The organism is Nodularia spumigena CCY9414 (assembly GCF_000340565.2).
GTDB lineage: Bacteria > Cyanobacteriota > Cyanobacteriia > Cyanobacteriales > Nostocaceae > Nodularia > Nodularia spumigena.
Genome location: NZ_CP007203.1, coordinates 1 through 57671, shown reverse-complemented (window position 1 = coordinate 57671; position 57671 = coordinate 1). Strand labels below are relative to the sequence as shown.

55 protein-coding genes (1 of these 55 running past the window's edge) are annotated in these 57671 nt (G+C 42.2%); 32 read left to right on the top strand and 23 right to left on the bottom strand.

What is annotated here, in order from left to right; genetic code table 11:
• From NSP_RS00275 to thyD, 4 genes are all read left to right on the top strand, one after another.
• On the top strand, nucleotides 1-518 hold the final stretch of the coding sequence (locus NSP_RS00275; RefSeq protein ID WP_006194387.1) for a CPBP family glutamic-type intramembrane protease. It extends 1051 nt beyond the left edge of the window; only the last 518 of its 1569 coding nucleotides appear in the window; its start codon lies beyond the left edge, outside the window; its stop codon occupies nucleotides 516-518.
• Between the two features lie 677 nt (nucleotides 519-1195).
• Nucleotides 1196-1471 (top strand): TM2 domain-containing protein, encoded by a 276-nt coding sequence (locus tag NSP_RS00270; RefSeq protein WP_006194388.1) that lies wholly within the window; start codon nucleotides 1196-1198, stop codon nucleotides 1469-1471.
• Nucleotides 1472-1903: 432 nt separating this feature from the next.
• Nucleotides 1904-4342 carry a heavy metal translocating P-type ATPase gene (locus NSP_RS00265; RefSeq protein WP_006194389.1) on the top strand — a complete coding sequence of 813 codons (2439 nt, stop codon included), beginning with the start codon at nucleotides 1904-1906 and terminating at the stop codon, nucleotides 4340-4342.
• A gap of 430 nt (nucleotides 4343-4772) precedes the next feature.
• Nucleotides 4773-5693, top strand: a complete 921-nt coding sequence (gene thyD, locus NSP_RS00260; protein WP_006194390.1) for a thylakoid membrane protein ThyD — start codon at nucleotides 4773-4775, stop codon at nucleotides 5691-5693.
• A 14-nt stretch (nucleotides 5694-5707) separates the two neighbouring features.
• On the opposite strand, the gene NSP_RS00255 is transcribed toward thyD, so the two are convergent.
• The 3 genes from NSP_RS00255 to NSP_RS00245 all read right to left on the bottom strand — a co-directional run bounded on the left by NSP_RS00255 (nucleotide 5708) and on the right by NSP_RS00245 (nucleotide 7003).
• Complete coding sequence (locus NSP_RS00255; protein ID WP_006194391.1) at nucleotides 5708-5950, bottom strand: hypothetical protein; 243 nt, start codon at nucleotides 5948-5950, stop codon at nucleotides 5708-5710.
• A 190-nt stretch (nucleotides 5951-6140) separates the two neighbouring features.
• Nucleotides 6141-6560 (bottom strand): tetratricopeptide repeat protein, encoded by a 420-nt coding sequence (locus NSP_RS00250; RefSeq protein ID WP_006194393.1) that lies wholly within the window; start codon nucleotides 6558-6560, stop codon nucleotides 6141-6143.
• Between the two features lie 86 nt (nucleotides 6561-6646).
• Nucleotides 6647-7003, bottom strand: a complete 357-nt coding sequence (locus NSP_RS00245) for an iron-sulfur cluster assembly accessory protein (RefSeq protein WP_006194394.1) — start codon at nucleotides 7001-7003, stop codon at nucleotides 6647-6649.
• Between the two features lie 331 nt (nucleotides 7004-7334).
• On the opposite strand from NSP_RS00245, the gene NSP_RS00240 reads away from it, so the two are divergent.
• Nucleotides 7335-8978 (top strand): DUF6930 domain-containing protein, encoded by a 1644-nt coding sequence (locus NSP_RS00240; protein WP_006194395.1) that lies wholly within the window; start codon nucleotides 7335-7337, stop codon nucleotides 8976-8978.
• Between the two features lie 98 nt (nucleotides 8979-9076).
• On the opposite strand, the gene NSP_RS00235 is transcribed toward NSP_RS00240, so the two are convergent.
• Nucleotides 9077-9991 carry an RNA-guided endonuclease InsQ/TnpB family protein gene (locus NSP_RS00235; protein ID WP_017803701.1) on the bottom strand — a complete coding sequence of 305 codons (915 nt, stop codon included), beginning with the start codon at nucleotides 9989-9991 and terminating at the stop codon, nucleotides 9077-9079.
• 1415 nt (nucleotides 9992-11406) lie between these two features.
• Here NSP_RS00235 and NSP_RS26630 point away from each other — a divergent pair.
• The 3 genes from NSP_RS26630 (at nucleotide 11407) to NSP_RS00220 (ending at nucleotide 14040) form a co-directional block, all read left to right on the top strand.
• Nucleotides 11407-11583, top strand: a complete 177-nt coding sequence (locus NSP_RS26630) for a ribbon-helix-helix domain-containing protein (protein WP_006194398.1) — start codon at nucleotides 11407-11409, stop codon at nucleotides 11581-11583.
• Nucleotides 11584-12111: 528 nt separating this feature from the next.
• Nucleotides 12112-13551: a 9,9'-di-cis-zeta-carotene desaturase gene (gene zds / locus NSP_RS00225; protein WP_006194399.1), complete on the top strand. Its 1440-nt coding sequence runs from the start codon at nucleotides 12112-12114 to the stop codon at nucleotides 13549-13551.
• Nucleotides 13552-13593: 42 nt separating this feature from the next.
• Nucleotides 13594-14040: an SRPBCC family protein gene (locus tag NSP_RS00220; protein ID WP_006194400.1), complete on the top strand. Its 447-nt coding sequence runs from the start codon at nucleotides 13594-13596 to the stop codon at nucleotides 14038-14040.
• Nucleotides 14041-14073: 33 nt separating this feature from the next.
• On the opposite strand, the gene NSP_RS00215 is transcribed toward NSP_RS00220, so the two are convergent.
• From NSP_RS00215 to NSP_RS00195, 5 genes are all read right to left on the bottom strand, one after another.
• Complete coding sequence (locus NSP_RS00215) at nucleotides 14074-14292, bottom strand: type II toxin-antitoxin system HicB family antitoxin (protein WP_006194401.1); 219 nt, start codon at nucleotides 14290-14292, stop codon at nucleotides 14074-14076.
• Nucleotides 14285-14497 (bottom strand): type II toxin-antitoxin system HicA family toxin, encoded by a 213-nt coding sequence (locus NSP_RS00210; RefSeq protein ID WP_006194402.1) that lies wholly within the window; start codon nucleotides 14495-14497, stop codon nucleotides 14285-14287. The genes NSP_RS00215 and NSP_RS00210 overlap by 8 nt, the downstream gene beginning before the upstream one ends.
• A gap of 293 nt (nucleotides 14498-14790) precedes the next feature.
• Nucleotides 14791-15030, bottom strand: a complete 240-nt coding sequence (locus tag NSP_RS00205; protein WP_006194403.1) for a 2Fe-2S iron-sulfur cluster-binding protein — start codon at nucleotides 15028-15030, stop codon at nucleotides 14791-14793.
• Nucleotides 15031-15047: 17 nt separating this feature from the next.
• Nucleotides 15048-16523: a cobyric acid synthase CobQ gene (cobQ, locus tag NSP_RS00200; protein ID WP_006194404.1), complete on the bottom strand. Its 1476-nt coding sequence runs from the start codon at nucleotides 16521-16523 to the stop codon at nucleotides 15048-15050.
• Between the two features lie 91 nt (nucleotides 16524-16614).
• Entirely contained in the window at nucleotides 16615-17019 is a 405-nt protein-coding gene (locus NSP_RS00195) for an Npun_F0494 family protein (RefSeq protein ID WP_006194405.1), read from the bottom strand.
• 244 nt (nucleotides 17020-17263) lie between these two features.
• Between NSP_RS00195 and NSP_RS00185 the strand changes: the two genes are divergently transcribed.
• On the top strand, nucleotides 17264-17701 hold the full coding sequence (locus NSP_RS00185; protein ID WP_006194407.1) for a peroxiredoxin: 438 nt from the start codon (nucleotides 17264-17266) through the stop codon (nucleotides 17699-17701).
• Nucleotides 17702-17769: 68 nt separating this feature from the next.
• On the opposite strand, the gene NSP_RS00180 is transcribed toward NSP_RS00185, so the two are convergent.
• The 5 genes from NSP_RS00180 to NSP_RS00160 form a co-directional block, all read right to left on the bottom strand.
• Nucleotides 17770-18126 carry a hypothetical protein gene (locus tag NSP_RS00180; protein WP_006194408.1) on the bottom strand — a complete coding sequence of 119 codons (357 nt, stop codon included), beginning with the start codon at nucleotides 18124-18126 and terminating at the stop codon, nucleotides 17770-17772.
• A 44-nt stretch (nucleotides 18127-18170) separates the two neighbouring features.
• Nucleotides 18171-19058 carry an ABC transporter permease gene (locus NSP_RS00175; RefSeq protein WP_006194409.1) on the bottom strand — a complete coding sequence of 296 codons (888 nt, stop codon included), beginning with the start codon at nucleotides 19056-19058 and terminating at the stop codon, nucleotides 18171-18173.
• Between the two features lie 46 nt (nucleotides 19059-19104).
• Nucleotides 19105-20124, bottom strand: a complete 1020-nt coding sequence (locus tag NSP_RS00170) for a daunorubicin resistance protein DrrA family ABC transporter ATP-binding protein (RefSeq protein WP_006194410.1) — start codon at nucleotides 20122-20124, stop codon at nucleotides 19105-19107.
• 161 nt (nucleotides 20125-20285) lie between these two features.
• Nucleotides 20286-21299, bottom strand: a complete 1014-nt coding sequence (cydB, locus tag NSP_RS00165; RefSeq protein WP_006194411.1) for a cytochrome d ubiquinol oxidase subunit II — start codon at nucleotides 21297-21299, stop codon at nucleotides 20286-20288.
• Nucleotides 21300-21719: 420 nt separating this feature from the next.
• Nucleotides 21720-23165, bottom strand: coding sequence for a cytochrome ubiquinol oxidase subunit I (locus NSP_RS00160; RefSeq protein WP_006194412.1), 1446 nt, complete (start codon nucleotides 23163-23165; stop codon nucleotides 21720-21722).
• Nucleotides 23166-23366: 201 nt separating this feature from the next.
• On the opposite strand from NSP_RS00160, the gene NSP_RS00155 reads away from it, so the two are divergent.
• Both NSP_RS00155 and NSP_RS00150 read left to right on the top strand, forming a co-directional pair.
• Nucleotides 23367-24680 carry an AAA family ATPase gene (locus NSP_RS00155; RefSeq protein WP_006194413.1) on the top strand — a complete coding sequence of 438 codons (1314 nt, stop codon included), beginning with the start codon at nucleotides 23367-23369 and terminating at the stop codon, nucleotides 24678-24680.
• A gap of 155 nt (nucleotides 24681-24835) precedes the next feature.
• Nucleotides 24836-25510, top strand: a complete 675-nt coding sequence (locus NSP_RS00150) for a DUF4276 family protein (protein WP_006194414.1) — start codon at nucleotides 24836-24838, stop codon at nucleotides 25508-25510.
• Between the two features lie 126 nt (nucleotides 25511-25636).
• Here NSP_RS00150 and ald read toward each other — a convergent pair whose 3' ends face one another.
• Nucleotides 25637-26728 carry an alanine dehydrogenase gene (gene ald, locus NSP_RS00145; RefSeq protein WP_006194415.1) on the bottom strand — a complete coding sequence of 364 codons (1092 nt, stop codon included), beginning with the start codon at nucleotides 26726-26728 and terminating at the stop codon, nucleotides 25637-25639.
• Between the two features lie 697 nt (nucleotides 26729-27425).
• On the opposite strand from ald, the gene NSP_RS26625 reads away from it, so the two are divergent.
• From NSP_RS26625 to NSP_RS00125, 4 genes are all read left to right on the top strand, one after another.
• The gene (locus NSP_RS26625; RefSeq protein WP_042201593.1) at nucleotides 27426-27596 is read left to right on the top strand and encodes a chlorophyll a/b-binding protein; all 171 of its coding nucleotides are present in this window, start codon (nucleotides 27426-27428) and stop codon (nucleotides 27594-27596) included.
• A 331-nt stretch (nucleotides 27597-27927) separates the two neighbouring features.
• Nucleotides 27928-28236: a hypothetical protein gene (locus NSP_RS00135; protein WP_006194417.1), complete on the top strand. Its 309-nt coding sequence runs from the start codon at nucleotides 27928-27930 to the stop codon at nucleotides 28234-28236.
• A gap of 181 nt (nucleotides 28237-28417) precedes the next feature.
• Nucleotides 28418-29425, top strand: coding sequence for a WD40 repeat domain-containing protein (locus NSP_RS00130; protein ID WP_017803697.1), 1008 nt, complete (start codon nucleotides 28418-28420; stop codon nucleotides 29423-29425).
• Between the two features lie 1167 nt (nucleotides 29426-30592).
• Nucleotides 30593-32101: a UbiD family decarboxylase gene (locus NSP_RS00125; RefSeq protein ID WP_006194419.1), complete on the top strand. Its 1509-nt coding sequence runs from the start codon at nucleotides 30593-30595 to the stop codon at nucleotides 32099-32101.
• A 137-nt stretch (nucleotides 32102-32238) separates the two neighbouring features.
• On the opposite strand, the gene NSP_RS00120 is transcribed toward NSP_RS00125, so the two are convergent.
• Nucleotides 32239-32391, bottom strand: a complete 153-nt coding sequence (locus NSP_RS00120) for a hypothetical protein (protein ID WP_042201566.1) — start codon at nucleotides 32389-32391, stop codon at nucleotides 32239-32241.
• 374 nt (nucleotides 32392-32765) lie between these two features.
• Between NSP_RS00120 and NSP_RS00115 the strand changes: the two genes are divergently transcribed.
• The 4 genes from NSP_RS00115 to NSP_RS00100 all read left to right on the top strand — a co-directional run bounded on the left by NSP_RS00115 (nucleotide 32766) and on the right by NSP_RS00100 (nucleotide 37377).
• Entirely contained in the window at nucleotides 32766-34163 is a 1398-nt protein-coding gene (locus NSP_RS00115; RefSeq protein WP_006194421.1) for a nicotinate phosphoribosyltransferase, read from the top strand.
• Nucleotides 34160-34759, top strand: a complete 600-nt coding sequence (locus tag NSP_RS00110; RefSeq protein WP_006194422.1) for a nicotinate-nucleotide adenylyltransferase — start codon at nucleotides 34160-34162, stop codon at nucleotides 34757-34759. The genes NSP_RS00115 and NSP_RS00110 overlap by 4 nt, the downstream gene beginning before the upstream one ends.
• Nucleotides 34720-35466 carry an NUDIX hydrolase gene (locus NSP_RS00105; protein WP_006194423.1) on the top strand — a complete coding sequence of 249 codons (747 nt, stop codon included), beginning with the start codon at nucleotides 34720-34722 and terminating at the stop codon, nucleotides 35464-35466. The genes NSP_RS00110 and NSP_RS00105 overlap by 40 nt, the downstream gene beginning before the upstream one ends.
• Before the next feature lie 189 nt (nucleotides 35467-35655).
• On the top strand, nucleotides 35656-37377 hold the full coding sequence (locus tag NSP_RS00100) for an NAD+ synthase (RefSeq protein ID WP_006194424.1): 1722 nt from the start codon (nucleotides 35656-35658) through the stop codon (nucleotides 37375-37377).
• Nucleotides 37378-37446: 69 nt separating this feature from the next.
• Here NSP_RS00100 and NSP_RS00095 read toward each other — a convergent pair whose 3' ends face one another.
• Nucleotides 37447-38127, bottom strand: a complete 681-nt coding sequence (locus NSP_RS00095; protein WP_006194425.1) for a tetratricopeptide repeat protein — start codon at nucleotides 38125-38127, stop codon at nucleotides 37447-37449.
• 457 nt (nucleotides 38128-38584) lie between these two features.
• Here NSP_RS00095 and NSP_RS00090 point away from each other — a divergent pair, with 457 nt between their 5' ends.
• Together NSP_RS00090 and NSP_RS00085 are read left to right on the top strand one after the other, a co-directional pair.
• Nucleotides 38585-38911 carry a YbjQ family protein gene (locus NSP_RS00090; protein ID WP_006194426.1) on the top strand — a complete coding sequence of 109 codons (327 nt, stop codon included), beginning with the start codon at nucleotides 38585-38587 and terminating at the stop codon, nucleotides 38909-38911.
• A 596-nt stretch (nucleotides 38912-39507) separates the two neighbouring features.
• Nucleotides 39508-40134 (top strand): hypothetical protein, encoded by a 627-nt coding sequence (locus NSP_RS00085; RefSeq protein ID WP_042201570.1) that lies wholly within the window; start codon nucleotides 39508-39510, stop codon nucleotides 40132-40134.
• A 308-nt stretch (nucleotides 40135-40442) separates the two neighbouring features.
• Here the strand turns inward: NSP_RS00085 and NSP_RS00080 are convergent, their stop codons facing one another.
• Together NSP_RS00080 and sufR are read right to left on the bottom strand one after the other, a co-directional pair.
• Nucleotides 40443-40703 carry a hypothetical protein gene (locus tag NSP_RS00080; RefSeq protein WP_006194428.1) on the bottom strand — a complete coding sequence of 87 codons (261 nt, stop codon included), beginning with the start codon at nucleotides 40701-40703 and terminating at the stop codon, nucleotides 40443-40445.
• Between the two features lie 95 nt (nucleotides 40704-40798).
• On the bottom strand, nucleotides 40799-41485 hold the full coding sequence (gene sufR, locus NSP_RS00075) for an iron-sulfur cluster biosynthesis transcriptional regulator SufR (RefSeq protein WP_173403320.1): 687 nt from the start codon (nucleotides 41483-41485) through the stop codon (nucleotides 40799-40801).
• 269 nt (nucleotides 41486-41754) lie between these two features.
• On the opposite strand from sufR, the gene sufB reads away from it, so the two are divergent.
• From sufB to NSP_RS00045, 6 genes are all read left to right on the top strand, one after another.
• A complete protein-coding gene (sufB, locus tag NSP_RS00070; protein WP_006194430.1) occupies nucleotides 41755-43194 on the top strand; it encodes a Fe-S cluster assembly protein SufB in 1440 nt (479 codons plus the stop codon).
• A gap of 67 nt (nucleotides 43195-43261) precedes the next feature.
• On the top strand, nucleotides 43262-44044 hold the full coding sequence (gene sufC / locus NSP_RS00065; protein WP_006194431.1) for a Fe-S cluster assembly ATPase SufC: 783 nt from the start codon (nucleotides 43262-43264) through the stop codon (nucleotides 44042-44044).
• Nucleotides 44044-45417, top strand: a complete 1374-nt coding sequence (sufD, locus tag NSP_RS00060; RefSeq protein WP_006194432.1) for a Fe-S cluster assembly protein SufD — start codon at nucleotides 44044-44046, stop codon at nucleotides 45415-45417. The genes sufC and sufD overlap by 1 nt, the downstream gene beginning before the upstream one ends.
• 145 nt (nucleotides 45418-45562) lie before the next feature.
• The gene (locus NSP_RS00055) at nucleotides 45563-46825 is read left to right on the top strand and encodes a SufS family cysteine desulfurase (protein WP_006194433.1); all 1263 of its coding nucleotides are present in this window, start codon (nucleotides 45563-45565) and stop codon (nucleotides 46823-46825) included.
• Between the two features lie 58 nt (nucleotides 46826-46883).
• Nucleotides 46884-47069: a hypothetical protein gene (locus tag NSP_RS00050; protein ID WP_006194434.1), complete on the top strand. Its 186-nt coding sequence runs from the start codon at nucleotides 46884-46886 to the stop codon at nucleotides 47067-47069.
• Nucleotides 47070-47071: 2 nt separating this feature from the next.
• A complete protein-coding gene (locus NSP_RS00045) occupies nucleotides 47072-47359 on the top strand; it encodes a hypothetical protein (RefSeq protein WP_006194435.1) in 288 nt (95 codons plus the stop codon).
• A 30-nt stretch (nucleotides 47360-47389) separates the two neighbouring features.
• Here NSP_RS00045 and NSP_RS23775 read toward each other — a convergent pair whose 3' ends face one another.
• Nucleotides 47390-47746: a DUF6464 family protein gene (locus NSP_RS23775; protein ID WP_231859513.1), complete on the bottom strand. Its 357-nt coding sequence runs from the start codon at nucleotides 47744-47746 to the stop codon at nucleotides 47390-47392.
• Between the two features lie 174 nt (nucleotides 47747-47920).
• On the opposite strand from NSP_RS23775, the gene NSP_RS00040 reads away from it, so the two are divergent.
• Both NSP_RS00040 and NSP_RS00035 read left to right on the top strand, forming a co-directional pair.
• Entirely contained in the window at nucleotides 47921-48658 is a 738-nt protein-coding gene (locus NSP_RS00040; RefSeq protein ID WP_006194437.1) for an RNA methyltransferase, read from the top strand.
• Between the two features lie 171 nt (nucleotides 48659-48829).
• Nucleotides 48830-50284 (top strand): serine hydrolase, encoded by a 1455-nt coding sequence (locus tag NSP_RS00035; protein ID WP_231859512.1) that lies wholly within the window; start codon nucleotides 48830-48832, stop codon nucleotides 50282-50284.
• Between the two features lie 11 nt (nucleotides 50285-50295).
• On the opposite strand, the gene dprA is transcribed toward NSP_RS00035, so the two are convergent.
• Nucleotides 50296-51414 (bottom strand): DNA-processing protein DprA, encoded by a 1119-nt coding sequence (gene dprA, locus NSP_RS00030; protein WP_006194439.1) that lies wholly within the window; start codon nucleotides 51412-51414, stop codon nucleotides 50296-50298.
• Nucleotides 51415-51877: 463 nt separating this feature from the next.
• Between dprA and NSP_RS00025 the strand changes: the two genes are divergently transcribed.
• From NSP_RS00025 to NSP_RS00015, 3 genes are read left to right on the top strand one after another with little or no spacing between them, the layout of a single operon-like run.
• Nucleotides 51878-52456 carry a hypothetical protein gene (locus NSP_RS00025; RefSeq protein ID WP_006194440.1) on the top strand — a complete coding sequence of 193 codons (579 nt, stop codon included), beginning with the start codon at nucleotides 51878-51880 and terminating at the stop codon, nucleotides 52454-52456.
• A 59-nt stretch (nucleotides 52457-52515) separates the two neighbouring features.
• Entirely contained in the window at nucleotides 52516-52893 is a 378-nt protein-coding gene (locus NSP_RS00020) for a C6orf136 family protein (RefSeq protein WP_006194441.1), read from the top strand.
• 54 nt (nucleotides 52894-52947) lie between these two features.
• Nucleotides 52948-54135: a TRC40/GET3/ArsA family transport-energizing ATPase gene (locus NSP_RS00015; protein ID WP_006194442.1), complete on the top strand. Its 1188-nt coding sequence runs from the start codon at nucleotides 52948-52950 to the stop codon at nucleotides 54133-54135.
• A 716-nt stretch (nucleotides 54136-54851) separates the two neighbouring features.
• On the opposite strand, the gene dnaN is transcribed toward NSP_RS00015, so the two are convergent.
• Both dnaN and dnaA read right to left on the bottom strand, forming a co-directional pair.
• A complete protein-coding gene (dnaN, locus tag NSP_RS00010; protein WP_006194443.1) occupies nucleotides 54852-56015 on the bottom strand; it encodes a DNA polymerase III subunit beta in 1164 nt (387 codons plus the stop codon).
• A 176-nt stretch (nucleotides 56016-56191) separates the two neighbouring features.
• A complete protein-coding gene (gene dnaA, locus NSP_RS00005; protein WP_006194444.1) occupies nucleotides 56192-57571 on the bottom strand; it encodes a chromosomal replication initiator protein DnaA in 1380 nt (459 codons plus the stop codon).
• Nucleotides 57572-57671: the final 100 nt, after the last annotated feature.

The window sequence follows — 57671 nt, the reverse complement described above, 5'->3', positions numbered from 1 at the left end:
TGCTTTATTTCTCGCTCAAGCGCTTTTTTCCGCTACCAGAAAACTGGTTTCGTTTCCGGTTGCAGGATCGCTGGATTTTATGGGGATTTGGCGGTTATTGTGCTGCTTTACCGATAGTGGTGCTGGTGTCGTTGGTTAATCAACAATTATGGCAGGGTCAGGGTGGTAGTAATCCCCTGTTACAATTGGCGCTGGAAAGCCAAGATACTGTGGCTCTGGGGATGTTTTTCTTTACGGCGGCGATCGCAGCGCCCATTTTTGAAGAATTGCTATTTCGCGGCTTTTTACTGCCTTCTCTGACTCGTTATGTACCTGTGTGGGGAGCAATTATTGTCAGTAGTTTGTTGTTTGCGATCGCTCACTTGAGTTTGTCAGAAATCCTTCCCCTGACAGCGTTAGGGATTGTTTTAGGAGTAGTTTACACGCGATCGCGCAACCTCTTGGCTCCGATGCTGCTCCATAGTCTCTGGAATAGTGGAACCTTACTCAGTCTATTTCTTTTAGGTAGTAGTAATTAATCAAACTTCTTAACACGGTTGCCAATCTGAAAACTATTTGCTTTCATTTGCATATATCTACATTTTGCATGGGAAATTTTGTGCAGCTGTACTTGTAAAAAATTTGTTTCCTAACTAATGAGGAAATAGCATCTACACATAAGTCAGATACTTTGAATTAAAAAGTGTCTTAGTTATAAGCAATCTGTGTCCAATTTTTAATACTCAGGGTTAAGTACAAGAGATAAGTTAGCTGAAAATCTGTACAAAGACTACCCAAAAATTTCTATTCACAATACCTAAGAGTTAGAAAATAGCACAATATTCAAAAAATACTTCCAGGTGCTTTGTCAAGTCGTAAATTTGACCAAATAACCTCTATCCAAACCTATTATTCCCAGGAAGAGAGGCTTTGAAAACCTTATTCACTTGTAGAAAACAGTGGTTAAGTGGGGCGAAGTTGGCGAATTTTGAATGTTAATTCAAATACTTTTCAAACATCCTCCGAGGAATAACTATTCTGTATTCTGTTATCAATTGGGTATTTAAAGTATACAAACTAGCTTTACCTATTGATATTGAGGCGGCATCTTACTAACAAAAACTTAAAGATATATTTACTAAAGAAATATATTTGACAATTTTGTTTTTCACTAAAATTAAAATTTTATAATTACCTTCCCAGGAGCAGAACTAATATGGCAAACTTCAATTCTACTCAAACCACCAAACAACTTATGGCTGGTTACTGCGGCATTATCTTCGGAGGAGTGGGAGCGCATAAATTTATTCTAGGATATGCCCCAGAAGGTTTCATCATGCTCGTTATAGCTTTAATTGGCGGTTTTTTTACCTACGGAATTAGTTTGTTAATTATGCAAGTTGTAGGTTTAATTGAAGGCATGATCTACTTAAACAAGACCCCAGAAGAATTTGTTAACACCTACTTTGTGAATAAGCAGGGCTGGTTCTAAAAATTTCCATATTATCTGTGTTTATCTGTATTCATCTGTGTAGCCTACGGTAAGCCGCTAACCCGTCTACATCTGTGGTTCGTTAATTCCTCAGTACCTACCCAGTTGCAAAACTCTATATGCTAACAATTAAAAGCAAACATCTCACCTGGACAATTTTCCTGCTGGTGGGTATATGCTATTTCAGCGCTATGTCTAATTTAGAAATCAACTATTTTGGGAAAAGTCTGATTGCTATCATGCCCATACAAGTGGTATCTGTGATTTATATAACTTATTTGAGATGGAGCCGCAGTAAAACTCAGCCAAAGGCCATAAATTAATAAAATTAATATCTTTGACGTTCTGTCATATTTGCCAATTTCGCCTACGCTCAAATGAGAGACGCTTTTATTGAGGCGTTGAAGTTTCGTAGCGAACCCAACACAAGTCATGCAACTTGCCCCGAAAAATCAGCTTACCCCAGAACCAGCCCCTACTTCCGAGAAAATTATCCTAGATGTTGGGGGGATGAAATGTGCTGGATGTGTAAGTGCTGTAGAGCGACAACTAACCCAATATCCAGGAGTCAAAAGCGCCTGTGTGAATCTGGCTACAGAGGTAGCCGTGGTAGAATCAGAAACTGGTGCGGTAGATCCACAGACACTAGCACAGCGATTGACATCAGCTGGATTTCCCTCTCAACCGCGTCAAGCTAGAGAAAAATTAGCAAACGAATCTACTTTACAAGATCCTGAAGAACGCAAGCGCCGAGAAATGCGTTCTTCATTTGGGCAGTTGATTATTGCTGGGGTGCTGCTGGTACTGTCGGGAATTGGACATTTTGGCAGCATGGGTGGTCAAATACTGCCAATATTAAACAACATCTGGTTTCACTGTGGATTGGCAACAGTGGCAATATTAATTCCCGGTCGCCCAATTTTAGTAGATGGTTGGCGGGGATGGCGGCGAAATGCTCCTAATATGAATACCCTGGTGGGATTGGGAACGCTGACAGCTTACACGGCGAGTTTAATAGCATTACTGTTCCCGCAAATGGGTTGGGAATGTTTCTTTGATGAACCGGTGATGATGCTGGGTTTTATTCTCTTGGGTAGGACTTTAGAGCAACAAGCCAGAGGTCGCGCTTCAGCTGCTTTTAGGGAATTGCTGTCACTCCAACCACAAATAGCCAGATTGATTCCTAATCCAAACCCGGAAAAATTAGGTTTGGGAACAAATATTGTGGAGATTCCGGCCGAAAATGTGCGTGTTGGTGAATGGTTACAGGTACTACCAGGAGATAAAATTCCCGTTGATGGTGAGGTGCGGTTTGGGAAAACCACGGTGAATGAGTCTATGCTGACTGGGGAAGCTGTACCCGTGATTAAGCAACCAGGGGATTTGGTCGCCGCAGGAACTCTGAACGAGTCAGGAGCGATCGCTATAATCGCAACTCGTACTGGTAGCGATACAACTTTGGCACAAATCGTTACTTTAGTAGAAACAGCCCAAACCCGCAAAGCCCCAGTCCAAAAATTAGCCGATACCGTCGCCGGTTACTTTACTTATGGTGTCTTAACGGCTTCTGTGTTGACATTTGTTTTTTGGTTCTTTTTTGGCACTCACATCTGGAATGATGTCAGTATGTCAGGGGGCATGGATATGATGAGTCACGCGCCTCTTTCTAGTCCAGAGGCGATGGAGCGCGTTTCTACTCATTCACCCCTGCTAACGAGCTTAAAACTGGCGATCGCAGTCATGGTTGTGGCTTGTCCCTGTGCTTTGGGACTGGCTACACCCACAGCAATTCTTGTCGGAACTGCCATTGGTGCTGAACGGGGTCTGTTAATCAAAGGTGGTGATGTCTTAGAAAGAGTACACGAGTTAGATACAGTTGTCTTTGATAAAACAGGCACTCTCACCACAGGTAATCCCACCGTTACCGATTGCCTACCCTTTGAGGAATGGGAAGATAACAAACCTTACTCTCTCCTGCAACTAGCAGCAGCTGTAGAAAGTGGTACTTACCACCCCCTAGCCAAAGCAATTCAGCAAGCAGCGCAGGAGCAAAAGTTATCTATTCCTGATGCTGTGGATTTTCACACAGAACCTGGATTGGGTGTATCTGCCATTGTTGAGGGTCTGTCTGTACTTTTGGGTAATTGGGACTGGTTGAGTAAGCACGGAGTTTTTGCCAGTGAGGCGGCACAACAAATAGCCCTGCATCTGGCAGAAAATGGTAAAACCGTTGTGGGCGTAGCAGTTGGGGGTAATTTAGCCGGACTCATTGCTGTTGAAGATCCCCTCAGACCGGATGCGGAAGCTACAGTCAACCAGTTACGTGAGATGGGTTTACGGGTAATGCTGCTCAGTGGCGATAGATTAGAAGCAGCTCACGCTATAGCTAAACAATTAGGTCTAGATAGTGCTGATGTTATGGCTGGTATTCTCCCAGGGAAAAAAGCAGATGTGATCAAATCTCTCCAGCTACAAGGAAAATCACAATCCCCCACTCCCCACTCCGTCGTCGCAATGGTTGGCGATGGTATTAATGATGCTCCGGCTTTATCACAAGCAGATGTGGGAATTGCTTTATATTCGGGAACGGATGTGGCGATGGAAACTGCCGAAATTGTCTTGATGCGCGATCGCCTAAATGATGTTGTAGCATCAATAAAACTGAGTCGTGCCACCTTCAACAAAATCCGCCAAAATTTATTTTGGGCATTTGCATACAATACAATTGGCATTCCTTTAGCCGCAGGCGTATTGTTACCCAATTTTGGTTTTGTCCTCAGTCCTTCTGGGGCGGCAGCATTAATGGCTTTTAGCTCTGTGAGTGTTGTTACCAACTCAATTTTATTGCGGAGGATCGCTCATCGCCTGTAAAAACTGCCATTGGCAACAATCAATCTGTCTGTCAATCAAATGCTGTTTTTTTTTCAATCTCAGGGTACACTTAAGTATCGATACTTAAGTGTACACAAAACCTGTTACCCTACTTCTGGAGCAAAAGTAGCACAGAATAGAACGGCGCTGTTCTATTGTTGCCAGTTAAGAGTTAAGTAGAATGCTGGTCAGACTGATTACTTAAAGGCTTTGCGGATACACCAATCGCTCCTCGGTCCCAACCAAAAAGACCGCGCTGGTTCACCGCTAAAATTTCTACATCTCTGGTTAATTAATTCTTCAATTAACCTCACCAAGAGTGAGAAATGCTATTAGGACTTACGCTGATAACTCAAGGTATGGGCGAAGCGGAAGATATAGAAGACTGACGCAAGTTAAAATAGGGGTTTGGTTGAGGTGCATTTGCATTATGAAAGTAGCCATTACTGGAGCAACGGGATTTGTCGGGAGTCGTTTGGTAGAACGACTGCATAAGGAGGGTAATAGTATACTGGTGTTAACTCGCAACACTTCCTCTGCTCAAAGAGTTTTTCCACCAGGGGGTTTTCCTAATGTAGAAATTGTGGAATATAAACCGACAGTATCTGGTTCTTGGCAAGATACTATTGCTGGTTGTGATGGTGTAGTTAATCTCGCAGGAGAACCCATTGCTGAGGAACGCTGGACACGAGAACAAAAGCAGAAAATCCTCAATAGTCGCCAGCTAGGTACACAGAAAATAGTGGAAGCGATCGCCAAAGCTGATCCTCAACCCTCTGTATTAGTTAATGCCTCGGCTGTTGGTTACTATGGAACCAGTGAAACAGCTACCTTTGATGAAACCAGTTCATCTGGTCACGATTTTCTCGCTCAAGTCTGTCAAGCCTGGGAAGCGGAAGCACAAAAAGTTAAAGATGCGGGTGTGCGCTTGGTGATTCTGCGTTTGGGTATTGTTCTGGGAAATGGTGGTGCTTTGGGCAAAATGATTACACCTTTCAAACTTTTTGCAGGTGGTCCCCTTGGTAGTGGTCGGCAATGGTTATCATGGATTCACGAATATGACTTAGTAAACCTGATTGTGCAAGCTTTAACTAACCCACAAATGGAAGGCGTATATAATGCAACTGCCCCTCATCCTGTGCGGATGGCACAGTTAAGCGAAACTTTGGGACAAGTTATGCAACGTCCTTCGTGGTTACCTGTTCCTGGGTTTGCTCTGGAAGCTCTCTTAGGAGATGGCGCGATGGTAGTTTTAGAAGGTCAACAAGTCATGCCTAAACGTACCTTGGCGGCTGGTTTTGGGTATGAATACCCAGATTTGCTACCAGCATTGGCAGAAATTATTCACTAACTTAGTCAAGAACTTTAGTCAGCTTGGAATTTTCGAGAAACCCAACTGACTAAACCGCTAAGAATAGCGCCACCCATGAGGATACCAATTGCGGGGTTAAAGACAGGTTGCCAAAGTTGATGCCATAAATCTAAGCCTAAGTTTACTCCCGCAGCATCACCAATGGCCGCGATCGCTAACCAGGCAAAGCCAAAGAAAACGAAGAATACATTAGCAACTAAAACTAGGTTTAGCCAGTTTAATAATTTTTCTTTCATCAGGGAATGGGGAGTAGGGAGTGGGGAGAAGAGGAACGGGGGCAGGGGGCAGGGGGCAGGGGGGAGAAGAGAAAAGGTTGTTAAGTAACCGGAAGTTTAAAGTAATTTCTCACTCCCCCTTTCTCCGGTGCTCCGGTGCGCCCCTGCTTCTTCTGGGGAGTAGGGAGTAGCCCCTAGACCCTATACTTGATTATTCAAATAACCAGGTTTGGACTTTTGTCAAACTTTGCCAATCTGGTTTTCTGCTTAAACCATCGGCGATGCTATCTTTAACTTCTTTTTCCCATTCTTCGTTGACAAAAATTAACTGTTTGGCGAAGTCAATATGTTCTCGCAAGCCTTTTTGACCTGTTTCCAACATGGACATAGCCAAATTAATTCTGGCTTGTGGGTCTTGTGGATTTAACTTTACTGCCTTCCGTGCCGCTTTGTAAGCCAAGTTGGGTTTGTTGTCTAGCAAATACAACCAAGCTAAACAAATCCAAGCTGAACTGGTTTGAGGGGCGCGATCGCACACTTCTTTAAATACAGGGATGAGAGATTCTGGTGCTTCACCAGCTTTATAGCGTTCTAAACCTGTATCAAACAGGAATTCAACTGTTTGAGCCATAGAAAATCAGTTAATAGTTATATAGTCACGAGTTAGCAGTCAGTCATCAATAGTAATTCATCACTGACAACCGACCACTGACAATCTTACACTCCAAATGACTTGCCGCAACCACAGGTTTGGGCTGCATTGGGGTTCGTGAACTGGAAACCCCCACCAATCATGGCATCGCTATAATCGAGCATTAAACCATACAGGTATAATAAGCTTTTGCCATCACAAACAATTTTGAAACCATCGTAATCGAAAACTTCATCCTGAGGGGTGATCTTGCTGGTGTCCTCAAAGTCCATCATGTAAGACATTCCAGAGCAACCGCCTTGACGGACTCCTACTCGTAAGCATAATTCGTTGCCTTGCTTTTGTTGCAAGGATTTTACCTGAAGCAAGGCTGATTCGCTCAGTAGAATTCCACGTTGTTGGGACTGAATTGCTTGTGTCATTTTGCTGTTTCAACTCCTTAAGTGGTCTAATCAGTGACCGGACGAGGTTTTTGATTATCCTTGGGTCACGCTTTTTGTTTTTGCTTTTATTCTAGCGATATTGAGAATGTTAGTTGCCAAATTGTAAACACTCTGTCAAAAGCAGCCAAAACTTTTTATTCTAGAATTGAGAGATTCGGTGTGTTTAGGGATGCAGTATTTTTGGAGTTTAAGCCTTGTGGCAAGCATCAGTTGCAACTACTCTTCAGGTGTAGCCAGGAAGATTTTACCCAAGGCTAGTTATTCCCCTTAGTTTACTTCCAAATAGCTTCTTTTTTGATTAATCTACTTTATGACAAGTTTTAATCGCTCTACCAGTCGTCGGTTGAAGACATTAACTCAAATTCCTTCTGTATGGGAGGGCGATCGCCGTCCAATGTCATCATCGCCCATGCAGGATTCAGGCTCGGAGGCTCAGGGTGAATGTATTCTTTGGGTAGATGGTTCACAGGGTGTTGTCCGTGGAATGGACATGGTAGCGCCTGAAACCGGCCCAGAAGCAATTGTTCGCACCTTAATGCGCGCAATGGAGCATCCCCACAGTCCTGGTAAACCCGCCAGACCCCAAAAGATTGTCGTGAAAGACCGGGAAATTCAGTTTTACCTGCGCGGTGTGCTGCAAGATTTGGATATTGTCATTGATTACGTTCCGGAATTACCCTTAATTGACGAACTGTTTCGTGGGTTTACGGAAATCCTGGAGAACCAAGTTCCCGATTTACCTCCCCAGTATGCACAAGTCTTGCATGATCAAGCCTTGGCTGTTTGGCAGAATGCTCCTTGGGAATTTTTAGAAGAACAGCAAATCTTGTCCATAGAGATTAACAGCCTAGATGTTGGTACACTCTACGCCTCAATCATGGGGATGCTAGGGATGGAGTATGGAATTTTATTTTATCGTTCGGAAGATTCTCTCAAACAGTTTCGGGCAGCAATTTTACAGGATGATGAATCACAAGCAGGCTTAGAAGAAGCTTTCTTGAAACAAGATTGCTTATTTCTGACTTTTGAAAGTGAAGATGAAATGGGCGAAGATGAAATGGACGAAGATGAAGATTTAGCCGATCTGCCCATATCGGAAATTGAGCCTACTTTCGGTAATATCCACCCTTTAGAAGGCTTGCGATCTGTTTTATATGAAGAAGAAGCACTTGCAGTCTTTGTGGCTTTAGAAAGCCTGAGCCGCTTTATCCGCGATTACTACCCCCAACTCAATAGTGAGACTTTTCCTAGCCTGAGCCGTAGCTATCGTATTTCTCTCCCGAAATCAGATTCGCAATCAATTACATCTTTGTCTGTGACTGTCTCCACTATGCCCCAGTTAGCAGCAGAATTAGAGGAAATGGCAGGTTTTGGGATGGAAGAACTAGAAATGGGAGAGGAGGAAGAATTACCTGATTTTGCTTCCTTGCGAGATGATTTGATCCCATCCGATTCTTTTCTCAGTCTGGGAGTAATCTCTTGGGAGATGCTAGAGTCCTTGCGTCAAGGTGTTCAAACTCATCAACCTGGTGAAATCTCAAAAGTCGGTGATGGATTCCCGGTAATTTTAATTCAAACCTCGCGACCCAAGGCGAAAATTGTCATTGACAATATAGCGGCCGCCGGCGGACTCAAGGCCATTTGCTTTAATCCTGGTGCTGATCCTTTTGATGGCGATCGCTACGACTTGGGTTTATTGCAAACTGAAGATGGTGAATTGTTCTTGTTCGGTGAATTTTTAGATGACGATCCCACTCATAGAGAAGCCCGCCAAACATGGAATCAGCGATGTAAAAATACCAAGGGCTACTGTGGTTTGATTATTGCCAAAGGTTTAACAGGATCTTCCCGTGGTAATCCCCAGTTACGAGATATGATGGCTTTGTTTGAAGCGCGATCGCTTTCACCTAAAGATTTAGGTCTCGGCACTCTCCAACTCATGCCGCAAGTTTAAATGAACTAATCACCACAGATCAATATAAATTTTACCCTAATTGCGGTTATTTGTGATTTATCTGTGGTTTTTCATGACCACTAGAGTAGATATTCCGTTCATAATTTACTAACGTTTGCTAACAAACTGAAATCTTCTTGCTTCATCCTGGCAGTGTCGGCACTCACCAGTCCACAAGCTGACACGGCGTGACTCGCCGCGTTTTTGAGATTAATTGCCGCGTTTAGATCCCTGTCACATTCAAACCCGCAATGTTCACACTTGAATACACGTTCTTGGAGTGATAGAGATTCTTTCTGGACTCCACAGTGGGAGCAAGTTTTGCTGCTGGGATACCATCTATCAACTACTACCAACTCACTGCCATAGAGTTTAGTTTTGTACTCTAACTGATGACCAAACTCATAAAATCCCATGTCAGCGATGCCCTTAGCTAGTTTCCTGTTCGCCATCATCCCAGACACATTTAGATCCTCGATTACTACAGTGCCGTGGTTCTTGGCTAGATAAGTAGTGAGTTTATGTAATGTATCTTTGCGGATATTAGCAATGCGTTGGTGTAGTCGTGCAATTTTAGATTGCGCTTTTTTCCAGTTAGCGGAACCTTTAACCTGATGGCGGTTTATCCATTGCAGTCTAGATAGTTTGGTCTCTAAAGTGCGGTATGATTTCGCGCCTTCAAACACTTCTCCAGTCGATAAGGTAGCAAGAGATTTAACACCCAAGTCAACGCCTACAACGTCAACTAGCGAATGCGTGTCTGTTGGCTCTACCTCAACCCGAAACGAGATATACCAACGGTCAGCAGTGCGACTAATAGTTACAGATTTAGGTGGAATCTGGGGTAAGCTCTCGGATGTTTTGAGTACGCCTAACTTGGGAAGTTGGATTTTGTGAGTACCACGAATTTTAATTGTTCCGTCTAACTCAAATGAGTCAGATTTTCCTTTCTTCTTGAACTTGGGAGCGCCTGACACTTTTTTAAAGCATCTATCCCAGGCTGTTCTGAGCAAGTCCTAAGTTGACAATTTCATAGACAAAACTATACTTATATTGACAAAAATCAATATATATTTTAGGAAAAAATCAACTACTTGATATATAATACGGTGATATCAAGTATTGAATTGAGACTATTGCCGACGCGAAAACCAAGCAATGATGGTGGTAGTCTTTTTCAGAAACTTAATTGGAACACAATCGCGTCTGGCTAAGGCGTGAAAGTCTACTGAGGGATAACTGCTCCCATGCTCCCGTTGAAGTAGAAAGTAAAGTCTAGTTTTGTCTAGGTTTTATATAGCAGTAATTGTTAGCTTATTGAGTGCTATTGATTAACCCTAATTTTTAGCTGCTGTGGCGATGGTAAATCCTTCAAGGATGCTGTAAAACTTTTGGGTGAATATAATTCGCCACTTGATCACAATTTTGTCGATTCCGTATATTTTGTTCCCAGGGAACTTATTCACAAACAAACTGCGTCGTGTTTCAGGGTAAATCTATTACTAAATTTCCCCTAGTCTCACTTGTTATGGACATAAAATGTTAGGAAATGGTTGATTTTGGAGTCAAGGCAAAAATGAAAAATAATGTGATGGTAAATTTAATGTAATCAAGATTGTCAACCGAGAAAATGCTGAATTTTAACAAAAATTTTCCCGCAAATCCCAAATAATCCCCCAATTTCTCAAAAATGTCAGGATTATAGTCAACAACTCTGGAAAAATACTACAGTAATTCTACCATTGGTAGTCAATAGTCACAATAATTCCTAATTATTGGGTCATTGGCTTGGGGTGGATGCAGTTTTATGACACTAGTACCGCAAGGCGTTCGTCAAAAGTCAAAAGTCAAAAGTCAAAAAGCTTATAAAATGGGCTTTTCAGGGATTTTGAATGGTCTGTTTATTTACGCCGTCTTGTACTAGATAGATGGAAAAAAGTAATTTAACCTTGACAAATATCACCTGTTGGTAATTACTTTCAGGCGATTATTCACCATAAAATAGATGTACATACATTACAGCAGGCCTAGCTAGTAGCATTCTTTGACCTAGCAGTACATATGATTTCCTAGAGTCTTTGGTTACTTGGATGGGAAAAAGCTGAAATTCTGTTGATCAAGAATGAGTTGGCGAATCTTGATTGAATCAAGAGTAGGTATCTCAAGTTGATTTAGAGAATTTAATTGTCAGGCTTGGATCAACACCTTGCTGGTTTAACTGTTTTTGCCAGAAAGTGTGAGATATTTTGGCTATCACGATGATAATTCTATTTTCATATTTTATTGGGCAATGATCAATACATTTGAGAAAGATAACTTTTTTAGTGCTAATGGCATTGCTTGTTTCTTGACACAAACTCTGATAATCTTATCGTCTTCCTCTTGAGTTAATTGTTCTTTTTGATGGTGCAAACATACAGCAAATAGCATGATAATGACCAATAAAAAATGGGCCGTAAAACGTATAACTGTAAACTTAGCAACACAGGAAGCAGAAAAGCTAGAAAAATATTGCCAGCAAACAGGTAGACCTGCAACAGATGTCATTCGCGAACTGATTAGAGGACTACCTATCTCAGAGGAGTACAAGGAAGCTAACAAATAGGGATATAGTTTCACCTCTGATTTCACCTCTGAGTAGATAAGCAATTTTAGACCCCCAAAAACTTGTCATGTTTTTTAAGTCTAGATTCACTTACTAGAGGTAATAACGGTAAACTGATTGCTAGAGGGTTAACAGCTAGTTAGTGTTTTACTAACAAAAGCTAACAGATGCTGACATTTAATGAGGATTTATATCTACTGATTCACTGAAAAACCTGCCTGCCTCTAGAAAATTTTCAGACTTTCAGCCCCTAAACAGTGCTATTATTGATACGTATTTTAGGTGATAACCAAGCCTAAATACAACAATAGTAGGGTGAGATACACCCAATCTTAAAGCCTGTGGACTAGACAGTGCCGACACCTCTAGGGTGAAGCAGGAACAAAAAGTTGGCTATTGTTAGCATTAGTTAACTTTTTTGTATCGGCATGACGCTGTTGTGTTACGCAATAGTGAAGTTGACACAAATAACCAATTCCGACACCAACCCAGTTACAATCTGTAAAGAAACTGAAAAGGTAAGATGGAATGCGTGTTGCAATAGTGGGTGCGGGACTGGCTGGGCTAGCAACCGCAGTAGATTTGGCTGATGCTGGTTGTGAAGTCCAAATTTTTGAGTCCCGTCCATTTGTTGGTGGTAAAGTTAGTAGTTGGGTTGATGATGATGGCAACCATATTGAAATGGGGTTGCACGTATTTTTTGGTTGTTACTACCAGCTATTTGATTTAATGGAAAAAGTGGGGGCGTTGTCGAATTTACGCTTGAAAGAACATACCCACACCTTTATTAATAAAGGGGGACGCACTGGTACATTAGATTTTCGCTTTTTTACGGGTGCGCCTTTCAATGGTTTAAAGGCATTTTTTACGACTTCTCAACTGTCATTACAAGATAAACTACAAAATGCGATCGCCTTGGGTACTAGCCCCATAGTCCGGGGGTTGGTAGACTTTAACGGGGCGATGAAAACTATCCGTACCTTAGACAAAGTTAGCTTTGCTCAATGGTTCCGCAGTCACGGCGGTAGTGAGGGTAGCATTAAACGGATGTGGAATCCCATTGCTTATGCTTTGGGATTTATTGATTGTAACCATATTTCTGCCCGTTGTATGTTGACAATCTTCCAGTTTTTTGCATCTAAAACGGAAGCCTCAATTATGCGGATGCTGGAAGGTTCCCCGAATGAGTATTTGCACCAGCCTATCCTCAAATATTTAGAAGCAAGAGGCGCTCAAGTTTATACGCGTCGCCAAGTCCGGGAAATTCAATTTACCGAGTCAGGCGAAGAAACTCAAGTGACTGGTATAGTGGTAGCCGAAGGTGACACCACAGAAACTATTACTGCTGATGCTTACGTCTTTGCTTGCGATGTCCCAGGCATTCAGCGTATATTACCCCAAGAGTGGCGTAAGTGGTCAGAATTTGACAATATTTATAAATTGGATGCCGTACCAGTAGCCACAGTACAGTTACGATTTGATGGCTGGGTGACAGAACTGCAAGATGAAGCGCAACGCAAACAGTTAAATCATGCTGCGGGGATAGATAATTTGCTCTATACCGCCGATGCTGATTTTTCTTGTTTTGCTGATTTGGCTTTAGCTAGCCCCAGTGATTATTATCGCCCAGGGGAAGGGTCTTTATTGCAGCTGGTACTCACACCGGGAGATCCTTTTATTAAACAAAGTAATGAGGCGATCGCGCAACACGTCCTCAAGCAAGTTCATGAACTATTCCCCTCATCACGAGAACTGAATATGACTTGGTATAGCGTTGTGAAATTGGCAAAATCTCTCTACCGGGAAGCCCCAGGAATGGACCCTTTCCGTCCTAACCAAAAAACACCGATCAATAACTTCTTTTTAGCAGGTAGCTATACTCAACAAGATTACATCGATAGCATGGAAGGAGCAACCATTTCCGGACGACGGGCGGCAAAAGTGATTTTAGAGAACATCAAAAAATAACCAACCGCACTAAGCACACACACAAAGCAAAGGAAGAAAAAAATGGCAGAGTGGTTAGAGCATAGTGTGCAGATTGAAGTAGAAGCTCCCATAGAATTAGTATGGGGTCTTTGGTCTGATTTAGAGCAAATGCCCCGTTGGATGAAGTGGATTGATTCGGTGAAGATTTCGCCAGAGAATCCAGATATTTCTCTATGGAAACTCAGCACTAATGGTTTGGAATTTAAATGGCAATCCCGGATGCTGAAAGTTGTCAAACAGCAAATTATTCAATGGGAATCCGTTGATGGTTTGCCGAATCAGGGAGCAATTCGCTTTTACGATCGCCACGGTAGCAGTATTGTTAAAATGACTATTTCCTATGCTATTCCGGGGCTGATTGGTAAAATTATGGATAATTTGTTTTTAGGTAGGGTAGTTGAGTCTACTATTCAAGCTGACTTGGAAAGGTTCAAAGAATATGCTTTGAATGTCAAGTCTAATAGCTAAAACAGTTGTCTAACTACCCTCGGCAATTTCATACTATGCGGCGTTACACACTGTTGGTTGTGGTAGTGTATCGCCCGTAGCTTCATAAGCAATAATCAGAGATTCTAAGGCTTCAATGCCGTTGGCTACTGCTAATTGGTAAGTTTCCCCATGAGTTCGCCATTCTTGTCCGGGAAAATCTGGGAATCCTACCAAGAAGCAATTATCTTCCTCTGACCATTGAATAATCATTTGGTATTTGAGATTACTCATCTTGTTTTCTCCCTTCAACCTTCTCAACTGCTTGTTTTATTTTCTTCTCTTGGTAGCGTTGAGCATCTGCTCCGTCTTTACCTGAAATCGTGATTTTTCCAGTATATAAGGGATGCACCCAGTTAGTATGACTTCCTTTGCCTGGGATTTCTGTAAAACCAACTTGGCGAAGCATTTGCTTAAGTTCTCTAATTTTTTTAGGCATGATTTATAAGATCTAAATATAAGTTATCGAATAATTCATCACTCTAGTACCGCAAGGCGTTCGTCAAAAGTCAAAAGTCAAAAGTCAAAAAGCTTTTACGTTGGGCTTTTGAACCTTTTGAAAGGGTATCCATATTTACGCTGAAAAAACCTTATTTTGCACAACATACTTAAATACAACTCTTGTAGGATGGGATAATTTATTTTCTGGTGTTCCCTAAGCCATAGCATATACCTTTGATAAAGCGATTATCTTAAGAATTTTTTACATCACTCTATCCAAGTATTAAAAAACTACCACGTTGGGTCACTATACAAATTAATTGTGATTTCTTCGCGCCCTGGAGATACTGCTGAAATACAAGCGCGAATGACATCTCCATTTTCTAGTTCTACTGTGCAAGCGTGACAAGACCCCATGAGACAACCGGTGGGAATAAACACCCCAGCCCGTTCTGCTACATCTAACAGAGGTTCTCCGACTTCGGCATCAACAGTAATATCATCTGGCAAAAAGCGGACGCGAATACTCATGACGCAATAGAATTTATTTAAGGTAAAAAGGGCGTTAAATTTAAATGGGTTTCAACTTCTGTGGCGAGGTAGTCTAAAATCTGTTCTCGCTGTTCTCGGTAGTTAGCAACACCAGTGGGTAAAGATTTTAAGCCTCGTTGTTGACGCAAGCGATTTAACCAAGCCCGTCGCCAAGGGCCATTGTCAAAAAGTCCGTGGAGATATGTACCCCAAATAGATTGACAGCTATCGACTAACCCTAAATTAGGATCATCAAATAGAGGTAGATAGGCTGTTTTATCTCCTTGTTCTTCTACACGCGATCGCCCTTGGTGGATTTCAAACCCATTCACTGGTAAACCCATCTGGGGATAATTTGAGCTAACTTGGCGCTGGCGGGCAATTTTCTGTCCTGTAATGACAGTTCTAATGGGTAAAAGATTTAACCCCTGAAATCTACCTGCTTGTCCTTCTGCTCCTTCTGGATCGGCGATAATTTGCCCCAGCATTTGGTAGCCACCGCAAATCCCCAAGACCGTACCACCAGAAGCTGCATAGTTTTGAATTGCTTCTGCCATCCCAGTTTTTTGCATTAGGAGCAAGTCAGTAATTGTGGTCTTTGACCCTGGGATAATTACGGCATCAGGATGTCCTAAATCTTGCTTCATACCCAGAAATTTTACTGCTACCGTCGGTTCCGATTCCAAGGGGTCAAAATCGGTAAAGTTGGCAATTCTCGGTAAGCGGATGACGGTGATATTCAGGTCAGTGTTGGTTTTGTATGACTTACGTTCTAGTAGGTCAAGGGAGTCTTCTGCGGGAAATACTTCTTGAAAATAAGGAATAACACCAACAACGGGGATACCAATCCGTTCTTCTAACCATTTTATCCCTGGTTCTAAGATCGATCGCTGTCCCCGGAATTTGTTAATTACTATACCTTTTATTAATTGGCGTTCTTCTGGATCTAATAACTCCAGAGTACCGACTACATGGGCAAAAGCGCCACCACGGTCAATATCTACTACTAATATAGTTGGTGCATTCAAATATTTTGCTATCCGCATATTAGTTAAGTCGCGGTGCTTGAGATTAATCTCCGCCGGACTACCTGCGCCTTCACAGACTAGAAAATCAAATTCTGTGGATAAATGTTTGAGAGATTCTTGTATTGCCTGCCAACCAATATCAAAGTATTGTTCGTAATAATCTGAAGCTTTAACTTTGCCTACTGCTCTACCTTTGATAATGACTTGGGATGTCATATCTCCTTGGGGTTTGAGTAAAATCGGGTTCATTTCTACCCAAGGAGCAACACCCGCAGCCCAAGCTTGTACTGCTTGAGCATAACCAATTTCTCCCCCATTGGCAGTGACATAAGCATTCAAAGCCATATTTTGACCTTTAAAGGGAGCCACTCGCAAACCACGCCGCGACAAAATGCGACAAATAGCGGTGCTTATCAGTGATTTCCCTGCGTGGGATGTTGTTCCCACTACCATAATTGCTTTCATAATTCGTAATTCATAATTCGTAATTCGTAATGGTGATCCACCCCACTGCGCTCTCAGGGTAGCTATGCCGCAGGCTTGACGTAATTTGTGATTAAAAAGGTAGTCTAAACCAGTAAATTACCGAATTATACAGGCGATCGCGCCAGGAAGGATTAGGCAAATTTTCGCCCTGGAATTGTTCCACTAACTGATGTCCTAGAGGAGTTAGGCGAAAACCATCGGTAATTCCTTGACCATCAACTTCTCGCCGCAAAACACCAACTTGAATCAGCCAGCCCAGAGCATTATCGCACACCAATTCTGATAACGGGCGTTTGGTATAGCCATGCTTGAGACCATTTTCCATAGCGATCGCACCTAATGCTACACTCTGCTGACGCATTGTTTCAAACAAAACAATCTTGAAGGGAGAACAGACAAGCGATCGCTTCGCCCTTTCTTCTGTGCTACGTGTATAAAAAAACGTATTCCGGTTTTGAGAATTAATATTAGTCATTGGTCATTAGTCATTAGTCATTAGTCATTGGTCATTAGTCATTGGTCATTGAGAAGTTACCCTCTTGTCCCCCCTGCTCCGGTGCTCCCTGCCTCTTGTCCCCCCTGCTCCGGTGCTCCGGTGCTCCCCTGCCTCTTGTCCCCACTCCTCAGTCCTAAGTAATACTTTCTCTAGTAAATCACTTAAATATTGTAAATTATTGTAAAATTTCAAAGTCATCAATTTAAAACAGGAAAGGTTCATTATGCCTCTAGCAGTTGGTACAGATGCACCTGCATTTACCGTCAAAGACACTAACGGCAATACCGTTTCGTTATCTAGTTTCGCTGGGAAGACAGTTGTGTTGTATTTTTACCCCAAAGATGACACTCCAGGCTGCACCAAACAAGCTTGTAGCTTTCGGGATGCCCAAGCTCAATATTCAGGTAAAGATGTAGTAGTGCTGGGAGTCAGCGCGGATGATGAAGCTGCTCATCAGGCGTTCACTCAAAAATATAATCTAAATTTTCCTCTGTTGGCTGATACCGAGAAAAGTTTAATCAAAGCTTATGATGTTGATGGCGGTGGTTATGCCAAGCGTGTCACTTACGTAATTGACCCTAACGGCAAAATCGTTCATGTTGACGCTAGTGTAAATACCACTACTCATGCCAGTGATGTTTTAGCTGCACTTGGTCTGTAGTTTTGAGATTTTGAATTGACCTCAACTCCGCCCATTGAGGTTTCGGGGTTGAGGTTTTGAGATGAAATTTACGGCAATTGAATTTTTTCAGGTGAACTCGAAGCTGAATCTGTATTTGACTGTTGCTGTTCTTGAAAAGCTTTTTCTTGCCTAGCTCTAAAGTCTAATGCGGCTGAGTCTAGTTGTTCTTGTTGCTCATTAGCATTCCAGTTGAGATTCCCTAATTTGACCCGATGCATCAAATCAAAAACATTATTGATATCACCTGAGTTAGGGGGGGAAAAGGGATCAGTATTCTGATTGGAACCACGATCAACTGAGTTGAATTGAGCCAAACTGGGTTGAGCGATAAATAAGGAAGCGAAGCCAATTCCTGCCAGAGTTAGCACTGACAGTTTAGTAACTGATAAAATTGGTTTTTTCATAGAGTTTTAACCCTTAAATTGCTTTAACGAATCCAGTTGTAATTTTACGCCAGAGTCCGCCGCAGTCGGGGTTGAATGCTCAATAAAGCTACAAGGGCAAAGCCAAACAACACCAGCAGCGCTCCACCAAAGGTAACATTACCCCAAGGCGCTGTCATCACTACACTATCTAGCCCCCAATTGCTATGAAGATAAAGATAGCGAATTGGTTCAATAGCAAAGCTAAGAGGATTGAGGGTAGCGACAATTTGCAACCACTGAGGCATAAAGGATAAAGGAGCCAAGGCGGTACTTGCAAACAGAAGTGGCAAGTTAGTTACAAAAATTACCGCAATTAATTCAATGTGACCGGGTAAGGTAAAAGCCAAGCCCAGAGAAATGGCAGTTACGCCCAATGCTAGTAGGAAGACAATTAAGGCGATCGCACCTAAACCTGCTGCATCCGGTAGCCCCGCCCCTAAAAAGGCTGCTGCTGCCACAATCACGGCTGCTTGCAGCAAACTTTGGCTAATAATAAAGATGGCGGAAGCGAAGACTATGGAAAACCGCGATGCTAAAGGTGCTACCAGCAAACGGTTTAAAAAGCCGAATTCCCGGTCAAACATCACAGGTAAACCAGCATTCAAAGCCCCGGCAAAAGCTGTAAAAACAATTACGCCAGCAGCTAAAAATTGTCCGTAATTTCCAGTAGTTCCAAACAAACCCTTGGGGGCATTTTGGAATAAAGCACCAAATAGCACTAACCACATTACCGGTTGAATAATTCCGGCGACTAAGGTTGAGGGACGGCGTTGTAATTGAATAAACAAGCGACGAGTTAAAGCCAGCGTCTCTTGTACTAAGTCACCCAAAAAACTGGGTGCAGCATTCACATCTAGTTCTGGTGATGCTAGTTGCTGCCAATTCATTTCACTTTTAGGAGTAACACTCATAATCAGTTATCAGTTGACAGTTATCAGTTATCAGGTTTGGAAGCGTTTACCTCATGTTTTGCTTTTTCTCGGCTTTGGCATCGCGGGTGCTGACTGCGGCGAGTTCTGCATCTAGTAAGGTGCGTCCGGTGGCGGCGAGGTAAACGTCATCGAGGCTGGGGCGAGATTGGGCGATGCCAAAGGTGGGCAAGCCGACGGTGTTTAGGGATTGCTGTATGGTAATTAGGGCATCACTTTGAGGTGTCACCACTAAGTTGAGGGAATTACCTTGAGCGTTATTGATAATGACTTCTTGCACGAAGGGTAAATCTTGCAAGAGGTGTTTGGCTTTTTCGGCTTCTTCAATGGGGGAAAATTCGCGGATTCGCAAAGTGATGCGATCGCCTCCAACTTTATCCTTTAATTGAGAAGGTGTACCAGCCGCAATCACCACCCCACGGTCAATAATTGCCACGCGATCAGCTAAAGCATCAATTTCTTCTAAATAATGGCTGGTAATTAGTACTGTTGTGCCAGAGGCGCGTAGCTGGCGCAAGAAATCCCATACCACAATACGGCTATCTATGTCAAGCCCCACTGTTGGCTCATCCAACACCAAAACATCTGGTGCATGAAGCAAACCAGCCGCTAAGTCTAGACGCTTGCGTAAACCGCCTGAGTAGGTTCCGGTTTTTTTGTTCGCGTATTCCTGTAAACCGAGCAAATCCAATACCATATCAATACGCTGTTTGGCTACCGCGCGGGGGATATGATAAAGCGCTGCTTGCAGTTGCAGTAGTTCTTTACCAGTCAGCACCTTATCTAATGCGACTTCTTGCGCCACATAGCCCAGCTTTTGTCGGGCGATTCTGGGGTTATCTATAACGGAAATACCAGATACTTCGATTTTGCCAGCATCTGGTGTAATGAGAGTACATAAGGCGCGTAGAGTCGTAGTTTTCCCCGCCCCGTTAGGGCCGAGTAAACCAAAGATTTCTCCTGGTTCTACCTGAAAGGATACATCTTTGACAGCAACTACTGCGCCGTAGCTCTTTTGCAGATTTTCAATTAAAACGGCGGGAGCCATGACAGCTTAACCCCTAACTATACAAATCTCAACAATTCTATTTCTATTGTAGATGAGTAGTGTGAAGTCAGGCGATCGCTTGGCTACCTTCCGTGATTTTATTTATTCCCCTCCTTGCTTGCACCGGAGGGGTTAGGGGTGGGGTTTTCCGCAAAACTTATTTACTCGCCATACTGCTCACCAGTCACCTTACCTCTAAACACAATGTACTGGTAAAGGTTGTAAAACAACATCACCGGAATCAAAAACCCGATAAAAATAATCATGATTACCAGCGAACTCGGATCAGCAGCAGCCTCATAAATGGTAATTTGATTAGGAATAATATACGGGAAAACAATTAATCCTAAACCTAGAAAAGTCAGCACAAATAAAAGAATCGTCCACACAAAAGGCGCTCTTTCTTCACACCGGTTGAGACTTTTCAGAAGTTGCCAAATTAGCAAAACTCCTAAAATAGGAATGATGGCAAAGATATAAACTAGGGGTTGTTGAAATAAGCGGGATCTAGCAGTTTCATAAATGATTGGTGTGGTAATGGTGATGAAAACCGCACCGATTAAAGTTGTCCAAGCTGCAATTTTGGCAGTTTTAAAATGAGTAGCTTGTAATTCTCCCGTAGTTTTCCAGATAAGATAAGTTGAGCCAATCAATACATATCCTTGAATCAACGTTAAAGCCACCAACACAGAGGGAATACTCAACCAGTCCCAAGTTGTACCAATAAAGTGTCCGGCTTCATCAACATTAATTCCCTTGAGTACCGCCCCCAAAGCGAAACCTTGACCGAGTGCGGCGGTAAAACTTCCAGCCCCAAAGGCAAAATTCCAGAAAAATTTGCGGTTGGATAACTCCCTAAATTCAAAAGCCACACCCCGAAAAATAAACCCAAACACCATTACTAGGAGGGGAATATATAACGCAGTAAAAATTGTGCCATAAGCTAAGGGAAATGCACCAAAAAGCCCGCCGCCTAAGAGAACCAGCCATGTTTCATTCGCATCCCAAATGTTACTTAAACTGGTCATTAAAATTCCCCGGCGTTCCTCATCCGAGGAGGTGAGAGATAATATCCCCACTCCTAAATCAAATCCGTCTAGCATCACGTAAAGCAAGAGGAAGAGAGCCAAAATTACAAACCATACTTGAGGAAGAAAATACTGGAGCGTCTCCATATAATTACCTGTTGCGATGTTTGTCAAAAATACAAAGTAGGGTGGGTTAGACGGCGACAAAACTCTGCACAATACTAAAAATATATTTCCGTCGTAACCCACCTTTACAGCTTGGGAGTGAGAGGATGTTTGAAAAGTCCTATTGTTGGTAGCAAAACATTCTAGATCCCCCTAAATCCCCCTAAACCCCTTCGGGGATGCGCCTTCGGCGTAGAAGAAGGGGGACTTTGATTCTAATTCCCCCCTTTTCAAGGCTAGGGGGGATCTGCGAGTGCCTAAAATCACAGCCAACCACTTTTCAAACACCCTCTGAGGGCGGGTTTATTTAGATCCTGGTTGATAGGAAAGCATATTTATCAACCCGCCCCTACAGAATATATTTCCGTCGTCAACCCCCCAAACATCCCCAGTCCCGAAAGCCTATTGTTGTGCTTCTACAGGACGTTCATCGGGTATAAACTCTCCAGGAGAAGTTTCTATTGCAGGTTTAGTAATTTCTACTCCGGGGATTGGTAAGTCCAGATTTGGCCCTTGACGAATAATCCGACTACCGAAATATATAGCTGCAATAAATAACAAACTGTACACTGTGACAAAGCTACTGAGTGAAACTAAAACATTGCTAGCAGGTACATTAGAAGCAGCATCAACTGTGCGGATTTGTCCGTAAAGTGTCCAAGGTTGTCTACCTACACAACGCACAATCCAGCCTGATTCTATGGCGATATATCCTAAAGGTGCGGCTAGTATCCAAGCTCGCATCAACCAACGTTGCTGGGTAATATTTTCGGCTGAGAGCTTACCACGTAACCATTGTAGGGTGCTTAACAGCATTAAGCCGGCTAAGAAAAAGCCAATGGCGATCATGGTGCGGAAGGCGTAATAAATTAAACCCACCATGTGGGGACGGTCTTCTGGTTTCCACTCTTTTAAACCGCGTAACGGTTCTGAAAGATTTTGCTTAAATTCCAGAATGTACCCCAACGCATTGGGAATGGTGATTTCCCAGTCATTTTTCTGGGCTTTTTCGTTGGGTATAGCCAGCAAACTCCAATCAGCAGGTTGTCCAGCTGGGGAAGATTCCCATTGGGCTTCCATTGCTGCGAGTTTGGTGGGTTGATAGTGATAAACTTGTTCGCCGCTTAAGTGACCGATGTATATTTGTAATGGTGCGACTGCGATCGCAGCTGCTAAAGCAATCTTTAAAGACCGAGTAAAAAAAGCTTGGTGGCGTTGCTTCAAAATATACCAAGCACTAATTCCACCAATCACAAATAAAGAAGTTTCCAGTGTGGCAAAAAACATATGCAGCACACTATTGACCATGAAGGGATTTAAAATTGCCTGAAAGTAATCACTGACAACAAATTTACCATCAACCATTGCTCCACCTGCGGGAGTTTGCATCCAGGAATTTGCTGTCAAAATCCACAGAGTTGATAAATTCGCGCCAAAAGCTACCAAAATTGTTAAAAGATAATGAATGGCGGGATTAACGCGTTCCCAGCCGAATAACATAATACCTAAAAATGCTGCTTCGAGCATAAATGCCCAAGAAGCCTCAAAACCGATAACGCTACCAAAAAAGTTACCTACAGCTTCCGAGAAAGGTCCCCAATTCGTACCAAATTGAAATTCCATTGGGATACCCGTTGCTACACCAATCCCAAAGTTGAGGACGTAAAACTTTGACCAAAAACGAGCATGAAGGTAGTAATCAGGGTTACGAGTTTTGAGCCATACTCCTTCAACTATGACCAGATAAATCCCCATTCCTGTGGTCAGGACAGGCCATATCATGTGAAATAGTGCCGTGAATGCAAACTGCATCCGTGATAACACCACTGAATCGGATAAAAATTCCACGAATTTCCTCCCTTATTTAGCCACACTATTTAGGATACACGTTTTAAATAGGGCGTGAATATACCAAAAGGCGGCATCTAGAGTAGTTTTGTTGCAAATTGTGTCAATAAGACTTTTCTTGCTCTCCATCAACTATCAATGTGTAATATTAAAAAATATAGTCGGTTATAATTAGAAATCAAGAAATTTATTGGCAGTTTTATGAATCAACCTCTGCTGCGCTTTTTGATTACTAAAAATTATAAGAATCTATCTTTAGAACAAGTAGTTGAACTCCAGAAACTCAATATTTTTATAGGTGCAAATAATTCAGGTAAAAGCAATTTTATCAGTTGCTTAAAATTCTTAAAATCTAGCCTAACTAAAATTCCCGATGAAAATAGAGGTGTCAGTAGTTTTGAAGATGCTATATCTCAATGTGGCGGTGACAGAATTTTAGATATTAGTGTAGATAGTCCTGCGAGAGTAAGACTTGCATATTGTTTTGAATTTCCTCAAAATACCCAAATTAATACAGCTTCTAAAGATAGCAGAATCCTTGATATAAAAATTTTTGTGAATAAACCTAATCTCAAAGTTTCTATAGGAGAAGAGTATTTATATAATGGAGTCAATTTACATGATTACAATTCATCGACACCTTTTTATTATTATAAATTCCATGACAGAGAATTTGGCAAAGGCGCTGTTTCAGTTTATGATGAACCTGGTCAAACTTTAAGAACTCATTTTGAAGGTTTAGAAGATATACCAAGCAATTCTTTAGGACTTGCTACTATTCCCAAGCTACTTGAACATAGTCAATATCCTCCTGAAAATACACCTGTTTATAAAGTCAGAAGAGAATTAATTGAATTAGTTTCCCAGTGGCAATTTTATAATGCCAATAATATGGATTTGAATGAAATCCGGCTATCAGAACCAAAAATTGGAGGAAGTGATATTTACTTATCACAATCTGGAGATAATTTACCTTTAGTATTGGATAATTTAATTCAACAGGATATCGAATTTGAAGAAAGTATTAACATCGCATTAAAGGCTATATTACCGAAAAGCCGTCGTCTTCGACCCATACGTTCTGGTAGATTATCCCTAACTTTAGAATTATATTTTCAAGATATTAAAGAAGCATTTTGTCTAAATGAGTTATCAGATGGAACTGTAAGAATGTTGTGTTGGGCAACTATCTTACATTCGCCAATTTTACCATCATTGTTAGTAATTGATGAACCAGAATTAGGGTTACACGTATCATGGATGCCGATTTTAGCAGAATGGATTAAAAAAGCTGCCAGAAAAACACAAGTAATTATTACCACCCACAGCCCTGACCTTTTAGATCATTTCACAGATTGTTTAGAAAATGTTTTTTGTTTTTACTCAGAAGATAAAATGCATTTCTCCATAAAAACGCTTTCTCCTGAAATGCTGAGTGAAAAACTAGCAGAAGGATGGGAATTAGGTGATTTATACCGTGTTGGCGATCCCAGTATTGGAGGATGGCCGTGGTAGTATGGGTGTTTGCCGGTGGTGGGGAAGCTGAAGTTAGAGGACTGATTCCTTTTTTAGTAGGACTTACGCAATAACTCTCTGCAACCCTCTTTCCTTCGTGTCCTTCGCGTTCTTCTCCCAAGGGGAGACGCTACGCGAATGTGGTTCGTTTTTTCATGATTTTGCGTAAGTCCTGTTTAGAAAAAAGTTTTCCTGGATGCCAATTTGAAAGAAAAACCCCAGTTCGTAATAAACCTGGTGGTAAACCTAATAAGGTACATAGTTATGGCAAAACGGGTAAAAGTTTAATTGAACAAATTAGACGTGAATTACCTATTGCTTTCAAGTATGAACCCAATAAGTGTAATTTGATTTTAGTTTTTGACGATTTAGATTGTCGCAATGCTACTGAGCAACAAGAAAAAATATTAGCGGCAATATTAACAATACCAGAATCTAGTAATTTCAAAAAAATTGTGGGATTTGCTGCTCCTGAATTAGAAGCTTGGATTATCGCAGATTGGTTTAATTCAGTAGCCAAACATCCTGATTTTAAAGGCAGACACCAGCGTATGTGTCAGTGGTTGAGTACAGAGAAAAATATTTCTTTTGATACCCCAGAGTCATTTAGTGAGTATGATAGTGAAAGAGATTGTTGTCTAGAAAAATTATCACAGGCGCTAGTAGATTCTAGTGTTATAGATGAATTTGATAGCAGTTCAACCCGCTTTTCTAAAGGTTTACATACACCTGCGTTATTAGCTGATATACACCCCGATGTAGTTCAAAAGAAATGTCCCTTATTTCGGGAACTTTATAACTATCTCCATGATTTTTGTCGTTCTTCATGAAGCTTTAGTTAAACCCTGTAATTACTAGGTTAAACAAATTTACCTTCTGTAGTAAGTGCTTTACTTTTAAAACACTTACTACAAGCTTGAATTTATTAATGTTTACTTACTTAATAGCCTGTAACATTAATTTACTAAATCTGGGAAAACCTCTTGTACAGCTGGATGTACTAAGCGATGATTTTGGACATTCAAGCCTTTAGCTAATGCTGGGTTAACCTCTAATGCTTTGATACCTAGATTTGCTAACTGCACAACATAGGGTAACGTACTGTTATTTAATGCTTGTGTTGCTGTCCAAGGTACAGCACCTGGCATATTAGGAACACCATAATGGACTACACCTTCTTCAACATATACGGGATTAGTATGTGATGTTACGTGTAGTGTTTCCACACAACCGCCTTGATCAACTGCAACATCTACGATGACTGAACCGGGATGCATTTGTTTGACCAATTCACGGGATACTAATATGGGCGCTCTACGTCCTGGGACTAAAACTGCACCAATTAGTAAGTCGGCTTCTTTGATAGCGGCTTCGATATGAGCAGAGTTACTGTAAAGTAGTTCGACTCTAGAACCAAATAGGGTTTCTAAGTAAGATAAGCGCTCGACACTCACATCTAAGATTTGCACAGCAGCACCCATGCCTACAGCAATTTTAGCGGCTTCTGTACCGACAACGCCGCCGCCTAAGATGACGACTTTTCCGGCTTTGACTCCAGGGACACCACCTAAGAGAACTCCTCTACCACCTTGCTGGCGTTCTAGAAATCTGGCTCCAAATTGTACTGCTAGCCTACCTGCAATAATGCTCATAGGACTCAGCAGTGGTAGTTTGTTAGCACCGGGTTGTTCTACGGTTTCGTAGGCGATCGCACAAGTGCCACAATCAATTAAATGCTCGGTCAATTTCCGATCAGCCGCTAAATGTAGATAAGTGAATAAAATCTGCTTTTGTTGTAAAAATTTATACTCACTTGTCAAAGGTTCTTTGACTTTGACAACTAACTCCCGATTCCAAGTTTTTTCCGGTGTGGAAACAATTTCAGCCCCAGACTCTCGATAATCATCGTCTGTAAATCCCGCACCACTACCTGCTTTAGTCTCAACAAAAATGGCATGACCATTTTCTTGTAGCACTCGCACACTAGAAGGACTCAACCCTACCCGAAATTCCTGATCCTTAGACTCTCTAGGAACGCCGATTTCCATGTTCCGCCTCTAATGATTTTTTATTTAACTTTAGCCTGCCAGTGTCAGGCTTACACTTCCGTATTAGGGATCACTAACTACTAACCTAGTTTTCTCAACCCCACTAGCAAGGGATGAAACTCCTACCCTTGACCGAAAAACGAGACGCAAGCCCCTGACTTTAGGCATGGGGAGAAGGCGGTAAGAACTTTTAAGTTCCGTCAAACGATTGCGTGGCTTTAGCCACAGTGTTAAAATAGATTAGCGAGAAAACAAGTAGGAATAACCTTCAGCGCATTGAAGTATCCTAGTACGGAGCAATCCCGGCAACGGACATATCCGACTCGATTCGGAATAGTTAAAGGGCGAATAATGGCAGGATATGGAGCGTTCATCTTTAAAATATGAAGGACTCAGAAAGTATGCGCGAATGAGAGCAAAAGCTCTTTGAGTGAGTAGAGGGATACTTGAATGTCCCGTTGTCGCCTTTTTCAGGTAGGCAAGAATCCCCTGGCTTTAGACGTGGGGAGGTTCAATATTGCCCCAGTATTTCTACAATATATAAAAAATCATTACAAATTGTTAAAATAGTGTTGCTGTGGTTTTCTTTCTGGAAGCTGTAGCCGATTCTCCAATTGATGCTGGTATTCAAGCACCAGTATCGCCGCCATCTGTTCACTTTTTTAAGTCCCGTTTGCCAAAAAGAGGTTTCTGGAAAATGACACAATCACAACCAACAATTACTCCCAAATTAGAAGATCCTAAATTTGGTTTTAATGAATATGCTGAACGCTTAAACGGTCGAGCTGCAATGATTGGCTTTTTATTGATGGTAGTGATTGAGTATTCCACTAATCAAGGTGTGCTATCATGGCTAGGCCTGAAATAGTGCTGTCAACAAGCATAATACTTGAAGTTGTAAACTAGTAATTAGAAGTGTTTGAACCAGCTGGAACAACTAGCTGGTTTTGACCGTATCAATACCTAATAGCGAACTTCCTTGCACGACTTGCCGTCTATGAGGCAAAGGCACAGAAACAAGTGTTGCTATGATTTTAAAATTGCTGGTAAAAGACACCTGCAAGATGATTAATCACTACACTTTTTCGGTACTGGAGAAGATTTTAGTCATTTAGATGACTATCATCAAAATGGCAGTTAATGTGTGAGGTATTCTCGATTAAGTTACACATAAGGTAATCTGGATAAACCAAGTTGTGATGAATGCTGTATTACCTCGTTTTATAAAGTCAGCCTACAGAAAAGACACAATAATCAGCGTATTGATGACGGTAGGTGTGGTTGATGCGTTGATTGGCGGATTGGATGATAGTTGGTCATTATTTGCTTTCGGTTTGGGGACAGCAGGGATCAGCCTAGCTTTTAAGTTATGGCGTATCCAGCAACGGCGACCCCTACCAGACCAGCCTGTAGTACAACATTACTTGCCTTCGCAGTCATCTAGTCCTACTCTGCCAATTCTGACTATTTCTAAGAAAAAACCACCCCGGTCTGGTAGGGATATATAGCAAGAGTCAAAATTGAAATACTTGCTGTGACTGAGTTTTAGACTTTTGCCGTGTCATAACCACCTTGGCGGTTGCTATAATTCTGTAAATTTTATTGGCGTAAATAACTTAAAAGTGAGGAAAAATAGTGAGGAGTGAGAGAAAAAGTGGTGATAATTCCGTACTGCATCCGTATATTATTATGGCATTTATGGCAGCGATCGCTCTGCCGATAACTGTCTGGCAAGGGTTAAACATTCGTGCTGCTCATGCTGTGGTGGAATTTACACCAGACTCTCGAATCAAAGCTGCGGTTACAAATCCCCAACTGCTTTACAGCTTCTCTGGACATCAAGGAAATGTTGAATCTTTAGCCTTTAGCCCTAATAGCCAAATTCTGGCCAGTGGTGGTTCTAAAAATGATGGCATAATCGAATTGTGGAATACCGGAACTGGTAAAAGAGTGGCGCGTATTAGGAAAGCGCATAAAACTGGGGTGAAGTCTTTGGTAATTTCCCCAGATGGACAAACTTTAATTAGCTGTAGCAGCGATAATACAATTAATCTTTGGAATCTGAGAAATAATAAGTTTAGCCGCTCTTTTGTGGGACATAGCAGTAATGTGATGTCTTTAGCTGTATCTGCCGATAGTCGAGTTCTCGTCAGTGGTGCTTTAGACGGTATTAGGATGTGGGATTTATTACAGCAACGCCCACTGGCGACTTTAGTCAGGTTTGATAATTCTATACATACACTAGCAATGAGTCCTGATGGTCAGACTTTAGTTAGTGGTGATAATAAGGGTGTGATTAAGCTGTGGAACTTGAATACTGGTGAATTAATCCGTGAATTTACTGGACATTCCCGGACAGTGACTACCCTCGCTTTCACGCCAGACGGGTCAAATTTCGTGACGGCTAGCCGCGATCGCACAATTAAAGTTTGGAATCTGAATGCTAACCAGCCAGTACGCACCCTCACAGGACACAATAATTGGGTGAATGCGATCGCCATCAATCGCGATGGACAAACCTTAGCCAGTGCCGGCAGAGATGGCGTAAAATTGTGGAATTTAACTACAGGAGAGTTAGTAAATACACTGATGGGACATTCAGACTGGGTAAGTGCGATCGCCTTTAGTCCTGATGGTCAAACCCTCGCCAGTGGTAGTTTTGATGGCAGAGTTAATATTTGGGCGATCGCACCTTGAATGAATGCTGAGATCCCCGACTTCTCAAAGAAGTCGGGGATCTGAAGTCGGGGATCTGATTGATTGATTAATTAGCATCTGAATATAGCAACCGCCAAGGAGGTTAGGACGCAAAATGCAAGACATCCTCAATGGCATCTCGTAAAGAATCAAACTGCTCCAGTTTTTTTGCGGATTCGACTTTTTCACCCACATTCCGCACCTTCAACTGTCACAAGCGGTAATTACTGAAACAAAAATGTAAACAAAGAATAAAATCAGACATTTGTAGGGAGAAAAGATTTTGAGCAGTGATTAATATGACAAAATGGCATCAGAATGTATTGTCAATAAGTAGCAATAAGAAAGAGAGGTAAATTTATGATGATTTGATAGATAAACTTCTATGCTAAATCTCTAAATTAGCAATTTTATTAATATACACAAGCGACAAACCTGGATTTTTAACATATTAATTGAGAACTAACTGTTAAATCAATTAGCCCGTTAATCAAAAATCAAATAACTAATTACAATACTGTAGCCAAATTACGAGGGTGAGATGATAATGCTTCAACCATGAACTCCAGTTTCTTGCTAGGCTTGGCAAAAACAATCAGTCCTAAAAATTCCTTGAAGGTTTCCCACAAGGGTTTTTTAATGTATTGACGGTAGGATAAGGGTTTTAGATTCTAAACAACCTTTTTCTCGAAACGCTTATGTATGCTTGTTTTTGCCGTTTTTGCCAAAAATTACCAATGTAATTTAAATATGCCAACTAAATGTTTTTCAGCTTGTTTATTAATCAAATATCAATAAGTCGGCAGGAAAAAACAAACCCAGCAGGGGTAACGTTACAAGACCACCTGCCAGGACGGTATATATTATTGCCATGTTTGAGGAGGTTAGTGCTTATTTGTCACAAATAATGCCTATCCTGCATTAGGATAACTAAATAGAAATGACTTTGGGGTTAAGAAAAGCTCATAACTGGGTTAATTTACAGTTAAATCTAGATTTAACCAAAATTACTGGGCATTGTGGGAAGTGAGGGTTGGGAGAAAGTTTTTTCTGGTTCCCGAATTTTATCATGGACTGCAAGGTGGCTTTGGCAACCTACTTGTGGCTAATAATGAATAATATAAGAGAACGCTTTACATTTCTTAAATATTCCAATTTATTAGCACAATGGCAAGAGACTTAAGAGGATTCATCAAAATTCTGGAAGAAAGAGGACAATTAAAGAGAATTTCAGCTTTAGTTGACCCAGAATTTGAAATTGCAGAAATTTGCAACCGGATGCTGCAAAAAGGTGGTCCAGGGTTACTATTTGAAAACGTCAAGGGTGCATCGTTCCCGGTGGCGGTTAACTTGATGGGAACTGTGGAAAGGATATGCTGGGCAATGAATATGCAGCATCCAGAGGAATTAGAGACTTTGGGTAAAAAGTTGGGTATGCTGCAACAACCAAAACCACCGAAAAAGATTTCCCAAGCTATAGATTTTGGGAAAGTGCTGTTTGATGTGGTGAAGGCTAAACCAGGAAGAGATTTTTTCCCAGCTTGTCAGCAAGTGGTGCTTCAAGGTGATGATTTGGATTTGAATAAGTTACCTTTGATTCGTCCTTACATAAATGATGCTGGTAAGATTATCACTCTGGGTTTGGTAATTACTAAGGATTGTGAGACGGGTACGCCTAATGTGGGTGTGTATCGCTTGCAACTGCAATCTAAAAATACCATGACTGTTCACTGGTTATCTGTGCGGGGTGGGGCGAGACATTTACGCAAAGCTGCTGAATGTGGTAAAAAGTTAGAAGTTGCGATCGCCCTGGGTGTAGATCCTTTAATTATCATGGCAGCTGCGACTCCCATTCCGGTAGATTTATCAGAATGGTTATTTGCTGGACTGTATGGCGGTTCCGGTGTAAATTTAGCCAAGTGTAAAACCGTAGATTTGGAAGTTCCCGCAGATTCCGAGTTTGTTTTAGAAGGGACAATCACACCAGGGGAAGTCTTACCAGATGGTCCTTTTGGTGATCACATGGGTTATTATGGGGGTGTGGAAGATTCGCCATTGGTGCGCTTCGGGTGTATGACTCACCGCAAAGATCCCATTTATTTAACCACATTTAGCGGTCGTCCACCTAAAGAAGAAGCGATGATGGCGATCGCACTCAATCGGATTTACACTCCTATTCTGCGGCAACAAGTCTCCGAAATTGTCGATTTCTTCTTACCAATGGAAGCTTTGAGTTACAAAGCGGCGATTATTTCCATTGATAAAGCATATCCGGGACAAGCGCGACGGGCGGCTTTGGCTTTTTGGAGTGCCTTACCCCAATTTACCTACACCAAATTTGTAATTGTTGTAGATAAAGATATCAATATTCGTGACCCGCGTCAAGTCGTGTGGGCGATTAGTTCCAAAGTTGACCCCAGTCGGGATGTATTTATTTTGCCGAATACACCCTTTGATACCTTAGATTTTGCTAGTGAGAAAATTGGTTTAGGTGGAAGGATGGGAATTGATGCGACGACCAAGATTCCACCAGAAACAGACCACGAATGGGGTTCGCCCTTAGAATCAGATCCAGATATAGCCGCGATGGTAGACAAACGATGGGCTGAGTATGGTTTAGCCGATTTAAAGTTAGGAGAAGTCGATCCGAATTTGTTCGGTTACGATATGCGGTAGAAACTATTCCATTCTTAGCCCCCTCCTCGCACCCCCCCGAAATACCCCCGCAACGGGGCGAAGAAAAGGATAAACCTTTGATATCGGAGGGGGTTGGGGGTGGGGTTCTTCTTGATAATTCATTTTGGTGAACAGAACTACCAAACCTTTGCTGTTCCTCGTTTATAAAGTTCACCTGTAAATGGCTGCACACCAATCATGGGATAAGCATCCTCAGTGGGGCTAAAAATTCGCATTACAGCTTCAGAAACATACTGCATTATGCTGACAAATGTCTTTGAAATAGCCATATAAGACTCCTTTTTTGAGTCGCGTTGAATGTTATTGATCTACTTTAGTGCTGATATTATCCACTAGATTAAAATCTCAATATATTGCAAATATCTGCAATACTTCTTTGGGTATCTTTGCAATACTTTAGCTGATGTGTAAGTCTAACTCTTACCCTCAATTATAAATTATAATCTCATCTGAGCAAAAGTTTGTGCAAAAATATTATTGAAATTCACTATTAAAATATATTAAATAATTGTATATTTTGGGATTAACCTATCTTATTTCTCCTGTAGGAGAACAGTATATGAATTTATAGGTTTTAGAGTTGACATTATTTATAGTAAAATCTACCATAATAAAAGTAGCATTCTTCTAAGGACGCTCTTGCATGACAACTTTTCCAGACTGGGACGGCATAGAGAAACAACAAGGAAATCTGTGTGCGGCTGATTACAGCTTGCTAACTGACCTTTATCAACTAACAATGGCAGCTTGTTACACGGGTGAAGGTGTAGAACAACGACGGGCTAGCTTTGAATTATTTGTTAGACGCTTGCCAGAAAATTTTGGTTATTTAATCGCTATGGGGCTACAGCAGGTTTTGGTATATTTGGCAAACTTTCGCTTTCGCCCTGCTCAGATAAAGGCTTTACAGGGGACGGGAATTTTTGCTCATGCAAGTGAAGACTTTTGGAAACTTTTAGCTGAGGGGTGTTTCACGGGTGATGTCTGGGCAGTACCGGAAGGAACAGCCGTATTTGCTCATCAGCCATTATTGCGGGTGGAAGCACCCCTTTGGCAAGCACAGCTGGTAGAAACTTATTTACTCAATACGATTAATTATCAAACCTTGATTGCTACCAGGGCGGCACGCCTCCGGGATGTTGCGGGCGAATCAGCCACACTTTTAGAATTTGGCACGCGAAGGGCGTTTAGTCCCCAAGCCTCTTTATGGGCGGCGCGGGCTGGTTTGGCAGGGGGCTTAAATTCTACTTCTAATGTGTTAGCAGCGCTACAACTGGGAGAACAGCCAAGTGGTACGATGGCTCACGCTTTAGTTATGGCACTTTCCGCAATGGCAGGTAGTGAAGAGCAGGCTTTTACTGCCTTTCATCGCTATTTTCCCGGTTCGCCATTATTAATTGATACATACGATACCATCGCTGCGGCACAGCAGTTAGCTGCAAAAGTCAATGCTGGCGAAATGGAATTAACTGGGGTGAGGTTGGATTCTGGAGATTTGGTTACTTTGTCAAAACAAGTGCGATCGCTTCTTCCTAATGTATCAATTTTTGCTAGCGGTGATTTAGATGAATGGGAAATTGCCAGACTCAAGGCTGCTGATGCCCAAATCGATGGCTATGGGTTGGGAACTCGATTAGTTACGGGTGCGCCTGTAAATGGAGTCTATAAACTCGTAGAAATTGATGGTATCCCGGTGATGAAACAGTCAAGTGGGAAGGTGACTTATCCCGGACGCAAGCAAATTTTTCGTTCCTTTGTGGGGGGTAAGGTAAAAGCCGATAAGTTGGCATTAGTAGATGAAAGCAATGTCTTGGGATCACCTTTGTTACAGTTGGTAGTCAAGAATGGTGAACGGTTGCATCAGCAGGAAAGTTTGCCGGAGATTCGCCAAAGGACTGCGGCTAGTGTGGCTAGTTTACCTGCGGAAACTCGCCGTTTGGATGATCCTGTGGGGGTGGAGGTGGAAATTTCTGCCCAGTTACAGGAGTTGATTTTAAAGACGAGCAAACCAACCGCAGAGGCGCAGAGGACACAGAGATGAGAATTGCTTTATTTGGTACTAGTGCTGATCCCCCGACGGCTGGACATCAGAAGATTCTCAGGTGGTTATCTGAGGGTTATGATTGGGTGGCTGTTTGGGCGGCTGATAATCCTTTTAAGTCTCATCAAACGCCTTTGCAACATCGGGCTACAATGCTGCAATTGTTGATTATGGATATTGATACCCCACGCCAGAATATTGCTTTGGAACAGGATTTGAGTAGTTTCAGAACTCTGGAAACTGTGGAAAAAGCCAAGTCTCGCTGGGGTGAGGAGACTGAGTTTACTTTGGTGATTGGTTCAGATTTATTGCATCAGTTACCGCGCTGGTATCGCATTGAAGATTTGTTACAGCAAGTGCAACTCCTGATTGTGCCACGACCAGGATATGCCATAGATGAGTATAGCTTGGAGGCTGTGCAGAATCTGGGCGGTAACATTGCGATCGCTAGCTTAACTGGTATAGATGTTTCCTCCACAGCTTATCGTGAACATGGAGATACTCAAGCCCTAACTCCCCCAATTGTCGCTTATATTCATCAAGAGCATTTGTACAAATGCCAGGACGCAACCACAAAAAGATACCAATTCCACTAAATCAACAACCTTTGGCCGATTTTAAGGTTGGCGTTGATAATGTCATTTTCTCTGTAGATACTGCCCAAAATCGGCTACTAGTTCTCTTAATCATGCGACAACAGGAACCATTTTTAAATTCTTGGAGTCTTCCCGGTACTTTGGTACGTCAAGGAGAGTCTTTAGAAGATGCTGCCTATCGAATTATGGCAGAAAAAATTAGGGTGAATAATCTTTATTTAGAACAGTTATACACCTTTGGCGGTCCCCATCGCGATCCACGGGAAGCTGCTGGTAGTTATGGTATACGTTATCTCTCAGTTAGTTATTTTGCCCTAGTGAGATTTGAAGAAGCAGAATTAATTGCTGATAAAGTCTCTGGTATTGCTTGGTATCCAGTTAAAGATGTCCCACAATTAGCTTTTGATCATAATCAAGTTTTGGCTTATGGACACAGACGTTTACGAAATAAGTTAGAGTATAGTCCCGTTGCTTTTGATGTTTTGCCAGCTAGCTTTACATTAAATGATTTGTATCAGTTATACACTACAGTTTTAGGCGACAATTTTGCTGATTATTCTAACTTTCGGGCGCGGCTACTGAAGTTAGGTTTTTTGTCCGATACCGGAATCAAAGTTTCACGGGGTGCTGGTCGTCCGGCTAGTTTATATAAGTTTGATGCTGAGGCTTTTGCACCTTTTAAAGATAAACCTTTAGTATTTATTTAGTAGCTTATAGCGTTTCCCACTTTGCTAGGTACTATATTATATTATCTGTGTAGCCTATGGCAAGCCGCTAACGCGTCTATATCTGTGGACAATTAATTCTTGGTGTACCAAATTAAAATGGGAATCGCCATATTTTAATTTGATAATTCTAATTTTTACTTAGCACAAAATTTTAATCAAACATCCACCATGAAAATTGCGATCGCTCAACTAAATCCCATAATTGGTGATTTGCCGGGAAATGCCCAAAAAATTCTGTCAGCAGCGCAAAAAGCAGCCGCTAAAGGTGCGCGTTTATTATTAACACCAGAACTTTCTTTGTGTGGCTATCCCCCCAGAGATTTATTATTAAATCCTAGTTTTGTCGCCGCAATGGGGATGACATTAAAACAGCTAGCTACAGATTTACAGCCGAATTTAGCTGTGTTAGTAGGAACTGTTTCCCAAAATTTAAAAGCCCATAGCACAGGCGGTAAAGGTTTATTTAATAGCATCGCTTTGTTAGCAGATGGTGAGGTAAAGCAAGTCTTTCATAAGCGGCTTTTACCTACTTATGATGTATTTGATGAAAATCGCTATTTTGAACCAGGGCTACAAGCTAGTTATTTCACCCTAGATAATATTGATATTGGTGTAACTATTTGCGAAGATTTATGGAACGATGAAGACTTTTTAGGTAAACGCAGTTATCCGGTCAATCCCATTGCTGATTTAGCAATTTTGCGTGTTGATGTAATTGTGAATTTATCTGCTTCACCCTACAGTGTTGGTAAGCAGCAGTATCGCGAATCTATGCTCAAACATAGTGCGTTACGTTTTGAACAACCGATGATTTATACTAATCAAGTCGGGGGAAATGATGATTTAATTTTTGATGGGCGCAGTTTTGCTTTGAATCGTCAAGGTGAAATTGTCTGTCGTGCTAATGGTTTTACAACTGATTTAATCATAGTTCAATTTGATGAGGCGCAGCGAGATTTACAGTTGAGTTCTGTAGCACCTCTATATCAGTCAGAAGAAGAGGAAATTTGGCAAGCTTTGGTGTTGGGAGTTCGAGACTATGCCCAAAAGTGCCGTTTTTCTAAAGTGGTGCTGGGTTTAAGTGGGGGAATTGATTCGGCTTTAGTCGCGGCGATCGCATCCGTAGCCCTTGGTAAAGAAAATGTCTTCGGTGTCCTGATGCCTTCCCCCTACAGTTCATCACATTCTGTCAGCGATGCTTTGGCATTAGGGGAAAATCTGGGTATTGAAACCACTATTTTAAAGATAGGGGAATTAATGGCAGGGTTTGATCACACCTTAGCTGATTTGTTTGCTGGGACTGAATTTGGCATTGCTGAAGAGAATATCCAGTCGCGGATTCGTGGTAATTTATTGATGGCGATCGCCAACAAATTCGGTTATCTCTTATTATCTACTGGTAACAAATCAGAAATGGCAGTAGGTTACTGCACCCTTTACGGTGATATGAATGGTGGGTTGGCTGTAATTGCTGATGTTCCCAAAACCCGTGTTTATGCACTTTGCCATTGGTTAAATCGCGTTAGGGAAATTATCCCCCAAAATATTATCACTAAACCACCCAGCGCTGAACTTAAACCCGGTCAAATTGATCAAGATTCTCTACCCGACTACGAAATCTTAGACGACATCTTGCAACACCTGATCCACAACCACCAATCAGCAGCCCAAATTGTCGCCGCAGGCCATGATCCGGTAATTGTCAACCGAGTAATTCAGATGGTGGCGCGGGCTGAATTTAAACGCCGACAAGCACCCCCAGGATTAAAAATTACTGATCGCGCCTTTGGTACTGGTTGGCGAATGCCAATTGCCAGTAATTGGGCTGCTGTAAAAAATGCCTATCAGACTCCCACCACCCCTAAATCAATGACACCCGATGAGCAGTAGTCCTTGGTGGCGTGACTAAATCCCCATAAATCAGCCTTGATAACTGATAACTGATAACTGATAACTGATTTAGCCTCCTAATTCCCGCAACATCCCATCTATCCTGTTGACTCCAGCCGAGTCATTTCGCCGTTGATACAAGTTACGAGCTTTTTTAAGCAAGTTGTTGGCTTTTGCGGTTTGTCGTCGCTGTTTATACATTAAAGCCATAAACTCGTAAGTTTGGGCATTATTGGGAGCAAGTTTAATTGCTTGTTCGTAAGCCCAATTAGCGGCTGTAAAGTCTCCCATCCGGGCTTGAGTGATACCTAAACCCAAATAAGCATTCAAATGGTTACGGTTTAGTTGGATAGCACGACGGTAAGATTCTTTCGCGCCTTTGGTGTCACCCATATTAACTTTGATATAACCCACAGCGTAATGAAAATCACTATTATTAGCGTCAATGGCGATCGCTCGACGATAAGAAGCTAGGGCTGGTGGAAAATTTCCTTGTTGGGCATAGAGGTAGCCAATCCCAGAATGAATTCTAGCATTCCTTGGCTCGATTTGAGCAGCTTGTTGATAAATGGCGATCGCCCCATTATAGTCATTAGCAGCCACCAGCCTCTGTCCCTCCTCAAACAGTCTCTTTAATTGGGGGTTTGTGGTTTGCGCCATTAGTACCTGAGCCTGAGCCACTGAGGGGATACTAACAGCACTAAATCCTAAGGACAGAACAGCAACTACAAGCGATATGCGTTTGTACACAGTAAAATTCCTGAAATTTTAGGGGACTTTTTTTTTGTAATTAAAACAAAAATTTTGAGTTTTGAAAACTGTATTTATTTACCTTCACGAAAATTAAATAAACTGTCAATTCAAATACTTTTTAACAGCACAAAACCTCCTGACTTTATACTAAAGCACAGATTGATTATTATAAAGTATTCAGTATATCTCACCAATTAATTTGTGGTTGGACAAAATGCCTTTTGTTGACAGTGGATTTCCTGTGGACTTCTCGCCACACAAATATCAGGTATCTTGCCTTGCTATGATCCTACTAGAGAATCTACGGACACAAAAGACGTAGAGGAGCCGGGAGAACCGGAGCCGGGGGGTTTGGAACTCACCTACTAAGAGGGTTCTGAGCAACTACATTGATGTATTGCGTCAATCTAAAATCTAAAATCTAAAATCCAAAATTGAGTGAAGGAGCTAATTTATGATTGTAACTACGACTGATGTAATTCAAGGTGCGGTGATAGAATCATATTTAGGTATTGTGACAGCCGAAGTTGTATATGGCAGTAATTTCATCCGAGATTTTTTTGCCAGCATTCGAGATGTTATCGGTGGTCGAACTGCTAGCTATGAGCGTTTATTTGAGCAGGGACAGCGAAAAGCCATAGAAGAATTAGAACAACGCGCCCAGCGTTTAGGCGCAGATGCTGTAATTGGGATTGAATTTGACACCGGCACAATCAATATTGATCAAAGCGGAGTTTTATTATTGATTACGGCCACAGGTACTGCTGTGAAAATGCGTTAGTTTGTCAATGGTATTTTCTTCCTAGCTAATGGGTAATCATAGCAAAAGTCAAAAGTCAAAAGTCAAAAGTAGGGGCGGGTATGGCTACGCCACGCAAGCTATCAAAAATCAAAGCGGATTACTATAGATATCATTCAATATCAAGGAGGATATTAGTAAACCCGCCCCTACTGTGACTGGGTTTTAAACTTTTTCCATGTCCTAAGCACCTTGGCGGTTGCTATATCTGTGTTCATCTGTGTTCATCTGTGGACAATTATTTCTTCATGTACCTCATAGAGATGGGAATCGCTATAATACGTTAAATCCAATTAAAATGAATCTTCAAAGCTTTAAATATATATTTATAACTATACGTAAATCACAATTAAATATGCAATCAAAGCCCAAAAAATCAGACATAAATAATCAATAAATTTCATAGAGATTTATTAATTAATTTGAGCTAATCCTGCTGAAGATAGAGTAATTAACTCCTTCTGTTGATAGATATTAAAAATCATATCTGGGAATTTAATTTTAAGCATAAGCATGAATCATCAAATGAATATAACTGAGAAAAAACTTTGCTGACAAAGCAATGGAGAAAATAAACTATGTCATACATGAATCGCTTAGGCGAAGATGTTATTAATGAACCAGCAGCAGGTAGAGTAGCAGAATATCATGATCGGGTGCGCTGGGGACCAATAATTGCTGGTGTTTTAGTGGCCTTAGCTACTCAATTAATCTTGAGTTCCTTATTTGGCGCTATCGGCGCAAGTACAATTGCTGGTTCAGGAGCGCCCAGAAGTATCACCCCTGATGTTGCTGCTAATGTGGGAATTTGGTCAACTCTGGCTTTGTTGATTTCCCTATTCGTTGGTGGTTGGGTGACAACTCGGACTTGTGGCCCCATGAACCGGAATACAGCCCTGCTCAATGGCGCAATTCTTTGGGCTACTACTATCGCTCTGAGTTCTTGGCTCTTAGCGAGTGGAGTCTGGGGGACTTTTGGTGTTGTGGCTCCCAATGTTGTCGTAGCTGTACCCCCCCAAGCAGTTCAACCAGGCGCTCCCGTACCGCCCACTACTGTCACGGCTGAACAAGCTCGCCAAATTGCTGCGGCTACTTCTAGGGCTTTATGGTGGTTTGTCTTCGGTTCTTTGTTGAGTTTAGCTGCGGCTCTTATGGGTGCTGTTGTGGGCGCTCGCAGTCCTAGAACTAATAATTATCGGGCTTAAATATTTTTGGTACACTACAATTCATCGCTAAAAGTGCCTTTTTTAGGTGCTTTTTATTGTGGAAATTGCATTTATGCGATTTTGGTTTAGAAGGAACGAACCGCCAAGACGCATTCGCGTAGCGTCTCCCCTTGGGAGAAGAACGCCAAGGGAAGAGGGTTTTATAGGGTTTTTTCATCGGTCTCTATATTTCTACTAAATTGGGATGCTCCCGTTAAATATTAGGTTTATTTTTTAAACGTTCGCGTAGCGTGCGCGCAGCGCATACCGCAGAGGACACTGAGATGGAAGAATGAGAAGGAAATGCTTTACCATTTCAAGTATGAGGCTTCTATTCCTTGTTCTCGTTTAATTTTGGCATCGGTTTCAAACCAGGTAATCAGTTGCTGTGTGGTTAAGTCTTCTATCGCTACACCGTATTCTTGGGCAATATGCTTGAGGACTTTAAGGGATGAAATTGTTATTCTGGTTAAAAATTTCTCTGAGGAAGATAACAAAGCTGCATCTACTTTTGCTGATTCTTCTAAGGTGAGAAATTGGGTTGTTGGTTGCTGGGGTGGTATATCCATATATTTAGTTTTTACACCTATTTAAATGTTGATTCATGGACAATCAATAATTATTGATTAGTAAGAAGCTTTACTAATTAATTATTAGCCATGATTTAAACTGAATGTGATTGTGTTTGTCTAGCTTGCACCAAATAGCCGCAACGATGTTCACCATCGATAATCCAATGGGTGCGCTCTACGTGACAATCTGGTAGGATTGCTGCAAACATTTCTAATTCATGACCGCAGATGCTAGGGAACGATTCAGCGACATTGGAAATGGCACAGTTATGTTCCATGAAGATAAAGCTATCTTCTTGTGAGGATTCCACTGAGTGATATTCTGCCATGAATCCTTCTGCTTTTCTCAGATTCACTAAATTAGCTACACGTTCTTCTAGTGATCCGTTGCCGACGCGATCGCGGTATTCTTGAGCTTTACGCTCCCACTGTTTTTGTAAAATCGAGGTTACTTGGTCACGGCCTACGGTTTGGGCTAAAGTGTCCAACAGTGAAACTGCAAATTCACCATAGCGATCGCTTTGATGATTGTTTAAACTCCGTTGCAGGCGATCGCGTCCCCGGCGGCTTAACTTATAGATATGCTGTGGCCGCCCCATACCTATTTGTACAGATGAATACAAAACTAGGTCTTCCGTCTCCAAATCTTTCAAATGACGACGAATTGCTTGCTTGCTGACATCTAAAACTTCGGCTAACTCAAAAGCAGTTGCTTGTGAGCGCTTAAGCAGATACTCAAGAATATCTTGCTTGGTTGAGGTCTGGTGAGTAGTCTCCATTTGCTCTACAAGACGCTGCATGAACGTCCCCAAAAATTTTTTTTAGAAAATTTGACTTTAACAACATTGTTGTTGTTAATTTAGCGTAAAATGAAAATAAATTAAACAACCCACAAGTTGTTTTACTCCCAAAGTCCTATTTTAACAGCCGTGTTACCACTCGGAAACACTAACAGGGAAAAGGCTCAAACAGCCCGTCTCCCATTCTTAAAGAGATTTCCGTAAACAGATTCCACGATTCCAGTTCTGAACACAAGAGATTAATACCGATGAGTGTCACTGCCAAAACCTTAGTCAACCAACCCTACAAGTACGGCTTTATTACAGATATTGAAGCCGACACTATCCCGCGTGGACTAAACGAGGACGTTGTTCGCTTGATCTCCGCCAAGAAGAACGAGCCACAATTCATGTTAGATTTTCGCCTCAGATGTTATCGCCAGTGGCTCAAAATGACGGAACCAACTTGGCCGAGTGTCAAGTATCCAGCCATCGACTATCAGAATATTATCTACTATTCCGCGCCCAAGAAGAAGAAAGCCAAGCTCAACAGCTTAGATGAGGTAGATCCTACCTTGCTAGAAACCTTTGAGAAATTGGGTATTTCTCTCTCTGAACAAAAGCGACTAGCAAATGTGGCTGTCGATGCAATTTTTGATAGCGTTTCTGTTGCTACCACATTTAAGGACAAACTCGCCGAAGATGGAGTTATCTTTTGCTCGATTTCGGAAGCTTTACAAGAACATCCCGAACTGGTGCGGAAGTATCTGGGTAGCGTCGTTCCCGCAGCAGACAATTATTTTGCCGCTTTAAATGGTGCTGTATTCAGTGATGGTTCTTTTGTCTATATTCCTAAAGGCGTAAAATGCCCAATGGAATTGTCTACATATTTCCGCATCAACTCCGGGGATACAGGACAGTTTGAACGGACTTTGATTGTGGCTGAAGAAGGAAGCTATGTTTCCTACCTGGAAGGCTGCACTGCGCCGATGTATGATACCAATCAATTACACGCCGCAGTGGTGGAACTTGTCGCCCTGGATAATGCGGAAATTAAATACTCCACTGTTCAAAACTGGTACGCCGGTGATGAAAAGGGTAAAGGTGGAATTTATAATTTCGTGACTAAGCGCGGTTTGTGTCAAGGTGTAAATTCTAAGATTTCCTGGACTCAAGTCGAAACAGGTTCAGCAATTACTTGGAAGTATCCTAGCTGTGTTTTGCTTGGTGATAATTCTGTGGGTGAATTTTACTCGGTGGCGCTGACTAATAATATGCAGCAAGCTGACACGGGTACGAAGATGATTCACGTTGGTAAAAATACTCGCAGTACGATTATTTCTAAGGGTATATCGGCGGGTAATTCTAGTAACAGTTATCGCGGTTTGGTGAAGGTTAATCCTACGGCTAAGGGTGCGAGAAATTATTCTCAGTGTGACTCGATGCTGATTGGCGATAATGCCCATGCTAATACTTTCCCTTATATTCAGGTGCAGAATAACGCCAGTAAGGTGGAGCATGAGGCTTCTACTTCTAAGATTGGTGAAGACCAATTGTTTTATTTTGCTCAACGGGGTATTTCGCCGGAGGACGCTATTTCGATGATGATTAGCGGTTTCTGTAAGGATGTTTTTAATCAGCTACCTATGGAGTTTGCTGTGGAGGCTGACAAGCTTTTGAGTATGAAGTTGGAAGGTAGTGTTGGGTAGTTGGTTTTGGATTAACGAACCGCAAAGGACGCAAAGTTCGCGAAGTTAAGAGAAGAGAAGAGAGAAGATGATTATTGAAAATAGCGATGTTGTGCTGTCTGTTAAGGATTTGACGGCTAGTGTTGATGGGACTCCGATTTTGAAGGGTTTGAATCTTGAGGTTCGCTCTGGGGAAGTTCATGCAATTATGGGACCGAATGGTTCTGGTAAGAGTACTTTTTCTAAGGTTTTGGCTGGACACCCGGCTTATGAGGTGACTGGTGGTGAGGTGATTTTCCAAGGTCAGAATCTCTTGGAAATGGAACCGGAGGAAAGGGCTAGAAGCGGTGTGTTTTTGGCGTTTCAATATCCTTTGGAAATTCCAGGTGTGAGTAATTTGGATTTTTTACGGGTTGCTTACAATTCTCGCCGCAAGGCTCAGGGTTTGGAGGAGTTGGACGCTTTCGATTTTGATGATTTGATTGAGGAAAAGTTGGATGTTGTAAAAATGAATCCGGCTTTTCTTAACCGTAGTCTAAATGAAGGTTTTTCTGGTGGTGAGAAGAAGCGGAATGAAATTCTGCAAATGGCTCTGCTGGAACCAAAGTTGGGTATTCTGGATGAGACTGATTCGGGTTTGGATATTGATGCTCTGAGAATTGTGGCTGATGGTGTGAATCAATTGGCTAGTCCAGAAAATGCCACAATTATGATTACTCACTATCAACGTTTGCTCAATTATATTGTGCCGGATTTTGTCCACGTTATGGCTCATGGTCGCATTCTCATGTGTGGTGGTAAGGATTTGGCGCTGGAATTGGAAGAGCGCGGTTATGACTGGGTTCTGGAAGGTGCTGAGGTGGGTGTGTAATGACGATTCAAGTTTCTCCTAGTCCCGTTCCTAACTCGAATGCTGTGAGTTTGACTTCTACTCTGTTGGATAAAGATAGTTATCTCACTGGGTTGTTAGATGAAGTAACTACACTACAAGCAGCAGATTATTTCCAAGAATTACGCCAAGGTGCTGCTAATTGGGTGCGTCATTCCAGTATCCCCACTACCCGTGAGGAGGAATGGCGGTTTACTGATTTATCAGCACTGCGTCAAGTGCAGTTTCATGTAGAAACACAATTAAAATCAGTTGATATCTCGGCTTTAACTTTACCAGAGGCTGTTAATAGTCGTTTGGTTTTTGTTAATGGTGTTTATGCGCCGGATTTATCCGCAGTTGCAGATTTACCTTCTGGGGTTGTTGTCGGTAATTTGGCGGGTTTTTCTAAGTCTCAGCAGGAAATTGTTAAACATTATTTAGCTCAAGCTGAGGGTTCACAGGAGGTTTTTACCGCTCTCAATACTGCTGGTATCTCTGATGCGGCGGTTGTTTGGGTGGCTCAGAATGTGATTGTGGAAACTCCTATTCATCTGTTGTTTGTTGCTGTTGTTGGTGAACAAGCTACGATTTCTCAGCCTCGTTGTTTGGTGATGGCTGAAACTGGTGGTAGTGTGACTGTGGTGGAAGATTTTATTAACCACAGAGGCGCAGAGGACGCAGAGGGGGTTTACCTCACTAATGCGGTTACGGAAGTTTGGCTGGGTGAGAATGCTCAGGTGAGTCATACTAGAATTGAGCGCGAAGGTGCAGAGGCTTTTCATGTAGGGAAGACTGCTGTTACTCAAGCTCGTGATAGTCGATATACTTGTCATGCTTTGAGTTTTGGCGGTAAGTTATCACGCCACAATTTGGAGATTTTGCAAACTGGCGAACAAACCGAAACGACTCTCAACGGTTTGACGATGATTTCTGATAGACAGGTGGGTGATACTCACAGTGCGATCGCACTTAATTATCCCCATAGTACCAGCACACAGTTACATAAGTGCATTGTAGGCGATCGCGCTCATGCGGTATTCAATGGCAAGGTGTTTGTACCAAAAGCAGCGCAGTTAACAAATGCCGGTCAATTAAATCGCAATTTATTGTTATCATCAAAAGCTAGAGTTGATACTAAGCCCCAGTTGGAAATTACCGCCGACAACGTGAAATGCGCTCATGGTGCTACCGTTAGTCAGTTGGAAGATGATGAAATCTTTTATCTCCAAAGCCGGGGAATTAACGAAGATGATGCGCGTAAGTTGTTAATTAATGCCTTTGCTGCGGAAATTATCAACCAAATTCCCGTTAAATCTCTGCAAGCAGTCCTATTAAACACAGTCAATAGTCTCAAGTCTTTGACTAATGACTAATAACTAATATTTCCTTAATGCTACAAACCCCCAGATTTATCTGGGGAATCAATCCCAAATCCCAAATCCTCAAACCTATAGATTTATCTGTGGAGTCAATCCAAAATCTAAAATCTAAAATCTAAAATTGTTTGACTAATTACCCATGACTTTCACCCCTACCAAAACCCTAGCTGATCAAGTTCGCGCTGATTTCCCGATTTTGCATCAGGAAGTTAACGAGAAACCTTTGGTTTATCTGGATAATGCAGCTACTTCCCAAAAACCTCTGTTCGTGTTAAATATCCTGCGGGATTATTACGAACAATATAATGCTAATGTGCATCGTGGCGCTCATAGCCTGAGTGCTAAAGCTACTGATGCTTATGAAGGTGCGCGAGATAAAGTAGCTAAATTCATTAATGCTGCTTCACGTCAAGAAATCATCTACACCCGCAACGCCAGTGAAGCCATTAACCTGGTAGCCTACAGCTGGGGGATGAACAATTTGCACCCAGGGGACGAGATTATTATGTCGGTGATGGAACACCACAGTAATATTGTTCCTTGGCAACTTGTAGCACAAAAAACGGGTGCGGTGTTAAAGTTTGTGGAATTGACACCAGAAGGTAGTTTTGATTTAGAACAGTTTAAAAACTTGATTTCTGACAAAACTAAATTAGTCGCTGTGAGTCATGTTTCTAATACTTTGGGTTGCATTAACCCAGTAGCAGAAATTGCGAAAATTACTCACAAATATGGTGCAAAATTATTAGTTGATGCTTGCCAAAGTGTACCGCATATGCCTGTGGATGTCCAACAAATCGACTGTGATTGGTTGGTTGCTTCCGGTCATAAAATGTGCGCCCCCACTGGCATAGGATTTTTGTATGGTAAGTTGGAACTGTTAGAATCAATGCCACCATTTTTCGGTGGTGGTGAAATGATTGCCGATGTGTATTTAGATCATTCTACCTACGCAGAATTACCGCATAAATTTGAAGCGGGTACTCCAGCAATTGCGGAGGCGATCGCCTTGGGAGCTGCGGTAGATTATCTTAGTAATATTGGGATGGATAAAATCCACGTCTACGAAGCTGAACTCACAGCTTATTTGTTCCAACAATTAGCGCAAATACCCCAAATCACAATTTACGGTCCCAAACCCAACGCGAAGGGGGAAGGAAGGGCTGCTTTAGCTGCATTTACAGCCGCAGATGTCCACCCCAACGACTTATCGACATTATTAGACCAAGAAGGCGTAGCGATTCGTTCTGGACACCACTGTACTCAACCATTACACCGTCATTTAGGTTTACCGGGAACCGCACGGGTAAGTTTATCTTTCTACAATACCCGCGAAGAAATTGATATTTTCATCAAAGCGCTAAAGGAAACTCTGGACTTTTTTGCTGGTTTCATGAATTAATCTTAGGTGGGCGATGCCCACCTTTGTTAAATAGGCTGTTCAAGTATCTTGCAGCTTTATGGGGAATAAAAACCACAAAAAAGCAATTCGCTCGCTGAATAAACGGATTGATGAACATCAAGAAAAGATTAGACGAGAGTATGAAAAAGATTATCCCGATCAAGGTTTAATTAGACATTGGAAAGCTGAATTTCAAGCTTTTGAGAAGGGGATTCAGCAAGCACTCAAACGATTGGGGAAATAATTATGCAAATTAGCGATGGGCAAAGCCCCGCCTTCGGCGATCGCGTCCTCCCTATTGCCAATTCTACTCTCAGTAAATTAATTACAGAATTAGGCTCTGAATGCCAAAATGTTACGGCCTTAATTTATCAACTTCAGTTACCTTACTTGAGTACAAGGCAACAAGCTGAAATTTTCGCGGAGTTGCTAACTGCTACAATTCATTTACAGGTTCATTGTGGTGATGAATTCCAAGATTTAATTGCTAAAGAGATGGAATCATTACCTGATGATGATGAACAAGAAAATTAGGTTATTAGGGTAAAAGCGCTACAAGTATTTTTATCCTATTTGATTTTTGATAGCTTGCGTGGCGTAGCCATACTTACTTGCGTAGGTGGGGAGTGGTTCATAGTGACGGCAATTCTGACAGGGGCCACTGGGGTTAATAGCACAGCGCATATAACCAGAGCGAGCATTAAAGAAAGCAACTGATATCGCCGATGAGGTAACCCACGCCTTCCAAATAATAGCGATCGCCTTCAACAGGTCTGATGTAATCTCGGATGGGTCTTCGTGACAAATTCGCAGCGCTTGTCTCATCCGGAGGCGTGTCCGCGAATGGGTTTTCCGGATCACCCACAGAGAAAATAAGGACGGTAATAAACCAATGAAAATTACTAACAGCGTCTTCAGCACCTGCTCTTTACCTCCTTGATGCGCTGACTACTCTTTTTTGATGTTACACCGCATTTTTGCCCAAAGTGCAACCACTATAGTAGTTTCGCCTAAATGGTGGGGTAAAATGCACAAGTCAAGAATAAATATTGTGCAAACTCACAAATCAGCGTAAGCGATCGCAGGAGGCAAGAAATGGGATTGGCTGAGTTAAGAATTGTGTTAGTGGAACCCGCAGGACCGTTGAATGTCGGGTCAATTGCTAGGGTAATGAAAAATTTTGGTTTACATAACTTAGTCTTAGTCAATCCCCAATGCGATCCAGTGGCGGAAGAAGCCTTGAAAATGGCAGTTCATGCCAAAGAAATCTTAGAATCTGCGGTATTGGTAACAACATTACCAGAAGCATTGCAGGGATGTGTGCGAGCGATCGCCACCACAGCCCGTGTGCGTGACTGGGAAACACCCTTAGAAAATCCCCGTACCGCCCTACCTTGGTTACTAGAGTCACCATCCGAACCCGCAGCCCTAATTTTTGGTAGAGAAGACCGGGGTTTAAGTAACGAAGAATTAAATTATGCCCAGCGATTTGTTCGCATACCCAGCAGTGAAAATTATTCATCCCTAAATTTAGCCTCAGCCGTGGGTATCTGCTGCTATGAACTGGCACAATATACAGCACCACCAACAACACCACCCCCCAGCCCCACAGAACTGGCATCTTTGGATATTGTGGAAACCTACTACCAACAATTAGAATCTCTACTACTAGATATTGGTTATTTGTATCCCCATACAGCCACCAGTCGCATGGCCAAATTCCGGCAATTGTATAATCGCGCTCACCTGCAAACCAAGGAAGTAGCTATGCTGCGAGGGATTTTGCGCCAAATAGAATGGGCTTTAAAAAACCAGGGTAATGAAAACTTCTGATGTATCATTTAAGATATACAGAATTATCCCCCGAAAATAGTTAATATAGCTTAAACTAAACACAAAAAAGCTACTAGAGCAAAGGGTGATTTCCGCCTCTAGCTGCTTCAGGAGTCAGTTTTGGGTCGGGAGTCTGCTGGAAAACAAGCGAGTGGGTCACAAGGAGTAACAGTGTCAGAGTCAAGTGACAAACTAAGAAATTTCTCGCGGCGTGAACCCACCAACCGCCGCCCGCGTCCGAGTAAAGGGCAAAAAGTGGGCAAGAAAAAAGTAAAAGTACCACTACAGCAGCAGCGTCCTGGCAAAAAAGAAGTAGGTTTAACGCGAGTTAACCATCATATGGTACCTCCCCCAACGACTGGGGTAAGGAGGTCAAAACCAGGGCTAGTGATGCCAGCAGCCGTCAAACCCATTGCATATATGAATGGGACGACACCACCCTTGAATTCCCACACAGTCAAGCTTAAGACTGTGCGGGTACAGAAGCCAGTCATGCCAAAAATGGGCAGACGAGTGTCACGCAAAACGCGGTTAAAGCCAATGGCCAAAACCATGTTATATGTTTTGCGCTTGTTGATTGTGGGAGTCGGGATTGGTGCCATTGTGGGTACGATCTTATCAATCTTCGACCCTGCTAGTCGTATGCCCAGTAATTCGGCGGCACAATCTCATCATGTTGGGACTAATCAGCCACAACTTCCCCCCAATTCTGCTGCCGGCTTATACTTATCCCAGGAAATTACCCCCTTGAAAGATGCAGTACAAAATTTGGCAATTGCAAGCCCCAATCTCAGACCTGGGGTTTTCTTGGTTGATTTAGAAACTGGGGGCTACGTAGATGTGAATAGCTCCGCCACTTTCTCAGCCGCTAGTACCATCAAAGTGCCGATTTTAATCGCCTTTTTCCAAGATGTGGATGCAGGTAAAGTCCGCCTGGATGAAATGCTGAGGATGGAAAAAGAGATGGTGGCTGGTGGTTCGGGAAATCTGCAATACCAACAAGTGGGAACCCAGTACAGCGCCCTGGAACTCGCCACTCAAATGAGTGCAAGCAGCGATAACACAGCAACTAATATGCTGATTGCCCGGCTAGGAGGTATGGAGGCGCTAAATCAGCGTTTTCTGCGCTGGGGATTGTCAGCTACAGCAATTCGTAATCCTCTGCCAGATTTACCAGGAACAAACACCAGTAGTCCTAGAGATTTGGGAAATTTGCTGGCTATGGTCAATCAGGGTAATTTAGTGAGTATGCGATCGCGTGATCTGATCCTGGATATTATGCGCCGTACAGAGCGAAATCATTTGTTACCTTCCGGTTTAGGAGCAGGCGCAAGAGTATACCATAAAACTGGTGATATTGCAACCATGTTGGGTGATGTGGGTTTAATTGATATCCCCACAGGTAAGCGCTACATCGCTGCTGTTATGGTACAACGCCCCAATAATGATCCCCTGGCCGAAAAACTGATTAGCGCTATTTCTGGCGCTGCTTACCAACAATTTAGCCAGAATACTGCACCCAATCCCATGAACAATCCTCCCGTACCTAACAATATGGGCAATATTATGCCCCCAAGTGGTACTCAATCCCCATTCTCAACTCCCCAAAATTTACCCTCAAGATAAGTTTTGGTCAATTAACTTTTTTGATATCGCATTCCGGGAAGTTGCGAAACTAAACCCATAAGTTCCAACTGTAATAATGCACTGGAAACTGAGCCAGTATTCATCCCGGTTTTCTGCACAAGATAATCAAAGGGTAAAACATCAGAGGCGATCGCATCCATGACTTGTTGCAGTTCTGATGATAACTTCGGCAAATTTAACTGTTCTGGAATTGGTGGGGTATCAATAGTATCAATTTTGGGGATTGCTCCGAGCATTTTTAAGAGTTCGTCCAGTTCCTTGAGAACCAAAGAAGCACCTTGATTGAGCAATTTTAAACATCCTTGAGATGGATAATCATCTATTCTTCCAGGTAATGCATAAACATCTCTACCAAATTCATTCGCATAACTAGCCGTAATCAAAGCCCCAGACTTCACAGGCGCTTCCATGACCAACACGGCACGGCTTAAACCTGCAATAATCCGATTACGGCGGGGAAAGTGAGTGCGATCTGGTGGGGTTTTGCTGGAATATTCACTCACGACTAACCCTTGAGTCAAAATCTGCTTGTATAAATCCCGATTTTTAGGCGGGTAGATGACATCGACACCAGTTCCTAAAACTGCAATGGTTCTTCCGCCGGCTTTCATCGTGGCCAGATGGCTTTCTGTATCAATTCCCTCCGCCATACCAGAAACAACTGTAAAGCCATTTTTAGCCAAAGTTGTGCTAATTTGGCGAGTCCAACGAATCCCATAATCTGAAGGGCGGCGTGTTCCGACAATCCCCACCAGTGGTTTTTGTCCTAGATTTTCTAGCAGTTCAACTTCACCACGATAGTATAAAATGGGCGGTGGACTGGGAGTTTCCAGCAACAACCGGGGATAATCTGCCTCAGCTGGTGTCCAAAAATGAGGGTTTTCTTGCTGGTGTTGGATCAGTAATTGTTCTGGATGCAGATGCGATCGCTGTGCAACTACTTTCTCTAATGTCTGAAAACCAAAACCTTCAACTTCTCTTAACTGAGCTTTGGTAGCATTCCAAGCTGTGGCTAACGTGCCAAAATGTTGGTGTAGTCGTCGCAGTAACACTGGCCCCACCCCAGAAATTCGCGCCCAAGCTAGCCAATATGCTCTTTCTTCTACCACAATTGAGTATTCCCAAATTAGATTGGTCTATCTATAACCAGGCGCATGGATGCAATAGTTGGAAAAGTTATTTTTCATAGTTTCCCACCGTAATTTAATTTATCACTTCTGCGGCAATTTAGGTATAAATAACTCTGCCTGCTAAAAAACGCCAAAGCGTTACTTTGACGAATGTATCTTTATTGTGGATACATTTATGAGAATATATTAGGACTTACGCAAGAACTCTCGGAAATCCTCTTCCCTTCTCCCTTGGCGCTAGCCTCTCCCTTTGGGAGAAGGGGAGACGCTAGTAGCGTGCCGGAGGCTCTAGCTATGCCGTTGGCGTTCGCGTAGCGTGTCGCAGACAAGCCTCTCTTAGAGAAGGCTTTACGTTTCCTTCGTGCCTTTGTGGTTCGTTTCTCCGTTGCTTGTGCGACAGTGTAGGTACTTCACCCTAGAGACTAGAAACTCAAAACAGACTATGATCCCAGAAGAAATTGGGGGTACGCTCACGAAATTATTTAGTACAGCAGAAGTTAAAGCGATCGCCCCTGGCTCGTGGCAAATAGACACCTCTACTTTTCGGCTGTTGGTACTGCTTTCCGAAGACAATACGTGGTTACGAGTTCTACTACCCATTGTCCCCATACAAGAAGCCCAACCGTTTTTAGCACAGTTTTTAGAAGCCAACTTTGATGACACGCAAGAAGTCCGCTATGCTTTGTTTGATGGTGTAATTTGGGCAGTGTATCAACACAATAGTGAAACTTTGGTAAGTGGAGATTTTGCGAGTGCGATCGCCCGACTGATATCTTTATACGAAGCTGGTTTAGATAACGTCTTCAACCGTCTCATTGAAAGTCGCATTCGGCAAATTATCCAGACAGCAAAACAGCAAGGACAATCCCTTTCAGCTACCATGCAAAATCTCGAACGTTTTTACGCAGAAGGATTGTTGGGTGAAATCAACCAAACCTCAGAAAGCAGAGAACAAGTATTAACAGCTTGGCAGCGTCAACTAGAGCGCTTATGGGATGAGATAGATATTAAACTAGAATAAGATCCCCATTTATCTGTGTTCATCTGTCTCATAGCCTCCTTTATTCCACCAAACTATTCATGGATATCATTGAAATCCTCAAACAAGACTATCAAAGATTTCCCCTCAATCAAACATACAGCATTTATGCTGAGAACGTTTATTTTCAAGATCCATTAACCAAATTTCGGGGAGTGAAACGCTATCAGCAGATGATTAAATTCATCCAAACATGGTTTATCAATCCCCAGATGGACGTACATGATATTCAACGTTTAGGAGACACCATCAAAACCGAGTGGACACTTAGCTGGAATACACCCATCCCTTGGAAACCCCGGATTTCCATCTCCGGTTGGAGTGAACTAAAAATAAACTCTGCTGATTTGATTATTTCTCACATCGATTATTGGCACTGTTCACCCCTAGACGTAATCAAACAGCATTTATTTACTTGAACAGTTGATAATGTAAATAAATGTAAATAATGCTGAGATAGGACGTAATCATCCATGCGTGTAATTTTGATGACAGGCAAAGGCGGCGTAGGTAAAACCTCCGTTGCTGCGGCCACTGGACTCCGTTGTGCAGAACTGGGCTACCGCACACTGGTTTTGAGTACAGACCCCGCTCACTCGTTAGCAGACAGTTTTGACTTAGAAATGGGACACGCACCGCGAGAAATTCGCTCCAACTTGTGGGGTGCAGAACTCGATGCGCTGCAAGAACTAGAGGGAAATTGGGGTGCGGTGAAGCGTTACATCACCCAAGTTCTACAAGCCAGGGGTTTAGAAGGAGTTCAAGCAGAAGAATTAGCCATCTTACCCGGTATGGATGAAATTTTCGGCTTGGTGAGGATGAAACGCCACTACGATGAAGGCGAGTTTGATGTTTTGATTATCGACTCAGCACCCACAGGTACAGCATTACGCCTGCTGAGTTTACCTGAAGTTGGCGGTTGGTATATGCGCCGGTTTTACAAGCCATTTCAAAACATCTCAGTCGCACTTCGACCTTTGGTAGAACCTTTCTTTAAACCCATTGCGGGTTTTTCTCTCCCAGATAAAGAAGTGATGGATGCACCTTATGAGTTTTATGAGCAAATTGAAGCTTTGGAAAAAGTATTAAGTGATAATACACAAACTTCAGTGCGCCTCGTCACTAATCCCGAAAAGATGGTAATTAAAGAATCTCTCCGCGCCCATGCTTATCTGAGTTTATATAATGTCGCCACAGACTTAGTGATTGCTAATCGCATCATTCCCCAAGAAGTCCAAGACCCCTTTTTCCAACGTTGGAAAGAAAACCAGCAGCAATATCGCCAGGAAATACATGATAACTTTCTGCCTCTACCTGTAAAAGAAGTGCCGCTTTTTTCTGAGGAAATGTGCGGTTTAGCTGCTTTAGAACGCCTGAAAGAAACTCTCTACAAAGATGAAGACCCCACTCAGGTATATTACAAAGAAACAACTATTAGAGTTGTGCAAGTGGACAAACAATATAGTTTGGAAATTTACTTACCTGGGATTCCCAAAAACAAAATTCAACTGAGTAAAAATGGTGATGAATTAAACATTACTATTGGCAACCATCGCCGTAACTTAGTCTTACCACAAGCTTTGGCAGCACTACAACCAGGGGGAGCCAAGATGGAAGATGACTATCTCAAAATTCGCTTTACTGACAATGTAAAAGTTTAATTTCTCTGATAGATTAATCCACAGATAAATAGTCAAAAGTAGAGATTTGGTGTCTGCTTATCTAGTCTCTACTTTTGACTTGAAATATTTACTGATGAGCTTAATGTGTTATTTTAATTTTAGGCAATAGTTTAGATAAAAATACATTTTGTTAGCAATAATTAGTTATTTTTGGAAAATGGAACTTTTTAGGAAAAATCTAAATCATATTGAGAAATGTTTCGCCCGTAGTTACACTGTGGACAAAACTATGCAATCAATTACAGAATGTTTCTATCAGGACTTACGCAAAAATATGGAAAAACGAACCACGTAAAGCCTTCTCTACGAGAGGCTTGTCTGCGACACGCTACGCGAACGCCAACGGCATAGCTAGAGCCTCCGGCACGCTACCGCGAACGCTTACCGCGTAGCGTCTCCCCTTCTCCCAAAGGGAGAGGCTAGCGCCAAGGGACAAGTTAAGAAGGTTTCAGAGAGTTCTTGCGTAAGTCCTAATGTGCTTGGTTTAATTTAAATTGTCGCGTAGCCCGGCTACGCCCGCTCCCTATTTGTGCCAGTTGCATCGCTTGTATAATACAAATGTACTTTAATTTAGCGTAGGCGTAGCCCGCCGCAGGCATCGCCTGTGCCAGTTGCGTAAGTCCTATTTAAATGTAATTCGTAACCAAATTTAGGAACGGAATTTTGGATTGAAATTCCCGTTCGTCATATTCGTGCTAATTTCTAAGTTGTACGGGCATAGCTAAATAGGTCATTTTTAAACCTCCTAATGGTGTAAAAATTACTGGGGTCAGGGCTTGATTTAGGTGCATTTGAATTTCGGAGGATGGTAACTCTTTCAACCCTTCCATTAAATATTTAATGTTAAAGGCAATTTCTATATCTTCCCCAGATATTTGTGCAGGTATGGACTCTCTACCGCTACCCACGTCTTGGGCTTCACAGGATAAGGTAATTTCCTGGGAGGCGCTGTTAATGCTAACTTTGACGATATTATTCTTCTGGTCAGCTAATACGGCGATTCGCTCTAAAGTGCTGATTAATTGTTTGCGCTCAATTGTCAATTGGCGCTCAAATTGGCGGGGAATTAGTTGACGATAGGCGGGATATTGACCATCTAAGGTGCGGCTGGTTAAGCGTTGATTTTGCCATGCAAAGACTACTTGACCTTGATCTAAATATAAGGCGATCGCTTGATCTGAGGCAGCATTATGACCCAACATCCGTTGTAGTTCCCGCAAGGCTCTCGCTGGGACTGTCACCTCTAGTTGCTCACTATTGTCTAGGGGACGCTCGTTAGTAGTTTCTAGCACTGCTAGGCGATGTCCATCTGTCGCTGCAAATTCTAGGGTGTCTTGTCTAACTGTTAAATGTACTCCTGTCAATACTTGCTTGGTTTCATCACCACTGGTAGCAAATAATGAACCTCGTAATCCTTCAATTAATGCGGCTGTAGTTAGTTGAATGGGTTCAGCATTTTCAATGATGGGAAGTTCGGGGAACTCTTCCGCGCTCATGGCTCGGACTTGATAATGTCCACTCTTGGGTGTGAGGGTGACAATTAAACCTTCCCCTGTGGCTGTTTCTGATTCTAGGGCTGATTCATCGTCTAGGGTAACTTCTCCTTCAGGAAGACGTGAGGTGATGTCTACAAGTAGTTTAGCAGGGAGTGCGATCGCTCCTCCTTCTAATACTTCAGCATCAAAGCTGGTACGAATACCCAAACTCAGGTCAAAAGCGGTTAAGCTGACTTGATTGGTTTTTGCATCTGCTTGTAGCAGCACATTCGCCAGTACTGGATGAGTTGGGCGTGATGGTACTGCACGGCTGACAAGTGAAAGGTTGGTACTAAGATCGCTTTGGGTGCAAACTAATTTCATAAGGACTGGGTTGTTTATTTGTATTAATCAAATCACAAATTGAATTGTGGAAAATGTGGAAAACTTGTGGAAAACTCTCCTAGTTTTTCCACAGGGTAATTATACTGCACTCAAGTTTTCCCCAAAAAATCATGTTTTTTCCCCAAATTAATTTAATTTAAATTAGTTTTTATACTTTACTGGCGCTGTTGTTTGCTGTTCATGTTGATGCGATCGCTCAATTGACGCAGGGTTTGTACTAAAGTGCGATCGCTTTGCAGGAGTTGGGCAATTTTATCACAACTATAAATCACCGTTGTATGGTCTTTTCCCCCAAATTCTTCACCAATTCTCGGTAAACTTAAATCAGTGTGTTGGCGCATCAGATACATTCCAATTTGACGCGCCCAACTAATTTCTCGTCGCCGGGAGTTACTTTTCAGGTCTTCAATTGAGATCGCAAAATTATCACCAATAACTGATAATATCACCTCTGGGGTAGCTGCGACTTTCTCACTTTGTCTTTCTAAAACTGGTGTAATATTCTCCACCGTCATCGGTAAACCCCAAATAGAAATATAAGCCAGCGCCCGAATTAAAGCTCCTTCCAACTCGCGAATATTATTCGTGTAATTAGAAGCAATATACTCAATAACATCCCTGGGGAGGCGAATATTTTCGTATTCAGCCTTTTTTTGGAGAATGGCCATTCTAGTTTCTAAATCTGGGGTTTGCACATCAGCAATTAAACCCATAGAAAACCGGGAACACAGACGTTCTTGCAACTGAGGGATATGGTGAGGAGGACGGTCGGAAGCGATGACAACTTGCTTACCGGCTTCATGTAAAGTATTAAAAGTATGAAAAAATTCTTCTTGGGTATACTCCTTACCCTCGATAAACTGAATATCATCGACTAACAAAACATCAGCCGCCCGGTAATGTTCCCGGAAATTTTGCATACTATCATTACGGATAGCTGTAATTAAGTCGTTAGTAAATTGCTCTGTAGAGACATAAAAGATTTTAGAATCTGGACAGATTTGAGAGCGATAATGACCAATAGCTTGCATCAGGTGAGTTTTTCCCAAGCCCACACCACCGCATAAAAATAAGGGATTAAACTCCCTCCCTGGTGATTCTGCAACCGCCAAAGAGGCTGCGTGAGCCATGCGATTATTAGCACCAACGACAAACCGCGAAAATACATATTTAGAATTTAAGTCTTTTGGAGGTTGCTTGTTTTGCGGAACACTTTCAGCAGTCATGCTTTGGCTAGGTAATTCCCAAGTAACTTCCGATTCCCCCAAATTAGTCATTTCATCACCCTGAGCCACTGTAAGGTAGATTTCCACGGTATGACCCAAAATATCTTGCACTACATTAGCAATGGTGTTGATGTAATATTTTTGTAACCAATTACGCGCAAAAGGGTTAGGAGTAATAATTACCAAGCAATTATTTTCTAATCGCTCGGCGTGAGCAGTTTTTATCCAAGTTTCAAAGGTGGGACGGGATAATTCTAACTGTAAGCGCTCTAGCACCTGACTCCACAGATTGTCAATGGGAATTTCCATTATTTATTTACCACCTTTGCTACTAATCGTCACAATCGAAGATGTCAGAAAGCACTAATTTAGTATTGATAAGTTCTAGACTCAAACCAGCTTTTGAGTT

Bases quoted from the DNA above. Each gene is read 5' to 3' on its own strand.
- NSP_RS00270 (WP_006194388.1), top strand. From the start codon at position 1,196: ATGGCAAACTTCAATTCTACTCAAACCACCAAACAACTTATGGCTGGT.
- NSP_RS00265 (WP_006194389.1), top strand. From the start codon at position 1,904: ATGCAACTTGCCCCGAAAAATCAGCTTACCCCAGAACCAGCCCCTACT.
- thyD (WP_006194390.1), top strand. From the start codon at position 4,773: ATGAAAGTAGCCATTACTGGAGCAACGGGATTTGTCGGGAGTCGTTTG.
- NSP_RS00255 (WP_006194391.1), bottom strand. From the start codon at position 5,950: ATGAAAGAAAAATTATTAAACTGGCTAAACCTAGTTTTAGTTGCTAAT.
- NSP_RS00250 (WP_006194393.1), bottom strand. From the start codon at position 6,560: ATGGCTCAAACAGTTGAATTCCTGTTTGATACAGGTTTAGAACGCTAT.
- NSP_RS00245 (WP_006194394.1), bottom strand. From the start codon at position 7,003: ATGACACAAGCAATTCAGTCCCAACAACGTGGAATTCTACTGAGCGAA.
- NSP_RS00240 (WP_006194395.1), top strand. From the start codon at position 7,335: ATGACAAGTTTTAATCGCTCTACCAGTCGTCGGTTGAAGACATTAACT.
- NSP_RS26630 (WP_006194398.1), top strand. From the start codon at position 11,407: ATGATAATGACCAATAAAAAATGGGCCGTAAAACGTATAACTGTAAAC.
- zds (WP_006194399.1), top strand. From the start codon at position 12,112: ATGCGTGTTGCAATAGTGGGTGCGGGACTGGCTGGGCTAGCAACCGCA.
- NSP_RS00220 (WP_006194400.1), top strand. From the start codon at position 13,594: ATGGCAGAGTGGTTAGAGCATAGTGTGCAGATTGAAGTAGAAGCTCCC.
- NSP_RS00215 (WP_006194401.1), bottom strand. From the start codon at position 14,292: ATGAGTAATCTCAAATACCAAATGATTATTCAATGGTCAGAGGAAGAT.
- NSP_RS00210 (WP_006194402.1), bottom strand. From the start codon at position 14,497: ATGCCTAAAAAAATTAGAGAACTTAAGCAAATGCTTCGCCAAGTTGGT.
- NSP_RS00205 (WP_006194403.1), bottom strand. From the start codon at position 15,030: ATGAGTATTCGCGTCCGCTTTTTGCCAGATGATATTACTGTTGATGCC.
- cobQ (WP_006194404.1), bottom strand. From the start codon at position 16,523: ATGAAAGCAATTATGGTAGTGGGAACAACATCCCACGCAGGGAAATCA.
- NSP_RS00195 (WP_006194405.1), bottom strand. From the start codon at position 17,019: ATGACTAATATTAATTCTCAAAACCGGAATACGTTTTTTTATACACGT.
- NSP_RS00185 (WP_006194407.1), top strand. From the start codon at position 17,264: ATGCCTCTAGCAGTTGGTACAGATGCACCTGCATTTACCGTCAAAGAC.
- NSP_RS00180 (WP_006194408.1), bottom strand. From the start codon at position 18,126: ATGAAAAAACCAATTTTATCAGTTACTAAACTGTCAGTGCTAACTCTG.
- NSP_RS00175 (WP_006194409.1), bottom strand. From the start codon at position 19,058: ATGAGTGTTACTCCTAAAAGTGAAATGAATTGGCAGCAACTAGCATCA.
- NSP_RS00170 (WP_006194410.1), bottom strand. From the start codon at position 20,124: ATGGCTCCCGCCGTTTTAATTGAAAATCTGCAAAAGAGCTACGGCGCA.
- cydB (WP_006194411.1), bottom strand. From the start codon at position 21,299: ATGGAGACGCTCCAGTATTTTCTTCCTCAAGTATGGTTTGTAATTTTG.
- NSP_RS00155 (WP_006194413.1), top strand. From the start codon at position 23,367: ATGAATCAACCTCTGCTGCGCTTTTTGATTACTAAAAATTATAAGAAT.
- NSP_RS00150 (WP_006194414.1), top strand. From the start codon at position 24,836: ATGATTTTGCGTAAGTCCTGTTTAGAAAAAAGTTTTCCTGGATGCCAA.
- ald (WP_006194415.1), bottom strand. From the start codon at position 26,728: ATGGAAATCGGCGTTCCTAGAGAGTCTAAGGATCAGGAATTTCGGGTA.
- NSP_RS26625 (WP_042201593.1), top strand. From the start codon at position 27,426: ATGACACAATCACAACCAACAATTACTCCCAAATTAGAAGATCCTAAA.
- NSP_RS00135 (WP_006194417.1), top strand. From the start codon at position 27,928: ATGAATGCTGTATTACCTCGTTTTATAAAGTCAGCCTACAGAAAAGAC.
- NSP_RS00130 (WP_017803697.1), top strand. From the start codon at position 28,418: ATGGCATTTATGGCAGCGATCGCTCTGCCGATAACTGTCTGGCAAGGG.
- NSP_RS00125 (WP_006194419.1), top strand. From the start codon at position 30,593: ATGGCAAGAGACTTAAGAGGATTCATCAAAATTCTGGAAGAAAGAGGA.
- NSP_RS00120 (WP_042201566.1), bottom strand. From the start codon at position 32,391: ATGGCTATTTCAAAGACATTTGTCAGCATAATGCAGTATGTTTCTGAA.
- NSP_RS00115 (WP_006194421.1), top strand. From the start codon at position 32,766: ATGACAACTTTTCCAGACTGGGACGGCATAGAGAAACAACAAGGAAAT.
- NSP_RS00110 (WP_006194422.1), top strand. From the start codon at position 34,160: ATGAGAATTGCTTTATTTGGTACTAGTGCTGATCCCCCGACGGCTGGA.
- NSP_RS00105 (WP_006194423.1), top strand. From the start codon at position 34,720: ATGCCAGGACGCAACCACAAAAAGATACCAATTCCACTAAATCAACAA.
- NSP_RS00100 (WP_006194424.1), top strand. From the start codon at position 35,656: ATGAAAATTGCGATCGCTCAACTAAATCCCATAATTGGTGATTTGCCG.
- NSP_RS00090 (WP_006194426.1), top strand. From the start codon at position 38,585: ATGATTGTAACTACGACTGATGTAATTCAAGGTGCGGTGATAGAATCA.
- NSP_RS00085 (WP_042201570.1), top strand. From the start codon at position 39,508: ATGTCATACATGAATCGCTTAGGCGAAGATGTTATTAATGAACCAGCA.
- NSP_RS00080 (WP_006194428.1), bottom strand. From the start codon at position 40,703: ATGGATATACCACCCCAGCAACCAACAACCCAATTTCTCACCTTAGAA.
- sufR (WP_173403320.1), bottom strand. From the start codon at position 41,485: ATGGAGACTACTCACCAGACCTCAACCAAGCAAGATATTCTTGAGTAT.
- sufB (WP_006194430.1), top strand. From the start codon at position 41,755: ATGAGTGTCACTGCCAAAACCTTAGTCAACCAACCCTACAAGTACGGC.
- sufC (WP_006194431.1), top strand. From the start codon at position 43,262: ATGATTATTGAAAATAGCGATGTTGTGCTGTCTGTTAAGGATTTGACG.
- sufD (WP_006194432.1), top strand. From the start codon at position 44,044: ATGACGATTCAAGTTTCTCCTAGTCCCGTTCCTAACTCGAATGCTGTG.
- NSP_RS00055 (WP_006194433.1), top strand. From the start codon at position 45,563: ATGACTTTCACCCCTACCAAAACCCTAGCTGATCAAGTTCGCGCTGAT.
- NSP_RS00050 (WP_006194434.1), top strand. From the start codon at position 46,884: ATGGGGAATAAAAACCACAAAAAAGCAATTCGCTCGCTGAATAAACGG.
- NSP_RS00045 (WP_006194435.1), top strand. From the start codon at position 47,072: ATGCAAATTAGCGATGGGCAAAGCCCCGCCTTCGGCGATCGCGTCCTC.
- NSP_RS00040 (WP_006194437.1), top strand. From the start codon at position 47,921: ATGGGATTGGCTGAGTTAAGAATTGTGTTAGTGGAACCCGCAGGACCG.
- NSP_RS00025 (WP_006194440.1), top strand. From the start codon at position 51,878: ATGATCCCAGAAGAAATTGGGGGTACGCTCACGAAATTATTTAGTACA.
- NSP_RS00020 (WP_006194441.1), top strand. From the start codon at position 52,516: ATGGATATCATTGAAATCCTCAAACAAGACTATCAAAGATTTCCCCTC.
- NSP_RS00015 (WP_006194442.1), top strand. From the start codon at position 52,948: ATGCGTGTAATTTTGATGACAGGCAAAGGCGGCGTAGGTAAAACCTCC.
- dnaN (WP_006194443.1), bottom strand. From the start codon at position 56,015: ATGAAATTAGTTTGCACCCAAAGCGATCTTAGTACCAACCTTTCACTT.
- dnaA (WP_006194444.1), bottom strand. From the start codon at position 57,571: ATGGAAATTCCCATTGACAATCTGTGGAGTCAGGTGCTAGAGCGCTTA.